The sequence below is a fragment of the Cytobacillus firmus NBRC 15306 genome (assembly GCF_001591465.1).
GTDB lineage: Bacteria > Bacillota > Bacilli > Bacillales > Cytobacillaceae > Cytobacillus > Cytobacillus firmus.
In genome coordinates this window covers 1-42,358 of record NZ_BCUY01000029.1, presented here as the reverse complement: position 1 = coordinate 42,358, position 42,358 = coordinate 1, and the positions used below count along the sequence as shown (strand labels likewise).

Sequence of the window (42,358 nt, the reverse complement as noted above, 5' to 3'; positions counted from 1 at the left end):
AGGGAATCTGCTTCTAAAACCTTCAACAGAATCAGCTCCGCATTGTAAATTCCATTTTCTTCTATTTATATCTTAATGGACTCTGGCATTTAGTTGAATAGGAATTTTGGCATGAAATAGTGTAAAAAGTTCCTTATACTTTGTTTACTCCATTAAATATGCATAGTAATATGCTGTAGTCGTTAGTAATCCCTACTTAAGATAAATACAGAGCTGCATAACCTACTCTTTATTTTATATGCTGTTTTCGTAAACATTGTTGATTACCATCAGGTTATAACAAAGAAAACTCGCATTAGAAAATTGCGAGTTTTTGTTATTTATGGATTTGTTAATTCAATTAAAATAACCGAAAACGAACTCTTTACTTACACAGAAGGATTTTTATTTTACATATCCTCAATAATTTTACCGGCCGTTTCTGCCCCATTTTCGATGCAGTCAGGGATTCCGACACCGTAATAAGAGCAGCCTGCAAGCCATATTCCAGGGTATTCCCGGCCCAGTCTGCTTTCAATGGCTGCTACTGTCTCAGGATGGGATATCAGATAGTTCGGCATTTTTTCAGTCCAATTTGTCACTTCACTGGCTGCAGGCTCGGCCGTAATGCCAAGACTTTTTTCAAGATCAGCCAGAGCCGTCTTCAAGAGCTCTTCTTCACCCATTTCCTTCAGAGATGCAAAGGCCGGATGGCTGCTTTTATAAAATAACCTAACAAGCAAATTACCGCTTTCTGATGTATGCTTCCATTTGCGGCTTGTCCATGTACAGGCATTGCAGGTTAATTCATCCGTATTGGCCGTGATGAAGCCTGTCCCGTCTTCAGGCAGTTCGCTGTCTGGAATATCATAAGCAAGATAAATAGAGATCAGGGAACTGTTCTTCAAAGGTTCGAACTCCGCTTTCAGCTCCTGATCGTCGATCAAGGCTGCAGCTGCATTATGCGGAATGCCGAGCACTATATGATCTGCCTCAAGGCTTTCGCCATTTGAGAGATCAACCTTATATCCGCAATCCGTTTTTTCTATTTTAACAGCCTGTGTGCTTTTTAATATTTCTGTCCCGTCCAATCTTTCCTCATAAGCATCAATTAATGTATCCAGTCCCTTATTAAAGGAAAGGAACTTCTTTCCCCCGCTGCTCTGGAACACCTTTTTATTTTCCTCGAACCCTCTTATGATGCTGCCATATTTTTCTTTATAATCAAACAGGTGCGGAAGAGTCGAAGCAATGGTTAAGTCACTGAGATTTCCGGAATATACTCCCGAAAGAACAGGTGCAATTTGTTTTTCCACCAGTTCTTTTCCGAAGAAGTGCTCAAGGAAATCGCCGATCGAATCATTCTTTGTAAAGCGGTCATTTTTCGTATAAAAATCCTTCAGGGCTTCCACTTTTCCTTCCGCTGAAACAAGCGTGGATTTGGCAAGAGATTCAACACTGGCCGGGATCCCAAATACAGAATCTGCCGGGATCAGCTTCAGCTCGCCGTCAGTGTAAATATACGACCGTCCCGCCGCATTGTACACAACCTCTTCTTCCAAACCGAGCTCCTGGATAAAATTCATCGCATCCGCTTTTCGGGCAACAATCGAATCAGCTCCCGCCTCGATTAAGAAGCCGCCTTTTCTTACTGTGCGGATTTTTCCGCCAAGCTGTTCTGCTGATTCTGCCAGCACCAGCCGTATATCCTGATTGTTTTCTTTTTTCCATTTGTTCAGTTCATACATAGCGGACAATCCTGTTACACCGCCGCCTATGACTAATACTGTTTTCACTCGTATGCACCTCAGTTTACATCCAATTCATATATAAAGTGTACCACAACCTGTAGAGATGAAAGTATGTGAGGGTTTGTCCATTTTTCAAATACATTATCATTTCCTGAACCAGTTGGGCATGCTCATCCATATGCAAAAAAGGAATGTCCGTATCCACTTCACCAGTGATTCTATTCATTTTAATATCCTCGCCTTCAAGCCATCTTCTGAAGTCAAAAACAACCGGCTCTCTGTCGCCGCCGAGCGCAAACCAGGCTTTCACCTCCCCCGGCAGATAGGCTGATGTATGAATGGTCCCTGCCCAGAACCCACTTTGATTTTGGCTTCATGCAGGGGGAACGTATAAAAGATTCTCTTTCTGTGCAAAATCGGGAGGATCAATGGATGGTACTTGCCCACCTCCGACACCTCTAGGGGTAGCACTGGAGCTAGATAGTTATCGAAGTTCAAAAATTTTACTACCTTATAAAAGACTGATCTGCATCTTTCTGCAGATCAGCCTCCTTTATTTATCGTTAACAATGATATATACAGCCTGCACAGGACCATGTACACCTACAATTAAATTCATTTCAATATCGGCACTGTTGCTTGGGCCTGAAATGAAATTTACACAGGATGGGACAGGTTCGCCATTCTCCACAATTGTGTGGATATGCTTTGCAACCTGGGTCATTCTTGGAACAATTGTGCTTTTTGGGATAATGGCAAAGTAAATCACTGGAAGAAGGCTTACTGCTCGTCCCTTCCCTTTATCACTGAACAAAACAACAGTTCCTGACTCTGCAAGCGCCGCATCACTAAAGGTAATTCCGATGTCTGCATGTGCGGAGAAAGCAAGATTCTCTTCTCCTCCTTCTTGATCCCAGACATGGACTGCTATTCCATTGCCATTCAAATCAATAGGGAGGGAAGATAATCCAAATTCTTCAAAGCGCGGATCATCCCATGTAACGACCGATTTGCCACCGTATTCCTTAATCAAGCGGCCGATTTGCTCAGGCAGCTCTGCAGAAGCTGTTTCATATACATCCGTATGAATTAACAAACATTGCTTCTTCAGGACCTCTACAAGCTCGTCCTGTGAGGCGCCCTTTAAAACGTCCCACTGAGGATTATGATCCCATGCTGGTTTTTCTACCTCAGAAAGACGTTTTCTCCCCAGATTTTTTGCCAGATTGTCAAGGAAAGAAGTGCGATTATACACTTGTCCAGCTGCCATCATTCTCCCCTCTCTTTCTTTCTCTTTTTATATAAATCTCTGAATCTGTCTTTCTTAGGTGCGGGGAAATCCCGAATTTCAGTCCAATTTTTCAAAGGGCCGGGACCAGCTGAAATTTTATCATCCTTTGTGAATGCTCCCAATGCCTTGGGTGCCAGCTTTGAACCGATATTGTACATGGATGGTGAAGCTGTGCCGAGACTGAAGGCTTTCATGGATAAGTTTTCAAACACCGGTGCTTTGCCTTCTTTTTCAACAATCTCCTGGCGGTGGCGGAGCAAATGCTCGTGTAATGGAATTTTTACCGGACAAGCTTCCGTACATGCTGCACACAGCGTTGAAGCATATGGCAGTTCTTTATATTCATCATAGCCGCCAAGAAGAGGAGTCAATACCGCTCCTACTGGCCCCGGATAGATGGATCCATAGGAGTGACCGCCGACATGGCGATAGACTGGACAGACATTAATGCAGGCTGCACAGCGGATGCAGTGAAGGATGGACTGGAATGCTGTTCCTAAAATTTTTGAACGGCCATTATCCACAATAACAAGATGGAATTCTTCTGGACCATCTATTTCTCCCTCTTGCTTTGGACCAGTTAATGCAGTTATATAACTCGTTAATTTCTGCCCGACTGCTGCGCGGGTCAGCAGGCTTACCAAAACTTCCATATCTTCCCACGTAGGCACTATCCGCTCCATTCCCATTACAGTAATTTGCGTTTTTGGAATGGTTGTCACCATCCGCGCATTTCCTTCATTTGTCACCAGGGAAATCGTTCCGGATTCGGCAATGGCAAAATTGCATCCCGTAATGCCAATATCCGCCTGAAGAAACTCTTCCCGCAGTTTTTCTCTTGCAAATAATGCAAGCTCTTCCGGCTTCTCGGTTTTGTCATAGCCTAATTTATCCCTAAAAACATCCCGAATCTGTTCTTTATTTTTATGAAGGGCAGGTGTAACGATATGGGACGGTGGATCATGATCGTCCACTTGCAGAATCCACTCGCCAAGGTCGCTTTCAATGACTTCACAGCCAGCATTTTCAAGCGCTTCGTTCATATTAATTTCTTCTGTCACCATCGACTTGGATTTGACAACCTTTTTACCATTTTTCTTTTTAACTACATTGGTAATATACTCATTTGCCTCTTCAGCTGTTTCAGCGAAAAAAACATATCCCCCTCGCTTAGAGACATTTTCGCTCATGAGGTCCAGATAATAATCCAGATTCTCAATGGTATGGGTCCGAATCTCTTCACCCAGTTTGCGCCATTCCTCCCAATTTCCTAATTCTTCAGCTGCGTTCAGCCTTCCGCTGCGAAAACGCCCCTGTGCAGAGGAAACAGCACCGCGCATAAAAACATCGCCTATCCCGTCTGTGACACGTTCTTTAAAAGGTTTTTCCCCTATTTTCATAGCCATATGTGTTTCCCTCTTTTCCTATCTGCTATTTAATACAGAAGCAATATGCATCACCTTAATCGGCTTCCCTTTTCTGTCTATCCGTCCTCCAATATTCATCAGGCATCCGCAGTCGGCTCCTATTAGAATTTCAGCTCCGCAATCTTCAGCACTCTGAACCTTTTCATCTACCATCTGCTCTGAGATTTCTCCCATCTTTACCGAGAAAGTGCCGCCAAAGCCACAGCAATTATAATTGTGTGCGAGCGGCTTCATCTCAAGACCTTCTACATTGCTTAACAGCTTCATTGGGGCTTCCTTTACTCCTAATAATCTCGTCATATGACAAGAAGTATGGTAGGTCGCTATTCCATTCATCTTTGCCCCTACGTCCTCCACTCCTAAAACATCCACGATAAATTGTGTCAGTTCATACGTTTTTTCAGCTAATTTTTTGGCGCGCGGCTCCCACACTGGGTCTCCTTTAAAAACGTGCGGATACTCTCTGAACATAGTTCCACATGATCCCGAAGGAGTTACAACATAATCTGAATGTTCGAAAACAGTAATCATATGCTTCATGGATTCTTTCGCCTTATCCACATATCCGCTATTATAGGCAGGCTGCCCGCAGCATGTCTGCTTTTCTGGAAAATCTACTTCGCAGCCCAGCTTTTCCAGCAGTTCTAAAGTATCCATTCCTACATCCGTCTGAAAAATATCTATTAAACAGGTTACAAATAATGATACTTTCATAGATCTCACCTTTACTTTCTTCAAGTAAATAAATTCATTCTGGGTCTTAACTAAGTTTAAGCCCAGATATCCGCACAGTCAACAGGTCATCAGATGACTTTAGTGTAATATAGCAAGCTCCTCAATGGAGCTTGCACCATTATGCTGACTTTTTCAGCCTCTTATCTTCCATTCTGTTCTGTTTCTGGCCTTTAGCAATAAAAACTGCAATGAATACTGCCACTGCGGCCAGGATAAGCGTTCCAATATTCATGCCAATTCCATTGATGGCCACATACCCGATTCCGCCTGCAAAAATAACATAGAAAGTCATCGGGATAAGCGTTTTTCGTATTAAGCTTCCTTCCCTTCCTATTAAACCGGCAGAAGATGAAGCAGCAACAACATTATGGACACAAATCATGTTACCCGCTGCTCCGCCGACAGCCTGCAAGGCAACAATGGTGGCGGGAGAAGCAAGGATATTATCAGCTACTCCGAATTGAAACAAAGAGAACATCATGTTGCTTACTGTATTGCTTCCTGCAGCAAATGCTCCAATCGCACCGATTGTTGGCGCCGTAAGTGGCCAATAGCTCCCAAATATATTGGAAATCCCCTCTGCCAATGCCAGTGGCATGCTAGTAAAATCGGCTGCATTGATTCCTGAGTTGATAAATACCTGGACCATTGGGACCGCAAATACCAGAGCAGCCATTGCACTGACAATCGTTTTAAAAGAGTCTTTTACTGCCTGTCCGTAATCTCTCACATTCATTTTAAAAATAAAGATGGAAAGCAAGGATACTACAATAAAAATGACACCAGGAAGATTTAGCGGCTTGGATTCAATTGTTATAGCCGTCCCGAAAACGCTCTCAAATTTCAGGACAAAGGCTTGGAGCCACGCCGAGAAAGGCAAGTATTGCACACGTGTTAAAACTAGTAGAACAGCAACCAGCAGGTATGGCAGCCAGGCAGCCAGAAATGATATTTGTTTCTTTGGTTTGTCTGTCGCGTCCACATCAAGGGAGCCCGTCCATGAAGGATTCCAATGGCTTTTTTCTTCGAAGTCCCATGCTTTTACAGGGGTAAATAAACCTTTTTTAGCGGCTGGCACCACAATCGCCAGGCCGATTAAACCGCCAATCAAAGATGGAAATTCAGGACCCAGTAAATTGGCAACTAAAGCATATGGGACTGTAAAGGCCAAACCTGCAAAAACGGCAAACTTCCATATGGCCAGCCCTTCTGCAATTGATTTATTTTTTCCGAAGAAGTAAGTCAGCATTGTTACCATAAATAATGGGATAAATATGCCGATGACACCATGAATCAGGGCAACCTGTCCTCCGATTGCATTTATGTAGGCATCAAATGTCGTGCCTTGCTCTGCAATATAGCTTTGAACAAGAGGCGAATCCTTCAACCCTGAATGGACCCCGATTAATATCGGTGTTCCTACAGCCCCATAGGAAACGGGTGTGGATTGCAGAATAAGCGCGACCATAACTGCACCCATTGCCGGAAAGCCAATCGCTACTAAAAGAGGACCAACTATAGTGGCTGGAGCCCCCCAGCCAGCTGCCCCTTCCAGGAAAGATCCGAATAGCCAGCAAACGATAATTGTTTGAACACGGCGGTCAGGGGAGATGCTCATAAAACCTTTACGAATGGTAAAAATAGCACCGCTTGCTTTCAGTGTGTTCAGCAGCAGGATGGCACCAAATACAATCACTCCCACTTCAAGCGCCGTGACAATCCCTTTCACACTTGCTGCAGCTATTTGATTTCCCGGAACTTTCCATATGAACATAGCCATAAGGATGGTCAGAATCAGAGAAACCGGCATAGCCCTCTTAGCTGGCCAGCGTAAAATAACCAAAAATAGAAAGACAGAAACAATAGGCAATGTAGCAATTAAAGCTAATAAACCAATACTCAAATTTCTCTTCCCCTTTCATGATGAAGGAATACTTCCCGGATGGAATTAATCCTATTAACAGGTCATCTGATGACTTTAGTATATTAAACAGTATAAATAAAACGCTTTCATATCTCAATAGAATTTTTCGAAAAATTTGCAGAATTAAACCCAATCGTAAGAATTACGATTGGGTAGTCCTATTACATTTCAATTTCCTGAAAGTATTCCATTAATACATCTTCCACACTTTGAAGGTGCTGAAGCAATAGTTTTTGTGCCCTTGCACCATCCCTTTGTACAATTGCCTCATAAATGCTGGCATGCTCAAGGGTCAGCCGGCCAAGGGTGGATTTCTCTGAATAAAGCCATAGCCTGCGGGTTTCACGCATAGTTGTGAACATCATTTCTGAAACATTGTTCATGAGGCTGATCAGCAAATCATTTTGGGATGCTCTTGCGATGGCCATATGAAAACGAAAGTCAGCTTCTTCTCCTAATTCTTCATCATTAGCATTTTTCATTTTCTCCAGTGCTTCTTTAATTTCAGAAAGTTGCTCTGCCGTCCGTCTTGACGCTGCGGCTTCAACAGCTCCTACTTCAAGAATCCTGCGAACCTCCAGCAAATTCTTCACATCGTCCTTTTTCATTAAGACGGCAATTTGCACTGGCAGCTTAAGCATATTTGAATTGAATTCACGGACATAGGTACCTTCCCCCTGATGCATTTCAACCAGGCCCATAGCCCGCAGTGCACTCAGTGCCTCCCGAACCGCCGAACGCCCAACCTGAAAATTCTCAGCCAGCTGCTGGACAGAATCGAGCTTATCACCCGGCTTCAGATCACCAGCTTTTATCATATCCATAATGGCTTCAGCCACTTCTTCATATATTTTGCGCGGTTTAATACGTCTATAATTCAATCATGTTCACCCCATTATGTATCTACCTATGATTTTATAGTAATATGTGCGGTGAGACAAACGCTAATTTGTAAGCGGTTAATCCATAAAACAAGGAAAAGGCTATTATTTCTGCTCCTTCCTGCATACATTAGGTTTCAGCTAAATCATATACCACAGTTTCTGCTAATCAACTGATGACGGACGGTCTCCGCTTTTGGCTTTTAGTTCTTTTAGCTTAATACTATAAAACCTCATACTTTTCGGAATCCCTTTTATCGCAAATATTCCGTTATAAATCAGGGATCTTACTCTATACTCAGCAAAGCCATCACCAATTGGCTCATCCAGATGCCCTATCACTTCCCCGATTAATCTTGCTGATTTTATAAAACCCTTGTTGCTATTATGAAGCTTTTTGGCTGACTCGATGATATATTCATCAAAATAACTCTCTGGCACACTATATATTTCATGATAAAGAAGAAACAAACGTCTGAAGGATGAATTATTGAAATTACGTGGTATGGTCTATGACAAATTTTAAGAATAAAGAACTTTACTATTGTATCGGTTTTCCTTAGTGTGCTAATGGATGTTTGTAGAGTAAAATATAATCATTCTTTATTCTAAATATAAAGTTGTAGAGAATTTATAACTATTCTCTGAAGTAATAAATTTATATGGTTGTATTATTAATACAAGGGGGTTTTATTAATGATTAAAGGATTATACGAAGCACATTTACCAGTAAGTAATTTGAAAAGGTCTATCGAATTTTATAAAGAACTTGGTTTAGAGTTTGACCACAGCGTAGAGGATAGTTTGGCATTTTTATGGATTGAAAAAAATAAAAGCTGGTTGGGCTTATGGGAAACCGATAAGGTAGAACTTGAATATCATCCTTCAATAAGACACATAGCATTTCAAGTATCGTTAGAAGGATTAAAAAATTCGGTTAGTTGGCTCAAAAGTAAAGGATGTGAACCAAGGGAGGCTTTTGGCTTTGAGCCAGTAGAACCTTTTGTAATGGCACATGATAACTATGCTCACGCTAAAATTCATTTTAATGACCCTGATGGTAATAGTTTGGAATTGATTTGTAAACTCGAAAATCCTAATAAAATAACAAAACGGATGTATTTAAGTGAGTGGGAAAAATTAAATACAAATAAATAGAAAAAGTAGTTTTTCAAGCTACCGGTGGCGTTAATTTATTTTTATAAGACGATATTGGGATTTTCGAGGAAGAAGGCCAGGACCAATACTATTATTTGGGATATACGGTGAAGAAAGCAGGGAAAACATATCATGTGCACAGCCCATTTGTTAAAGATGGGAATGGCGGCTTAACTCCTGCCGGCAATGAATGGACCATTGAATTGGATGAACCTGATCGTGCTGACAGCAGAGGATTCACCAGTATTGAACAAGCACTTCAGGAATTATAAAGATTGTCTTCGATCTATATTAATTTTAGAATTTTTTGTCTATAATGGAATTGAATTAGAAAGGAGTGAAAGAAATGGCTGTTAATGCCTATTTAAATTTTAATGGAAATACACGTGAAGCAATTGAATTTTATGTAAAGGCTTTTGAATTGGATATGCCTGAGATCACAACTTTTGGTGAAGCTCCGCAAAACCCTGAATATCCGCTTCCGGAAGAAGCAAGGAATTTGGTAATGCATTCAAGCCTTAACATTTGCGGCAGTAATGTAATGTTTTCAGATACGTTTCCAGGTATGCCCTTTACAGTAGGAAATAACATTAATCTTGCAGTTGTCATTAATGATGTGGATAATCTGAGAAAGTATTTTAACAATCTGCAGGAAGGCGGCAAAGTAACCATGGAGCTGCAGGAAACTTTCTGGAGCAAGAGCTTTGGCCAACTAACAGATAAATTCGGCATCAACTGGATGTTCAGCCACGAAGGATAACATACATAAGCTAATATGGAGGCATATGGCCTCCATTTTTTATTCATTCAGCAAATGATGAATCATACGTTTCTTATCATCGAAAAATTGCTTCATAATGCGGTAATGATTCGTTTCTTCGAGCTTCTTTTCCGAGATGCCGTCATCAGTGAATTCATATATGGCTGCATCCGGGTAGGCCATAATGATCGGAGAATGGGTAGCGATAATAAATTGTGAATGGTCCCTGACCAAATCATGAATCCTTGTCAGCATGGACATCTGCCTCAAGGGGGATAGTGCCGCTTCAGGCTCGTCCAGAATGTAGATTCCATTGCCGCGAAAGCGATGAATAAATGTGGAGAAAAACGCTTCTCCATGTGACTGTTCATGTAAAGAACGGCCCCCAAAGGAATCAATTACTTTTGGCCCGCCGCCTTCGCTGTCCATTTCCTCAATATTGGAAGCTACATTATAGAAGCTCTCTGCCCTTAAGAAAAAGCCGTCGGATGGCCTGTCTACGCCCTTTATTACCTTTAAATATTCGCCCAGTATAGAATGGGATTCAAAGGTAGAAAAATTAAAATTGAATGATCCGCCTTCAGCATTGAATCCCAGTGCAACCGCAACCGCCTCCAGGAGCGTTGACTTTCCCATCCCATTTTCACCTATCAGAAAGGTTACTTTCGGGTGAAAAGGCACCTCATCCAGCGTCTTCAGGCTCGGAAGGCTGAAAGGATACTGATCGAAAGTTGGAATCTCTTCTCTTTTAAGCCTAATCCCTCTTACGTATTGTGAACTAAACAGATTCATAAAAAATACCTCATATATTTTTATAGTCACCTATTTGCCATCAGGGCTGAAGCCAGCCTTGGATACACCCAATTGAATGGGTGTATCTTGAAATTCCCGATCCAGCATGTTAAGAACCACTTTATATGCAGATGGATTATACCATTTCTCCAAACCAAGCTCATTAAAAATCTTGCGGATTCCAAGCCTCTCGGTCCTTTTCCCTCCACTTCCATCCCCCATCCAAAAATCGTCAACCGTCACACGGTTTGCAATAGATTTAAGTTTTGCAGGAAATTCCCTCGAGCATGGAAGCAGCGGGGCAAGGGTAGCCTGAGTGATAATTCCTGCCTCTTTTATGTCTTTTAGTGCAGCCATTCTTGCAGGGATGGGAGGTGCCGCTGGTGCAAAGGCCTTTCTGACATCTTCTTTGTCTGTCTCGATTGTCATGGAAACCCTGATTCTATCCCCGAATTGCTGGAATAAATCGATATCCCGATTCACCAGTGGCGAACGGGTTTGTACATGTAAAAAGTCAGGCTGATTTTCAAGCATAACTTCCAATAAACTTCTGGTCAGTTTTGAGGTATATTCAATCGGCTGGTAAGGATCTGTGGAAGAGGACATAAATAAAGCAACTTTTCCGCTTTTTTTAGCTTTAGCCAATTCTTTCTCCAAAAGCTCGGCCGCATTTGATTTTATATCAATCCACGCACCCCATTCCTCTTCACGGAAAATGGAAACAGGGAGCTCCCTTACATAGCAATATTTACAGCCAAAAGCACAGCCCGCATAGGGGTTCAATGAATGAGTAAAATTGTCTATCGCACCTTTGGCAGGTGTTAAGATACTTTTTGATATGATTTCTTTAAGCTGTATGTTCAAATCAATCACCAAATCGAATGTATGTTCTATATTAAAAGTAACACTGTCACCTGCTGATGTCAACAGCAGCACAAATATGCCTGACCCATTAACCGGGCCAGGCATTACCTATTTATTGTTCTATTTTAAGTTCCGCAGTATGTTCGATGTGGCATGCCGGATGGCTCAGGCAGTTTGCAGTACTCTTCCTGTTCTTTAGTATAGGCATAAGGATGCTCAAGTGCTGCAAGAAGCTTTTTCATCACGCTGTAATCTCCAGTGTTAACAGCTGCTTCCAGAGCTTCTTCCACCCGGTGGTTCCGCGGTATGACGGACGGGTTGCTGTTCTTCATTTTCTCATGTACTTCTTCTTTCGATTCCTTTTGCCTGGTCAGCCTTTCCTGCCATTGATCATGCCAGCTGGCAAACTCCTGATCATTATTTAACCCAGTGTTTTCACCCAATGTTAGTGCACGGAAGGTGTTAGTATAGTCTGCTTCAGACTTCTGCATCACCTTTAGCAGTCCGGTAATAAGAGCTTCATCATCATCTTCTTCATTAAATATCCCAAGCTTTGCCCTCATCCCTGAAAGCCAATGCTTCTGATAGATTTTATTGTATTCTGATATGGCGCCCTGAGCTATTTTTATTGCTTCCTCTTGATCATCATGAAGGAGCGGCAAAAGAGTTTCCGCAAATCTCGCCAGGTTCCAGCCGCCAATATACGGCTGATTTCCATAAGCATAACGGCCTTCCCTGTCAATGGAGCTAAAGACGGTTGCCAAATCATATTTATCCATAAAGGCGCACGGGCCATAATCAATGGTTTCTCCGCTGATTGTCATATTGTCGGTGTTCATGACTCCATGGATGAAGCCTATATGCTGCCATTTGGCAATCAGCCAAGCCTGCTGCTGGATCACATTCTTCAAAAGAGACAGGTAAGGATTTTCGTCATCTTGTATTTTCGGATAATGACGCTGAATTGTGTATTCTGCCAAGCTTTTAAGCTCCTCAACCGGCCGCCAGTTTGCCGCATATTGAAAAGTCCCCACCCGTATATGGCTATCCGCCACCCTTGTCAGGATCGCACCCGGAAGTTCAGTTTCCCGGATAATGGCTTCACCTGTTGTTACAACTGCCAGACTGCGGGTGGTCGGAATTCCTAGAGCATGCATGGCTTCACTGATGATGTACTCCCGGAGCATCGGTCCCAGAGCCGCCCGGCCATCTCCGCCGCGTGAAAACGGCGTTCGGCCGGAGCCTTTCAGCTGAATGTCAAAACGTTCTCCCCCAGGTGTAATCTGCTCGCCGATCAGCATTGCCCGGCCGTCCCCAAGCATATTAAAGTGTCCGAACTGATGACCTGCATAAGCTTGAGCGAGAGGTTCAGCATCCTCAGGGACCTTACAGCCTGCTAAAACCTCAACGCCCGATTCGCTTGCTAATGCGTCTATATTCAATCCCAATTTCTTTGCGAGCGGCTCGTTTAAGATAACCAGCTCAGGGGATGATACAGGGTTTGGCTTCATTTTTGAGAAAAATGTCTGAGGCAGCCGTGCATAGCTGTTATCAAAATTCCATCCGATTTCATTGTTATTTGTCATCGTAGCTCCTTCCTTATCTGCGGTTTTATAGTCATTTTCTTTTATTATACCCTTTTTGAAGAAACATAGCGGGCATCTTTTGTATGTAAAAAAACCTGACAGCCGGATTCTAAACCGCCGGCTGTCAGGTTTTTTTATGATTATTCATCAAGTTCAAACGTTTTACAGGCTGTTTCCTCTATTTCATCTGCTTCCCGGCCATTCTGGCCAATCACATAAATAGAGTCCGCTACACATTTATCACCTTCAGCCCAGTACTTACAGTTTTCAACGTTACACAATACTTCTACTTCCATTCTTGGCCACCTCCTTTTGGTTTACTGAATGTATACCCCTTTTTTAGAGAAATAACCATGTGGGATATTATCCCATTAAAGGCAGAGTGGCCTTGGAAGGAGTTAGTCTGGGAGAATTAGGATTTTAGTTTTTTCGTCATTTTCGGGGAGTCTTGGCAAAAGACAACGTGATGAATGTGCGTAATAATTAAGATTTCATTGTCAATTAGCCCGTTGATTTCCGCTCCAGGATGCTCGCTTTCCGCGGGGCGTGCGCTGAGCCTCCTCGACGCTTCGCGCCTGCGGGGTCTCACCTGTCCCGCTACTACCGCAGGACGTTGAATAAGCTTCCTTGAGTACACATCGCACGAAGAAAATGCGCATGCATTTTCGAGGATCTCGCACCTTCCGCTCCAATCAACTCAGCGAATGAAACTAAGTTATGAAAAAACATCAAACCCTTAATAAAAGAGGATGGACGACTAGCCCATCCCCTAGAATTTTCAATTGTTCTTTGACGCAAAAGCCTCAAGCAATTCACGCACTTCAGCTGTAGATCTTGTGTTCATCAAGTCATTTCTTAGTGAGCTTGCCCCTGGAAAGCCCTTGACATAGATTTTGAAAAAGCGGTGAAGAGCCGTGAACGGCCGCAGTTCTAAATGTGCATATTGATCATGGAGGTCCATGTGCAATCTTAAAAGGTCGAGCAGTTCCTCACTGGTAGGGTCTTTTTTCTCTTTTTCAAATGCAAAGGGATTATGGAATATGCCTCGCCCAATCATAACTCCATCAATTCCGTACTTCTCAGCAAGCTCCAAGCCCTTCTCGCGATCTTGTATATCTCCATTGATTGTCAAAAGGGTATTCGGGGCCACCTGGTCGCGAAGTTCCTTAATCTCCGGGATCAGTTCCCAATGTGCAGGCACTTTGCTCATTTCTTCCCGTGTACGCAGATGAATGGAAAGATTAGCAATGTCCTGCTCCAAAATGTGTTTCAGCCAGAACTTCCATTCGTCAACTTCCGTGAAGCCAAGCCTTGTTTTTACACTTACCGGCAAGCCTCCTGCTTTGGCTGCCTGTATAAGTTCTGCTGCCAATTCAGGGCGGCGGATCAGACCGCTTCCCTTCCCGTTCTGGGTCACATTCGGTACGGGACAGCCCATGTTGATATCTATTCCCTTAAAGCCCATTTCCGCCATCCCAATACTCATTTGCCGGAAGTATTCAGGCTTATCCCCCCAAATATGGGCGACAATTGGCTGTTCATCCTCTGTAAAGGTCAAACGCCCGCGCACACTTTTGATCCCATCAGGGTGACAATAACTATCTGAGTTTGTAAACTCAGTAAAAAACACATCAGGTCTGGCTGCTTCACTCACCACATGGCGAAAAACAACGTCTGTCACTTCTTCCATTGGTGCCAGTATAAAAAATGGCCGCGGTAACTCAAGCCAAAAATTTTCTTTCATCTTTTTATTCCAATCCTCTCATTAAGGGATACTAACAGAACTCCATATCCCTAAATTAAAAACAGCATATCTATACTTCTTTTACACTTATACCATGGTTAGGCACTTTTTATCAAACTGCCTGCTGTAGTTTAAAATTTCATACAATGGCTGGAATGTGGCGGGTTGTTCCTTCGGATGAGACGCTTTCTCGCTTGTCCGCCTTGCCTTTAATATTCCCTCTTTGCTTCGAATGTCCCACCAGATTTTTGATCTCTAATCATCCAGTTTGAAATCATTTTCCTGCAGATGTTTTGTTTGCGGCTTTTGATTTAAGTACGTTTCAAATTTTGAACCAAACAGTGTTTCAGGTCTCAGGTAGCGTGAATATTGCGGATCTCTCTTCCATTCGGCAGACTTCAAATCGATAACCTTTTGAAAATCAGCGAGGGTAAAGCCTTGCTCCCACCAATCCCTGATTAGACTCCTCGACTTCCTGGAACTCTCCCGATAGTCCGAATCCGTTTTCTCATTGGAGATATTGGATGATGGCAGTGTACGGAATTTTCCATTTCTGTTCAATAGGCGGGTCAAGCGTACACTTCGATAATTCAACAAAAAAAGAGCGGTTAAAGCATACCGCTCCTCATTTAGGCTTGTTTCAGGATGGAGTTTAATTGACTCCATACAATTTTTATAGAAACCCAACTTGTTATTTGAGTTCAAGCAACGTAACAGCTTCAACATGTGTTGAATACTTTTCACAGTCACAATACAATAGGCGACTATAACTACTTAAAGCAAAGGGGCGGTAAATAAAAACCGCTCCTTTTTTTAATTTTACCATCGTTTTAAAGAATAATCCTCTTTATTATAGACCCTACCCAGTGCCGAATGAATGACTTTATCAAATACATATTATGGTATGGCTCATTCTCTCCATATAAAAATTCCCCAAATTTCCTTTGTACGTCAAATACTTCAAAATGGGTGTCCTAAATCTCCTAACCTCAATAAGGATAGATACCACCATTTAAAGAGGTAATAACTATACATTCGTTCTCCCTGCTTGCCTAAAAAATTCTACCCATGTACGCACAACAAATGATTTTATTATTATTTATCGTTTTATCATCTTGTACACCCAAATGTTAAGGATTATGTTCAATTCTTATAATGAATATGTCAGTGCAAGAAAGAAAACAAATTAGGAGGGCTTGACCATATGGAAAAAGAGTTTCTAACTGTACGCTCATTATCAAAATTACTAGATATGAGTGAGCAGACAACATACAAATTAGCACGAAATGGGGTAATTCCAGGACGTGTAAAGATTGGTGGTAAGTCTGTTCGCTTTAACAAAGTGGTTGTGATGGAGTGGTTGCAAAATGGAGGGGCTATTGATGATAGTGAAAACTAAGGACTTATACAGCTTTTCACAAGCAGCGGAAATATTAGGTGTTACCACTCAAAGGCTTTTTGAATTATCCTCTTCTCCCTATGTTGAGAAAGTGCACCAAGATAACCGTATCTATTTCACGAAAGAAAGTATCAGAAAATTAGTCCTTAGGGAGGGGTGATGTGTAATGATTAGCATTGAAAAGACTAGCAGAATACTAAACCGCTTTAACATAGCATTTACTGAAAATGCGGTGTTAAGATACTTGCAACGTGGACAACTTGACAAAGCCCCTCGTATTGAAAGCGGCTATTATTCTCGCAATACCAAATATGGCTACAGTGTGGACGAGGATAGCCTAGTAACGTTTTTACTTGAACGTGGGGTTATTGAAAAAGAAATTCATTCGGTTTTATCAGCTTAGAAGCATACTCACTTCCTGCTGTTAATATATGACCGCTCTTTAGTTACCTATTAAAGAGCGGTTTTACATAATTAAATTTCATATCAGCTTTACCCGTGGTTATTCTAGGAGAACACGTTAAAAACTAGCCCGTGTAACAGCGGTGAACACCGTTAGAGGGTGAAGAACTCCCCAGATCAATACCCGTCGCAGTAGCCTTACGGCTAGGTGGCATGACAGAGTTATTTAGAATATACGTGGTAAAGCTGTACCTGGGCACGTCGAATGTCATGAAGATACCTCAGGATTAGTCCTAAATATCGCCATCCCCTTTATAGGGGGGTGGTATGTTTCCTCGAATTAGTACCTTAACTGCAATAATAAAACAACAAAATATTTAAACAAATAAATAACAGGGGCAAGCGTAGCGTAGCCCCCGAAGTGAGCGAAGCGAACGGAGAAAACAGACATACGGTAAATTTTATATAAAAAGATTAATTACAATAAAATAAGGAACCCCTAAAATACTATTATGCTTTTTCATGCCATGCTGCTTTAGGTCTTGAACTTGGATAACCGTATCGTTGTCTGTATAATTTCCTTTGACTTGTAAAATCATACCACTGTTTATTACTCTTTGGATGATTTGCATGATGAATAATACAAATTATTTGGTCTTCAACACATGGGTCAGTCCAACAACCCAATTTTAGTTCTAAAGCATTAAAGACCTCTGTCCAATTTTTGTCCTTAATTTGATTTAGACTGTAATAACCAAGAAGATTAACTATTTTGGAAGCCAATTCGTAACCAATAGAAGGAATTTGTTGAAAAGTTGCCAATCCTTTTAAGTTTTTTGCTCTTTCCGACGAAGTACCTAAGCAATGAGTAATGTTATCTACCTCCAATTTATGAAAATCACTTAACTTTATGTTCAATTTCCTAAGTAGCTGTTTTTCCTCTTGGGCTAATGGTAACTTTGGTCGTTTATTATTTTCCAAATTAAATACCCCTCCTAACTAAATTAGTGGTTTTGACATATCAATCATCGTTTTAAATCCAAGATTTTCATAAACCCCTCTTCCGCTGGAACTTGACCAAAGTCTTGCTCGTTCAGCTCCTTTTTCCTTAAGCCAAAAACAAACTTCATTTACCAATTTATGTGCTAACCCATTATTCCTGTGCTGCTCTAAAGTATAGACTGCTATTATCCAACCAAAAAGACTCTCTTTCTCTGCAAGAGGAAAAGAATACTCCATTCTTAAAAGACCACCTGCACAAGCCACTATACTATCATGTTTATCAACAGCAACTCTAAATTTTAGATTACCTGTTTTAGTTTCATGAATAAATAAACTTTTTACTTTTGCAACTCTTTGTAAGTCTGGTTTAGGTATATTGTCTATTTCGCCCATTTCATTAGCCATATTCTCCCAAAACCCTGTAACGATAGCAAGTTCTTTTAGTGTAGCCCATCTTGTTACATACATAAGAACACCCCTTTTTCAATATATCTATATTTTACCAAACAGGCTAATCCACCTCTATAAAGCTAACTCTTAAATTTAAGAAATATATCGCAACTAATCCCCTACATAAAACGATTGCTATGTCGAAAGGAGCGATAGCAATGAATATTCAAAGAGTGTTTAAAGGTACACAAGACTTTAAGTCATTAATTATAAACCTATTGGACAAAGAAATTGAAAAACTAGTGGCTGCCGCTTACAATGATAATCAAGTAGATATAGTCGCTTTCGATAATGGAGGGCGACAATAATGAGAGTAGCAGGATATATAAGAGTATCAACTAACAAAGAGGGTCAAAAAGAGTCACCAGAAAATCAAAAGCAAATGATTTTAGATTTTATTACAGAAAATCACTTTGACCTATTTGACTTCTATACAGATGTTCAAACAGGTACTACAGATAATCGTGAGGGATTAAAAAGGCTCATACAAGACGCTGAAAATAAGGAATTTGATGTAATTATTGCTAAGGAGTTAAGCAGATTAGGTCGTAATGTGGAATTACTTTATCAACTAAGGCGAGTTGCTGACAATAAAGGGGTTCGATTAATTACTTTAGATGGCAAAGTTGATACACAGGACTTTTCAAAACAAGCTATGTTCGGTCTTTATGCTTGGATTTATGAGAGTGAAAGTCAACGTATCAGCGACCGTATTAAGTCTGTATTTCACATGAAGTATAAAAACGGAAAATTCTTGGGTAGTATTCCCCCATACGGGTATGAATTGAAAGACAAAAGACTAGTGATTAGAGATGATTATACCGTTGACATTGTTCGTGACATCTTCAATAAGTATTTAGAAGGTTGGGGACATGACAAAATAGCAAGGTATCTTACTAATAGGGATATTCCAACACCTTCACAAGTTGTTGGGAAATCAAATGCAGGTTTGTATTGGCAAGGTTCTACAGTGAAAAAGATATTAAAAAACCCTCACTATGTAGGCGACCTCGTACAAGGCAGAGAGACCACTATGAACGTGACGAATAAGACACGTAGAGTAAACGACCAAAGTGAATGGATAACCATTTCTGACGCACACAAACCTATCATTTCAAGAGATATGTTTGAACAAGTACAAAGCCTACTAGAACAAAAAGCTAAAAGAGGTCGGGGCGGTACTAGAAAGAGAAAGCACCTTTTTACCAATATTGCTTATTGCTCTGACTGTGGTAAAGCCATGCACTATAGAATAAATCGTAAAGGTTATATTTGTGGTTCTTATGCCAAACATGGTAAGAAAGCCTGTTCTAGTCATGTAATTAAGGAGCAACTGTTAAAAGAAATAATCCTTGACGATTTAAAAAAGATGGCAGATGACTTAGAACATCCTAACTTAGAAAGCAAGATTGAGAAAAGAGTAAGAGCCACAGCAAAACAGAATGAGTCAAGATTACAGTCCATTGAGAAACAAATCCAAAAGCAAATGGAGTTAAAGCACAATGCTTTACAGAAATATATTGCCGATGATATTTCAAAGCAGGATTATGATGACTTTGTAAATACGGTACAGGGAAAGTTACAACAATTTGAAATAGAAAAGGCAGAGATTAAAAGAGCCACTGATGAGAAAAAAGCAGCTATTAAAATCTCTGCTATCTTAGAACAACTAAAAGCGTTTTTGAACTTCAATGCTTTAACCACTGAGATGTTATTACGTTTTGTTGAAAGGATTGAAGTAACTGAAAGTAAAGATGTAAAGATTTATTATAAGTTTGCACAGGTTGAGGGATTATAAATTTCCCTCAATCATTTTTTAAAACTAACTGTGAAATGCACTCAACATGCGCCGTCTGCGGAAACATATCCACAGGCTGAATGCCACTTACATGATATTTAGAACTCAAGACCGAAATATCCTTCGCCAATGTGGATGGATTACACGAAACATAAACTACTTTCTTCGGCTGGACTTTTAAAATTGTCTTTAACAGCTGCTGATCCAGTCCGGTTCTTGGCGGATCGACGATGATGACGTCCGGCTTCCAGCCTTCTTTTGTCCATTTCGGAAGCCATTCTTCTGCCTTGCCGACCACGTATTGGGCATGTTTGATTCCATGGCGCGCCGCATTTTTCTTAGCGTCTTCAATGGATTCTCTAATAATATCCATTCCGCGGATTTCAGCAGCCTGATCGGCAACCCATAGTCCAATTGTTCCGACGCCGCAGTAGGCATCAGCTACTTTTTCCTTGCCCGTTAAACCCACTGCTCTTTTAACTTCATTGTAAAGTTTGACAGTCTGTTCAGGGTTCAGCTGGAAGAATGTCCGTGCAGACAGTTCAAACTGCAGATCTCCCAGTGTCTCCTGAATAAAGTCGCTTCCATCCAGATTCATGGTTTCCTGTCCAAAAATAATGGAGGTTTTTTCTCCGTTCACATTTTGAATGATCGACTTTACTTCAGGCAGCTCACTTTTAATTTTTTCGATAATGATCTCTTTTTTAGGAAGCTCTTTTTGGGCTGTAATCAATACGATCTGCAGCTCGCCTGTCTGGATTCCTACCCTGGCCACTATGGTTCTCACGATGCCTTTGCGGTTTCTCTCATTATAAATAGGGATTCGCAGGTCCTGAAGAATCCGCTTCACCGTTTCTGTCGCCTTGGTTGTCTGCGGATGCTGCACCGCACAGTGCTCAATATTTATCAGGCGGTGCGAATTCATGCCATATAAACCGGCCAGCACCTTCCCATCTTTTTGGCCAACCTGGAACTGGCTTTTATTTCTGTAGCTCCAGGGATCTTCCATCCCAATGGTTTCTTTTATATCGAGCTTTTCAGGATTCAGCTTTGTGTGCCGTTCCAGAGCTTGAATAATGATATCCCGCTTCTCCTTCAGCTGCTGGTCATAACGGAGATGCTGCAGCTGGCAGCCGCCGCACTCATGGTAGACCGGGCATGGCGGCTGGACACGGAACTCCGATTTTTTGCGGATTTTTTTGATTTTAGCCTCGGAAAATTTCGGATTTACCTTTGTAGCTTCTGCTACTATTTCCTCGCCTGGCAGTGCTCCGGGGACAAAGACGACTTGCCTTTTAAAATAACCGACACCTTCACCATTGATGCCAAGTCTTTTGATTGTCAGCGGGAACGTCTGCTTTGGTTTTAATTTAGCTGTTTGTTCTTGTTTCATGATTCTTCATCACTCCAAATTACTCGATGCTTCGCCACAAATAAAGCGAAGCATAGCTCAAATAAGGATTCCAGCTCTTAGAGAATGTCTCCATTTCTTCAAGAGTCGGTTTCGCTTCTAATTTATATAGTTTTTTCAAGGCATTTTGAATGCCGATGTCTGCAGCCGGAAAAAGATTTGGCCGGCCAAGCCCGAACATTAAGAAATTCTGGACAGTCCAGGGACCGACACCGCGCAATTTGATTAGTTTATCATAAATTTCTTCATCTGAAAGGTTTTTAAGCTCATCAAAGTTCAAATTTCCGGCAGCCGTCTCTTTTGCTATGCCAATAACATATTCAGCCTTCCGCCCGCTGAACTGCAGTTCCCTCAGGTCATCCACTGTCAATTCTGCAACTTTTTCAGGCAGCGGATAGAACCACACACCCTCTTTTTCAAAACCGAATGTTTTCACAAACCGTTCTGTTAATGTGTGTGCAAACGCAAGATTCAGCTGCTGGTGAATAATGCACTTCAGGATACAGCCATACGGATCAAAATCGAGCACAATAGGTGTTCCATAATGCTCTTCAAATATCGGCCGCAATTCTGTGTTTTGAAAATGCCTGTGAATGGTCTCAAGCGGCAGATGCCATTGGAATATTTCCGATAGGCGCTTAGCTGCCTTTTCTTTAAGGGGGCCATCCGTTCCGGAAATTAAAAATTCCGGCTGTTCCGTCGTTCCGATTGCCTTTACTTCTGCTACAACCGGCTGATGCTTAAGCATCATGGGCACTTTCACAGACCTTTCCTCTATATTAACCTGATTAAGAGGATCGTTTGAAAGCCTGTCCAGTACAAGATCAAAATTATAAGGTCCTTCTACTTGTATCTTTTCCAAGAAGAATCCGTCCTTTATCATTTTCCCCGATTATAGCATTTTTTGCTGTTATTTTTCTAAAATTGTTCGCTTATATAAAAATAGACCCTGAAGAACGGGTCTATTTCATGCAAATATTGAAATTCAGCTGTTTTACCGGCCGTAATTGGAGTTTTACCGCCATTTTAAGGAAGATACCGGCCAAAGTACATTATTTATCGGCCGAATTAAAGATTTTACCGGCCAAACCAAATCAGTACAGCATCCGCTCCCCAATCGCCTGTTCCCATGTCAAGTCGTCAAGGCTCTTAAACGTGTACCCGCGTTTTTTCAGATCCTGAATTGCTTTTTCAAGAGCATCGGCATTATCCTTTGACACAGTGTGCAGCAGGAGAATGCAGCCCGGATGAATCTGGCGCATAATATTGTCGTAGGAATACTGCCAGCCCTTTTGCCGATCAGTGTTCCAGTCTACAAAAGCCAGTGACCAGAATACGTGCGTGTAGCCTTCCTTTTTCGCAAGAGCCAATGTACGTTCACTGAATATCCCGCGAGGCGGCCGCAAATAAGCCATATGCTTAACACCAGTCAGCTTTTCAGTTTCCGCACGAACCATTTCAAGCTCTTTAATGAATTTTTCATCGCTTACTCTTGTCATATCAGGGTGATGCCAGGAATGGTTGCCAATGATATGCCCTTCAGCTGCCATCCTCTTAACGAGATCCGGTGCGCTTTTTAAATAATGGCCTGTCACGAAAAAGGCAGCAGGGACATTTTCCTTTTTCAGAACGTCCAGCACCTGTCCGGTATAGCCGTTTTCATATCCATTATCAAATGTTAAATAGATCTCCTTCTTGCTTGTATCGCCTTTATAATAAGAGCCATGCCGTTCAATCAGCGAATCAAGCGGCTTTCCTGCTTCGGCGGGCACCTCATTTTTTGCTTTTTTAAATCCCCAATGAACCGGCGAGTTGCCGTAGTTTGCATAAGCTGTTCCGGAAAAAAACAAAATAAATACACTCAGGAAGATACTTAATTTTTTCATCTGAGCTCCTCCAATATTTTTTCTTAGTGTTTGTGAATGGAATAAAAACATTCACAGAGCCGGCTGGCAAAAATGCACAAAAAAAGAGAGACCGCAAGCAGCCTCTCTCGTTCCTATATTAAAATACCCGCTCCTTAAACTGAGCCAATTTCTCAAGTGAAGATTTATCTACATCACGATGAAGGCTGTTGCCGTGGGAATCCATTGTCACCACTGCGGTAAAGCCTTCAACCTTAAGGTGCCACATGGCCTCAGGAATACCGAATTCCATCAGGTCCACACCTTCAACAGATTTGATGCAGTCTGCATAATATTGTGCAGCCCCTCCGATTGCATTTAAGTAAACGCCGCCATGCTCCTGAAGTGCTGCCAATGTTTTCGGCCCCATTCCGCCTTTTCCAATAACAGCACGGATTCCGAACTTTTTCATGATATCGCCCTGATATGGCTCCTCACGGATGCTTGTAGTCGGACCGGCTGCTTTTACATGCCACTTGCCGTCTTCATCCTTCATCATAACCGGACCGCAGTGATAAATAACCTGTCCATTAAGGTCAACTGGAGCATCATGATCTATCAAATGGTGGTGGATGGCGTCGCGTCCCGTGTACATCATGCCGTTGATTTGAACGACATCTCCGACCTTAAGACCGCGAATCTGTTCTTCCGTGATCGGAGCTTGCAGTGTCACGATGTTTGTTTGCTCAGCTGTTTCTGCTGCTGCCGCTGTCTCAAGTTCAGCTTCAGTTGCACCAAAGTCAATGTGCTCGCCTTCCTGGTACATCCATTCATTAATTTCGCCTGTTTCCATGCCGATTGCCACTCCAAGGCGGCGGAACGCCCAGCAATTATAAGCAACAGATACGAAGAAGCTGGCAGGAATACGGTTCATCACACCGACTTTACAGCCCAGGAGCGTTGTTTCCCCGCCAAAGCCCATTGTTCCGATGCCAAGCTCATTGGCATTTTCCATCACATAATCTTCAAGCTTGCGTAGATCTTCAATAGGATTCACATCATCTACAGAACGGAACAGCTGCTCTTTTGCCAGGTCGTAGCCTGAAGAGCGGTCTCCCCCGATTCCCACACCGATGAAACCGGCGCTGCAGCCTTGTCCCTGTGCCTGGTATACAGAGTGCATAATGCACTTGCGGATTCCATCCAAGTCGCGTCCAGCCCGGCCAAGGCCGTCAAGTTCACATGGAAGGCTGTATTGGATATTTTTATTTTCACATCCGCCGCCTTTTAAGATCAGGCGTGCGTCAATATAGTCTTTTTCCCATTGCTCAAATTTAATAACAGGGGTGCCAAAGCCAAGATTGTCACCGCTGTTAGCTCCTGTCAAAGAATCAACAGAGTTCGGGCGAAGCTTTCCGTCCATGGTTGCCTGGGCTATTGCGTTTTTGATCGCTTCTTTCATAACCAGCTGGTTCGCACCGACAGGCGTCTTGATTTTGAATGTCGGCAAGCCGGTATCCTGACAGATTGGCGACACATTATCATCTGCCATTTTAATATTATTTGTAATCGTATCGAGGCTCATCGCCGCTCTTGTGCCGGCATTTTCTCTTTCTTTCGCTGATTTGATCGCACGGCGCACGTCACGCGGAAGATTAGTGGATGTCTCAACAATCAGCTGATACATGCTTTCCTGAAATTTGTCGATATTCATTGCTTTAGTCCCCTTCCCTTTGCTCCCTATATCGCTATATCTTTTATGAAAATTATAATTATTAATCGTCTACCATTATACTCCTATCTGATGTGTATTTAAAGATAAAGGTTGCAATCGTTTACAGGATGAAAAAGGAATTTTCAGCAAAAAAAGAGCCCTCAGGCTCCTATTGTTAATCGCGGTTATTAAATTCACGGCATTTGGATTCGAGGTCATCGATCATTTCAATCAGACGGTCGATGTCTTCGATTTCAGTGTCTTCCGGCTCAATAGCTTCCAGTACGTCCAGGAACATATTTAAGCGCTGTTTTAGAAAAGTAACCTGTGAATTTTTGTCTTGAATCGGACTGCCCAAAACGTTCTCTCCTTTCGTCTCGATTACATCCTACATGAAAAACGGCTATACGGCAAACTCCTCTTTATTTAATATGCCCCTCTATCACCCGCTCAATATATCGGCTTATAGAAATAAAGTGAAACTTCAATCAGTGGGGTTTTCCTTATCCCCACTGATTGTTAGTTGAACCAATCTGGCCTTTACGGGCAGTTTGACCCCCATTTATCTTCCTTTGGATTTCTCTGAGTCTTGAAGTGGGGGTCTTACTGCCCGTTAGACTGCGATAAAGCTGATGCCAAAACGGCATCAGCTCTTTATTTGCTCCTCAGTAATTCCGGCTGCCTTCCCTTCACGGCTGGAGTCAGCCGCTCCATATATACGGCCTTTCTCCCGGTCAATCTGGATGGCCTGTACATTTCCGATCCTGCTTGGCTTATCTCCAAATTCATACCCCATGGACTCCATTTCTCCCTTGGATTCCATGCTGATGCCCGGCTCCCACTCAATAAGCGGGCCTGTTGTGGCAAAGATCCTGGGCTCTTCAATCGCTTCCTTTAAATTCATGTTATGATCAATAACATTCACGATCGTCTGAAAAACCGATCCTATAATGGTCGGTCCGCCTGGAGAACCGAGTGTCAGGACTGGCTGATCATCTTTAAACAGAATCGTCGGGCTTTTACAGCTGACTGGCCTTTTGTCCGGTTTTGGTTCATTGATGCCGCCCGGGTTGGCATCAAAGTCTGTCAGCTCATTATTTAATAAAAATCCGTAACCTTTTACCATAATACCTGACCCAAATGGGTGCTCAACGGTGGATGTACATGCAGCAATATTGCCCCATTGGTCGACAACCGTGAAATGGGTCGTTTCACTTTTCTCTAAATCATCCGGCTGGCGGATAATCTGCTTTGGTTCGCCCTCCTGGTAATTCCATGGGTTCCCAAAATCGATTGCATCATTTCTTCTTTTAAAATTAATGGCTTTGACCCTTTCAGCAATATAATCATCATGCAGCAGCCCTTCAATCGGGAGATCTGAAAATTCCGGGTCACCTGAATAGGCAACCTTGTCAGCAAAAGCCAACCGCATAGCTTCCGTAATCAGATAATACTTCTCCCAGGACTTTGGTTCATATTGTTTTAAGTCAAACTTCTCCAGGATCTTTAATATTTGAATGACGGTTACACCGCCTGCACTCGGAGGAGCGGACGAAGCAATCTTATAGCCTTTATATTCGCCCCAGATCGGTTCGTCAATCGTAAGCCTGTAATTTTTCAGGTCCTCAAGCGTCATAAAGCCGCCTTCTTCTTCAAGACTTTTTACAATTGCTTCGGCAATTTCCCCTTCATAAAAAGAAGAAATCCCCTCTTTTTGCAGGATCCGGAATGTATGGGCTAAATGATCCTTAACTACCCTGTCGCCCTCCTTCAAGGTTTTGCCTTCAGGGAAATAAAAAGCTTTAGCCTCTTCTCCAAGTCTGTAATGAAAGTTCTGAAGAGCTTCCTCCATTACCCAATTCACTTCCACACCGCTCTCAGCAGCTTCGATTGCCGGCTGGATCAGATCGGCTAACAGCTTGGATCCGTGCTCCTCAAGAGCTGTATCAAAAGCCTTTAGAATACCCGGAATGCCCACTGCTGATCCATGGGTAGAGCGTTTGCGGAAATCCATTACTTCACCATTGTCATCAAGGAACATTTCCGGATGCACGCCTTTTGGAGCCCTTGTGTGGCCATCATATATTTTTACATCTTTCTTTTTATTGTCGTAAACCATTAAAAATCCGCTTCCGCCGATGCCTGTCATCATTGGTTCTACAACATTTAGAGCAAATTGGATGGCGGCTGCAGCATCCACTGCATTTCCGCCCTCCCGCAATATTTTTTCGCCTATATCTGTGGCAACTGAATGAGGACTGACGACCATCCCCGCAGTTCCAACAGCTGTTTCTCTTTCATGAGATTGTTTTTCCATATCATTTGATAATGATTTCCCTCGTCTATAACCCATAAATGTAACCTCCAAAAATTGTCCTGTACCTATAATTAAGGGTTACCCCCTCCTTGAAAATATAAAACAACCATCATTAGGAAAAAAAACCAATAAAAAACCTCCACTCATAAGAGCAGAGGATTTTTTAATATCATTTATTAAAGGTTATTGCTGTTTTTTTGAGTCTCAGGGCTGTAGGTAACTGCACTTTCACCGCGCTCTGCCGGGAAAGCAGTATTAGTGCTGCTCACTGAGCCTGTACCTTGATAGTTTGAGCCTGAGGAAGTTCCACTGTTTTCAACAGGGCTTTCCATTAATTCCGAGCCAGCCTCTTTCACTTTTGAACCAATATCAGCCAGCTCGCTTTTCGCATCCTTCGCTGTTGACATGGCGTCGGTTGACACTTCCTTCACCACATCCATATTGCCGAAAACATCTTCATTGACGCGCTGATATAAACTCTGGGCGTCTTTAATGGCATCTTTAAGGGTATTGGAAGCACTCTTAAATTGGTTAATCATGTTTTCCTTAACATCACCGGGATTTTCCCTTACTTCTGAAATGAGATTTGCTGAAGAATCCTTAAGGTCCATTGCTTTCGTTTTCACTTTCGTTCTTGTTGAGGTATCAAGCATAGCTAAGGCTCCGCCAATAATACCGCCAATCATAATCCCTTTCATCAGCTTGCTGTTTTGTCCATTGTCATAATTCATGTCCATATTCTGACCGTAATCAGACCTCAAAGCAGTTGTTGTGTTTGTCGTATTATAAGTGTTATTCTGTTCCATGTTCATATCCTCCTCTTTATTTTAAAAGTGTTTCTCGTTTGATATTGAGTTAATTCCCGCAGGAGGAGAAATTAAACGTTATTACGTCATTTTTAGTCCAAACTATCGATTGACAATAGATCCCAAAGATTAAATAATGACAAAGGACTTATATTTTTAAGGAGCTACATATGAAAACAAAACTTTCACCTATCACACCGGAATATGACCCATGGGAAGCTTATTCCGAAATCGATCAGCACGGAAAAATGGTGCTTTCAAATATTGAATTTACCACAACAGTATTATGCAATATGCGCTGCGAACACTGCGCTGTCGGCTATACCCTTCAGCCGAAAGATCCTGACGCACTGCCAATCGATTTGCTTCTGAAAAGGCTGGATGAAATTCCCCTTTTAAGATCACTGAGCATAACAGGCGGAGAGCCGATGCTTTCAAAAAAATCGGTTGAAAATTATGTTGCGCCGCTGCTGCGCTATGCACACGACAGAGGAGTCAGAACGCAGATTAATTCAAATCTGACGCTTGAGTTAGCACGTTATGAAAAAATTATTCCTTATTTGGATGTCCTTCACATATCTCATAACTGGGGAACGGAGGAGGACTTTATTGAAGGCGGCTTTGCGATGATGGAACGAAAGCCGACAATAGAGCAGCGCCAGCGCCTTTTTTACAGGATGATTGAAAACAGCAGGGAGCTCGTAAAAGCGGGGGTAATGGTTTCCGCTGAAACAATGCTCAATAAACGAACATTGCCTTATCTAGAGAAAATCCATAAACAGATTACAGAAGAAATGAACTGTCAGCGCCATGAGGTGCATCCTATGTACCCCTCAGACTTCGCCTCCTCATTAGAAACGTTAACTCTTGAAGAAATGAGATCAGCCATCCACCACCTTCTGGATGTCCGGAATGAAGATACATGGATGCTGTTCGGCACCCTGCCCTTTTATGCCTGCAGCAGCAATAAAGAAGACCTGGAGCTTCTAAGAAGACTGCACTCATCCAAAAATGTGACGGTCCGAAATGATCCAGACGGAAGATCACGTCTTAATGTTAATATTTTCACGGGTGATGTCATTGTTACTGACTTTGGTGATACACCGCCGCTTGGGAATATCCAGACCGATCAGCTTGAGGATATTTATCAGAAATGGAGCAGAACGGAACTCGCCGATTCCCTGAACTGTCATTGTGCCGGTGTAAAATGCCTTGGCCCTAACGTTCTTGTGAAGAACAGCTACTATAAAGAAACAATTTTTAAGACCAGACGCTCGAATATCTAAAAAAATCAGCCAGCCCGAATGTTGGGCTGGCTGATTTTATTACCTTGGCCTTTCTGAAACAACAAACCCAAATGTCACATGATCCTGAATCGGAATCCAGGCACCTATTCCCTGTGAAGTGACATTTTTAATGACAATCATTTTTTTGCTGCCTTTCAGCATCAAATACACTTCTCCATACGTGACTTTCCCCTTTTCGTTGATGGCAGGAGCATAGCCGTATAGATAGCCTAATCTTTTAGGCGGAATATTATAGATATGATCCTTTTTGGTGCCTGCGCCTATAATCGTTTCAAAAGCAAGAGGAAGACCTGATTTCTCCATGGCCTTGAGGAGCATCATCTCTTTAACATCCTCGGCATTGGGAACCTTGGCAGTCAGACCCCCGCGGACAACTTTTTGGGCTTCCTGCACATAATGAATCTGGTATGGCGCCTTGCCGCCACGGTTATCGAAATAATTCGTGTTTATCCGCTGATATTCCCAATTTGGGGAGGTTTCGGCAGACTCATAATTTAACGGCCACTGACCGAGATAGACGATCGCTCTATAGCCAAGAGCGAACGGAGTGCTGCTGACAGAGGTTTCATTCAGCATCCGGATGAGATCCGGATTTTCGATCGTGACCTTCGATGAATCAATGAGCTGCTGGGTTAATTCGCTCGGCTGCAGCGTCGGCATATCCTGCGCAGGATTCGGATACGTATTTTCCTTCGTTACATTCAGCACCGAATTAGGGATAGTGATTGCTTTCGCTGGCTGTTTTGCCGGCTTGTCAGTCCCTTTCTGCGCTTCTGCGGCCGGGTGGAATGACAGCAATAGTATAAGACCTAAAAAAAGAATGCTTACGTATTTTTTCATGATGTCTTTCTCCTTTCAAGTCACAATCTTTTTAGGTTGATATTAGTTTTTTCGGAGAAGGGGGATATTATCCCTCCCATGCAAAATAAGCTTTGTTTCGATTGTTTTGTAACAAAATTGTAAAAATCAGAATATTTACAAATATCAAATAAAGGGTTATAATGAGATTACTAAATTAAAGGAGGGCAGTGGAAATCAACCCCACTACTATGTAAAAGGAGGAGAATCGTTTTTTTGTTAAGTCATCTGCAAGTCAGGTTAATGATCAAAAATCAGCATGAAGGTTGGTGATCAATGACAGAAAGCGAACAGAACCATTCTCTGAAAAAACATAATCCTTTAAGAAAAGTACTTAAATACCCTTATAAATAACCGGCCCTGAGATTTTTCAGAGCCGGTTTTCTGTTTGCTATAAAAGATAAAATCCGATCCCCATGATTACGTAAGCTGCCAGGAGAGTGGCTCCTTCAAACCAGTTGGTTTCCCCGTCATTGCCAATGACAATCATCAGCAGGACGGCCGTCACCATGGCAATCAGCTCAGGTAATGTAAAAACAAGCGGCATGGCTGTCGGGAACAGCAGCGAAAGCAGTACAAGGACAGGAGCTACGAACATAGCCACCTGAAGTGTGGAACCAACGGCAATTTCAACAGCAATATCCATTTTATTTTTATAAGCCATAATGATGGCAGAAGCATGCTCTGCCGCATTTCCGACGATGGCTACAATGACTACCCCAATAAACAGCTCTGTCCAGCCAAACGCTTCTCCGACTGTTTCGAAGGTATGCACCAGATTCTCTGATACATAGGCAACGGCAATGGTCGAAACGGCTAGCACCGCAATGGCCTTCCCTTTGCTCCATTCGGGGGTTTCCTCCTCATGAGAGCTTTTGCTCTCCTCTTTTGATTGATAGACGCCCCGGTGGGTGACCAATTTGAAGAACAAAGCCGCTAAATACAGAGCGATTAAAATGACAGAAATGCCGATGCTGAACGTAATCGTTTCAGCTTCATCCATGGTCATGGAAAAAACCTCCGGGATTACAAAAGCCACAATGACCGCAAACATCAGAAGTCCTGAATTGTGGCGTGCATCAAAGACATTAAAGGACTGGGTCTTGTATTTTACTCCTCCAACGAAAAATGACAGTCCTGCCACTAAAAGCAGATTCCCCAATACGGATCCTGTCAGTGATGCAAGTACGACACTGATCAGGCCAGCCTTTAAAGCGAAAATCGAAATGATAAGTTCAACCGCATTTCCAAAGGTGGCATTCAGTAATCCGCCAATTCGGGGACCCGCTACTACGGCAAGGCTTTCTGTCGCCCTTCCCATATAGCTGGCCAATGCGATAATTGTGATGCAGTATATCACAAACAGCAATATATTGGACCAGTGCATCAATGTTCCGATGACAGACAGCGGAACACCCGCAAACGCCAATACCATAAACACTTTATTTGTCATATCTTTAACTCCTTACGTTTTATAATATTTTTTAGTATTGCCTGCACATTCCTGCCTATGTGATTATATGCAGAGAGTTTATGTAAAACGTACTTTCTCTTTAGCCGATTCCGAAAAAATTCAAACTTGAACCGTTGGAAATATAAAAAGCTGCCGTCTAAAACAGCAGCTTTCTTCGTTACTTTATCGCATTTTTTGCTAATGCCTGAATTGTCATATCATCCATTGGCGGGTTATGCAGCCCAGCACGCACATCCCTGTAATAGCGCTGCAGGGGATTTTTCACCGATAAACTGCGGGCACCTGCCACCCGCATGGCCAAATCGACCACTGTAATGGCCGCGTTCGTTACAGCCAGCTTGACTGCTCCCAATTCAGGCTGCATCCTGCTTCTCGTTTCATCGTTTGCTTCATCCCATTTATTTGCAACTGAATAAAGGAAATGGCGTGCTCTCATAAGTTCAAATTCCATCTCGCCAATTTTTTGCTGAACATTGGGCAAATCAATGATGGCACCGCTTATGCTGTTCGGGGAGTAATCTTTCGCAAAGGTAATAGCATAATCCTGTGCAGCTTGTGCAATGCCCAAATAACAGGCCGGAATGTGGAGAAGCCAGCCGGCAGCGCCTTTTTGGCCGGGCTGAAAAAGCTCAACAAGGGCCTCCTCCTTCACCCTTACATCTTTTATAAGAAGATCATGGCTTCCTGTTCCTCTCATAGCAATGCTGTCCCATGTTTCCTCAATCTCCAGGCCTGCAGAATTTCCCGGAATTAAAAAGTTCCCAATCTCTCCACTCTCTTCAATCGTGGCGCTCACATTGAAGTAATCCAGCACGTGAGCCATGGTTGTGAAGCTTTTTCTGCCATTAATGATCCAGGAATTCCCCTCTTTTCGTGCAGAGGTAACGGGCTTGCCTCCCCTTGTCGGGCTGCCCGTCTGCGGTTCTGTTGCACAGTTATTCATTAGGGCACCCTTTTTGACGTCTTCACACAGCTTTTTAAATACTGCTTCTTCCCAGTTATTTTTCTCGCCAAGGCTTTTGATGGTCCCCATATGCCAGCCAATGGACAGAGCGGTGGAGCCATCTCCTTCCGCTATCTTTTCCTGGAGCTGCAGAAATTCAGAAAGGGAGACTTCTTTTCCCCCGTATCGTTTAGGGACGGTCAAGGAAGTATAGCCGGATTCTTTTAGTTCTTTCATATTCTCAAACGGAAATAGGCCTTCTTCATCGTTTTTGGCTGCTCTTGATAAAAATTTTTTTGAGAGCTCTTCCATAAGCCGAATTCTTTCTTCGGCGGTCTTTAAGTCTTGGAATTTCAATGAGGGCACCTCGTTTCACTTAAATTCTTATTATTTGTATAGGAATTATTATACTATTATTCTCCCGCCTTTCACAAAAGTAGGCCTGTATTAAAAAACAGGAAAAAGGCATCCCCTTCCCTGTCTGCGTGTTAAATAAGTTCAAATGTCTCTTCTATTTCAATGCTTTCTTCCACCGAGCGCACCATTGAACAATTCTTTCTGGTCAATTCCAATGCCTTGTGGAGCTTCGCCTCATTCAAATCCGTTCCTTTAATAATGAAGTGGATTTGTACCTTTTCCACACGGTCAGCCTTTTCAGGATTTCGTTCTACACTTGTTTTTATTTGGATATCCTCGAATTCCATGCGCATTTTTTTCATGATTTTCCTCAGAACACCGCCGCTGCAAACAGCCAGAGAAGCGACAAGCAGCTGGTACGGCCTGAAGCCATACTCTTCATCCCCGGCCACCTCCAGACGTCCGAATGGCAAATCGGCATAAAAGCCTGCTTCTTCCTTCATTTTAAATTCCATGGTATTCGCCCCTTTTTTTCTTATTATTAGTAGAGATTACACTAATTTGCTTTCAAACAAAACTATTATGACCATAAACTTACTCTTGCCAAGAGAACTTATTCCCGATACCATCATTTAGGAGACATTTATATTTCACGTCAGAAAAAGAGGTTTTTTTATGAATAAAGAAACAATGCGTTTTTGGATTCTCATCAGCATTGTGGCCATTTCAGGCTTCAGCCAGGGAATGCTGCTGCCGTTAATTGCCATTATTTTTGAAAATGACGGCATCTCCTCCAGCTTGAATGGTTTAAATGCAACAGGATTATATATTGGAATCCTTCTCATTTCACCTTTTATGGAATATCCATTGCGAAAATACGGCTACAAGCCGGTCATTATCCTTGGAGGATTATTAGTAGTCGTATCTCTCATGCTTTTTCCGCTGTGGAAATCGTTTTGGTTCTGGTTCATCCTGCGGCTTCTTATCGGCATCGGCGACCATGCCCTGCATTTCGGAACGCAAACATGGATCACATCCTTTTCCCCGGAAAACAGACGCGGAAGGAATATCTCCCTGTACGGACTTTTCTTCGGAGTGGGATTTGCAGTAGGTCCATTAATGGCACCGCTTGTCAAAATCAATGAAACCATGCCGTTTATCATTTCTTCTATTCTATGTCTGATTGCCTGGCTGTTTTTATTCTCTTTAAAAAATGACTTCCCTGAACAATCCATAGAAATTAACTCATTCAGAGAAACAATGAAGCGTTTTTCAAAAGCCACAAAATATGGCTGGGTTGCCTTCCTGCCGGCAATGGGCTATGGATTTCTAGAAGCTTCATTGAACGGCAGCTTTCCCATCTATGGCCTGCGCATTGGGCTCGAAGTTTCAAGTGTATCCCTGCTGCTGACTTCATTTGCGATCGGGGGCATCCTATTCCAGCTTCCTTTAGGGATCATGAGTGATAAATTCGGAAGGCGCAATGTATTAATGAGTGTTCTTTTAATCGGATTTATCAGCTTTGTCGCAGCTAGCCTGCTCGAGGAAATCGTGCTTGCGCTGACCATTTGCCTATTCATTGCAGGCATGGCCGTCGGATCAACCTTTTCACTTGGGATCACCTATATGGCAGACTTAATGCCAAAGAACCTGCTTCCAACAGGCAACCTGCTTTGCGGCGTAGCCTTCAGCATCGGAAGCTTGATTGGCCCCTACTTCGGCGGCCTTTTCATAGAATTATTCAAGACGATCAGCTTTTTCAATATTATCAGTGTGATGCTGCTGATTATTTTTGGTGCTGTCACCTTTTTTGGGAACAAAGGGCAGGTATTGGAGAAAAGCCAGTCATTTTAATTCACGTAACTGTTTAGCTTTTCTTTTCATAGGTTATATAGTAATATAAGTGTAATAGATTACCATAATTGCATAGTGCAAGCTGCATTACTGATTTTAACGCTGTCACCTATCTGGTGGCAGCTTTCGTCGTTTTTTAGGGGTATTGAATGTGATTATTCTTCTCAATAAGACAATTGAAAAAACATTAAAACCATTTTAGGAGGACAAACGATGAGTATGGAGGCAAAGGCTCTGCTTAAAAGCAGCAATCGATCTGAAGAAAATCTTTTAGAAAAAATTAAACCCCATGCTGAATTAATTGCCGCACTTCTGAGCGGTGTATTGATTCTGACAGGCTGGCTGTTAGACCGAAGCGGAATGGAAACCCCATCAATTGCCGCTTACCTGCTGGCTTTCATAATCGGCGGTTTTGCGAAAGCGAAAGAAGGCATCGAAGAAACCATTGAGAATAAAGAATTGAATGTTGAAATGCTGATGATTTTCGCTGCAATCGGCTCAGCGATTATCGGCTATTGGACAGAAGGCGCAATCCTGATATTTATTTTCGCAGTCAGCGGTGCTTTGGAAACCTACACCATGAACAAAAGCCATAAGGAAATCTCTTCTCTTATGGAGCTGCAGCCTGAAGAAGCCCTGAGGATCACAGACGGTTCAGAGGAGCGTGTCCATGTTTCCGAGCTGGAAATTGGGGATTTTATCCTAGTGAAGCCAGGTGAGCGGGTTCCCTCTGATGGAACCATCGTAAAAGGCCATTCATCCCTGGACGAAGCCGCTATTACGGGTGAGTCCCTGCCTGTTTCAAAAGGGGCGGATGACCAGGTATTTGCCGGTACTGTGAATTTGAACGGATCGATTACGGTTGAAATCACAAAACCGAATAACGAAACCCTTTTTCAAAAAATTATTGAGCTAGTGCAATCAGCTCAAAGCGAGAAATCCCCTTCACAGCTTTTCATTGAAAAGTTTGAAGGCACCTATGTCAAAATTGTTTTGGCTGTTGTTGTTCTGATGATGTTTGCTCCACACTTTCTTTTAGGATGGAGCTGGACAGAAACCTTTTACCGGGCCATGATCCTTCTTGTTGTTGCATCACCTTGTGCCCTGGTAGCATCCATCATGCCTGCGACTTTGTCAGCCATTTCGAATGGAGCGAGACATGGCATCCTTTTTAAAGGCGGTGTGCACCTCGAAAACTTAAGCCATCTTAAGGCGATTGCCTTTGACAAAACCGGCACGCTGACAAAAGGAAAACCGGAAGTAACCGATGTAGTAGCCGGAGATAATATTTCCAGGGAAGAACTGCTTCTAAAGGTGGCGTCTATCGAGAGTCACTCGAACCACCCGCTGGCCAATGCCATTGTCAAATATGCCAAGAGCACACTTTCAGATGCCCTAATCCACCCGGAAAGCATTGAAGATGTGACCGGATTTGGGGTCAAAGCCAAGGTTGGTCATGATGAATGGAAAATCGGCAAAGCTTCTTTTGTCGGTAAAACAGAGGCCATGGCATTTGCAGACGGAGCTGCCGACCGTATGGCAAGCGAAGGAAAGACGGTTGTATTTGTCCAGAAAAACGATGAAATCATCGGCCTAATTTCCCTGAAGGATGTTGTACGCGAAGAAACCAAACAGGCCATTGACCTTTTAAAGAAACAGGGAATCTATACGATCATGCTGACGGGAGACAGCCGGACAACCGCAGCAGCAATTGCGGGCGAAAGCCATGTCAATGAGCATATTGCCGAATGCCTGCCTGAAAACAAAGTGGAGCATTTGAAAAAGCTGAAGGAAACATACAGCAATGTCGCCATGGTCGGTGACGGAATTAATGATGCCCCTGCCCTGGCCACTGCCAATGTCGGAATCGCCATGGGTGGTGGAACGGATGTAGCGCTTGAAACAGCTGATGTGGTTTTAATGAAAAATGACTTGCCGAAAATCGCTGAAGCCATTGAACTGTCAAGGCGCATGAATACCATCATCAAACAAAATGTCATCTTCTCAATCACAGTGATTATGTTTTTGATTGCATCCAACTTCCTGCAGCTGCTTGACCTTCCTTATGGAGTAATCGGCCATGAAGGATCAACCATTTTGGTTATTTTAAACAGCCTGAGGCTGTTAAGATCATAAGGAAAGCCTGGGAATTCAGATTCCCAGGCTTTTTTATGTCTGGCGCAAGCAGCCTACCCCCTCGAGGTGTCGGGGGTGAGCACCAAGGGAAAGCTTCCTTGGATGTTCTTCGCAGGAACAAGCGTTTTTGGCTTGTTCCGAAGGCGCTTCCGCTTTTCTTTTTAATGATAGCCGTTCTGCCCGTTAGCAGAACCGGATGTTTTTTGTTTTGGTTTGTTTTTGCCTTTTTGCTTAGTGCCGCCGTCTTTTTTCGTGTGTTTTGTCATATCGGTTCCCTCCAATGAATTCATTTTCCCCCATTACTATTGTGTAACGGAGAGGGTCTTTTTAAGAAGGAAACTTTTATCAGCAATCCTCTTTATTGATCTTCGAATTGATGGCATTGATTTCCCCGCCCAGAATGATGATAATACCGGATATGTAAAACCAGATCATAAGGACGATAATAGCTCCAATGCTTCCATATGTCGCGGAGAAATTGCCGAAGCTGCTGACATAGTATGAAAAGGCAAGGGAGGACAGCACCCAGCCAACAGTTGCGAAAATGGCACCAGGTACAACACTAATACACTTTAATTTTTTATTGGGGGCAATCCAGTACAACCCTGTAAACACCACAAAAAGGATGAAAGGACTCACTAACCAGCGGATCATATTCCATATCGCCAGAAATTGGCCAGACAAACCAAATTCCGAAGAAATAAAAAAGCCGATCTGTCTTCCGAAAACAGGAAGAAGCAGAGCCAGTACAAACACAAAAATCATCGCAAACGTCAGTAATATCGCCATCCCGCGTGCAATAATAAAATGACGGGTTTCCTTTACGTCATACGCCTTATTAAAAGCCTTCACCACGGCATTGATTCCATTTGAAGCGGACCAGAGCGTCGCGATGATCCCGAAGGAAAGCAGCTTTCCATTTCGCTGCGTAATTTCATAGATATTGGTTTCAATAAGCTTCATGGTCTCTCCCGGTGCAAAATCACGGACAACATTTAAGATATCCTGCTGCGTGATCGGCAAATAAGGAACGAGCGTGACCAGGAAAATCAGCAGCGGAAAAAGAGAGAGAAGAAAGAAATACGCCAATTGGGCAGCAAGTCCAAAAACATCATCTTCTTCTACTCTTCTCCATAAGTTTGGAATCAGAGCCGAAAAAGTTCGTCCCATTCCAACACCTCACTTGTTATTAATGCGGAATCTGAACCGAATCGTCAGCGGGTTTTTCCGGCAGTTCGCCTGATCCCTTCAGCTTAATATCTGAAAAGGCCTGCTTTGTATTCTGAACAATCTGTGTTACTTCAGGTGCCATTTCTCTTATTTCTTCCACAGTGCCGGTAATAAAGGCAACGTCTTCACTAACCTGGTCAATGGCGGTTTTGACCTTATTGGAAACATCCTTCACCTGATTCACGGCTTCACTTGGGTGTTTTAAGTAATAGCCGACATTGCTGGACGTTTTCCGGCAATTGTCAAAAACAGTTTCCCTTGTGGATTTATCAAGAAGACTTAGCGCACCGCCTGCCAGCGCTCCATAAATGACACCTTTCCAAAACAATGATTTCCCCATATTTTATTCTCCTTTAGCAAAATTATTATATGAAAATTTGATTCAATTTTTCCCTTTTTTCCCTTTAACGAAACCTGACTCATCCTTTTCCTGTATTATCATGTGTAATTTGTACAAATCTCTCCTTTATTTTCTACTAATTTCCATGGTACATGCAAGCCTAATTTAAGTTGACAATTTGCTGATATCGTGGAAAGATGAAAAGAAAAGTATGTGCGTCCAACTACATAGCAATGAGAGGGTGTCTTAAATGAATAATTTATCGGAGAAATCGGTTGAGAATGTGGAGTTTATGATTGAGGCTATTAAGGAGAAGCTGAAAGTTTTGAACTTAGGTGCTATTAAGCCTTCACATTTTGATGAGGAAATGTATGAGGAATTAAAGGATATTTATGACCTTGTCATGAAAAAGGATTCGTTTAGCCCGAATGAAATGCAGGCTTTGGTGGAAGAGCTTGGGAATTTGAGGAAAAATAAATAATTTGGGAGCAGCCTTTTTAGGGCTGCTTTTTGTTATGCATATGACTGAATTTGCAGCTGTTGAGTTAGAGTGCTGATTTCCGCTGCGGGGCCTCGCTTTCCACGGGGCTACCGGGAGCCTCCTCGACGCTTTGCGTCTGTGGGTCTCCCCTGGCTCGCTACTCTCGTAGGAGTCGAGACCCCTCCGCTCCAATCAGCACGGTATTAATAAGGAATTAAACAATATCAAAGCCCGGATGGATAATCCCTGAACTAATACATTAATCAAACATTAAAAACCCTCTGCCAAATCAGGCAGAGGGCTGTCCATTTCATTATCCTAACAATTTAAGCGATTCACGTGTGAATGCCGGGATGTCTTCCGGCTGGCGGCTTGTGACGAGCTGGTTTTGGCAGACGACGACTTCTGAGTCCTGGAATTTGGCTCCTGCGTATTCCATGTCAACCTGGATGGATTTGTAGCCGGTTGCGTCGCGGCCTTCTAGAGTCTTGGCTGTCAGCAGCAGCTGCGGTCCGTGGCAGATCGCAAAGACTGGTTTCTTTTCATCCATAAAGGATTTTGTAAATTGAACAAATCGATCATCGGCACGAAGCTGATCCGGTGAGAAACCGCCTGGCAGGAATAGGGCATCAAAGTCCTGCGGATTTACGTTATCAATGCTCTGATCTATTTGAACAGTGGCTTCACCCTGTTTGCCCTTAACGGATTTGCCTTGTTCCTTTTCAATTGTAACCACTTCATGTCCTGCTTCTTTGAATGCTTTAGCTGGTTCCGTGTATTCACTATCCTCGAACATCTCGGTAATTAAGCATGCGATTTTTTTACTCATCTATACCATCTCCTTTTAAAAATCTTCACATAAGAAGATTTCCCTGAATGGCCAATATTAAACGCAAAAAAGCATGTTTACCTTTTAAAACACCCCGCTGTCCATTCTTCTCGCAAAATCAACAAACCTGAACTTGTCCGGCCTGTGCCTGGATTCTGTGTACTGAAAAAGAGTGGCATCGTCAAAATAAATATAATTTTTCACCACGACAATGGCATGGAATCCTTCCATATCAAGAAGCCTGCGGTCTTCATTGGTTGGTTCTTCCACTGTAAATTCCTTTTTGGCAAAGCTTATTTTTTTTCCGAGTTCACCCTCAATGTAGGCAAAAATAGAGCTCTGGCATATTTCTCTGGTTAAGCCCGGTACATATTTCTCAACTAAAAAATCCTTGTCCAAAATGATCCGCTCATCTTCAATTTTCCGGACACGATAGACTTTCCATATCTTTTCATCTTTATCAATATGGAGATGCTTCATCTTTTCTGCGTCAGGCTGAATAAGCGAAAATTCGTCCACAATCGTTTCAGCACGCTGCCCCATCTTCCCGGCCAGCTCTTTAAAGCTGACCAGACCCGATATGGGAAACTGCAGCTTTTTCAAATCAAGCACTATCGAGCCTTTTCCGCGGATTTTCTGAATAAAACCGTTTTGTGCAAGCAAATTCAAGGCTTTGCGGATGGTTTCCCTTGAAGTGGAATACATCTCCGTCAATTCATGTTCAGATGGCAGAATGGATCTGGCGGGATACTTGCCTTCCTGGATTTGCTGGGAAAGCTCCTCATAAATCACTAAATATTTATTATTTCTCATTTCAATCACCATTTCAGTCAATTTAACACCATTCTACCATTAAACGGGCTTGCTTTGAATTATCGGTTGGACAGCTGGATAAAATACCAGCCGCCTTCCGTGACAACAGGCTTGAAGGTTTTCACTTTCAAACGGTGACATCAATATTGGCTTGAGCCAGCTTCAGTCCGAGCGTTAAACCACCAATCCCTCCGCCTATAATGGCAACCTCTGTATTCAAGGACATGTTTCAACCACCTTTGCCTTTTATTTAACCTCCTTTTTAAAAAGCAAAACCAATGGATATGCTGATATTACAATGTCTGGAAAAAATTATAAGAACAAACTTTTGAAAATAGGAATATGATTGTGATAGACACCTATCATTTCAAAATCTTGTATAATAGAGAGAGTAAAATCAATTAACGTTCCTTTTCGGGCGATATATAGCATTTTCGCAGTCTAACGGGCAGTAAGATCCCCACTAGAAACTGCAGTAAAATTCAAAGGTGAATTAACGGGGTCCAAACTGCCCGTAAGGCCCGATTAGTTCAACTAACCAACCAGCGGGAACCCCCCCACTGATTGGAGTTTCACTTTAATTTTGGAGGCAATAAAATGAGAGAAATAGCAGTCGAACAATATATCCAAATGAACAACGCAGTTCCGGTCGATGTCAGGTCTCCAATCGAATTTGAGGAGTGCAGCATTCCCGGTGCTGTCAATGTACCGCTTTTCACCAATGAAGAACGTGTGGAAATCGGAACACTATATAAAAAAGAAGGCTCTGATGCCGCTAAGTGGAGAGCGATGGAAATCGTTTCACCTAAAATTCCGTCCATGATGCAGAAAATCAAAGACCTTAAAGATGATGGCTTACAGCCTGTCATTTACTGCTGGCGCGGCGGCATGCGCAGCAAAGCGGTTACTACATTTATCACATATGCCGGTGTTTCGATCCCTCGTTTAATTGGAGGATACAGAGCTTACCGTCAATATATTCTGGAAAACACAGCAGATTTGATTCCTGAAAAAGCAGTTGTTCTGCACGGAATGACCGGCGTCGGGAAAACAGATGTGCTGAAGGTATTAAGTCAAAAAGGATATCCTGTTCTTGATCTGGAAGAAATGGCAGGCCATCGCGGTTCGATCTTCGGTTCCTTTGGCATGGGGGACGGCAGCACTCAAAAAACATTTGATGCACTTTTGTATAAATCCCTTTCAGAGGTTAAAGGGTCCCCTTATATCATCATGGAAGCTGAAAGTAAGCGGATTGGCAAGGTTGTTCAGCCGGACGAGCTGCTGGATACTAAAAAAACCGCAATCCACATTGATATGTTTGCAAGCATCGAATCACGTGTCCAGCGCATCCTCCGTGACTATGTTGCACCTTTTCAAAAAGAAGAATGGTTCAAGCCGAAAGTGGATGAAAGCCTAGTGTTTATTAAAAAACGGCTGAAGGATACTGAAATCCGCGAGCAGCTGGATGAATCAGTTGAAACGGAGAACTACGAACTATTTATCAAGCTTTTATTAGAACACTATTACGATCCGCGCTATGCTTTTAAACAGCAGGACTATGAGGGCGAATTCCACCATGTAAATGCAGATGATGTGGAAGCAGCTGCACATCAGGTTATTCAAATAATTGAAAAGCAAAATGCTCCCGTCTTATGACGCGGAGCATTACTTTTTGAGAGCGACAAAAGTAATATTTTTATC

43 protein-coding genes and 1 pseudogene are annotated in these 42,358 nt (G+C 42.6%); 12 read left to right on the top strand and 32 right to left on the bottom strand.

Going from position 1 to position 42,358, the window contains the following annotated elements; genetic code table 11:
* Positions 1–389 precede the first annotated feature (389 nt).
* The 8 genes and pseudogenes from hemG to BFI01S_RS10460 all read right to left on the bottom strand — a co-directional run bounded on the left by hemG (position 390) and on the right by BFI01S_RS10460 (position 8,459).
* Positions 390–1,775 carry a protoporphyrinogen oxidase gene (hemG, locus tag BFI01S_RS10495; protein WP_061792579.1) on the bottom strand — a complete coding sequence of 462 codons (1,386 nt, stop codon included), beginning with the start codon at positions 1,773–1,775 and terminating at the stop codon, positions 390–392.
* A gap of 99 nt (positions 1,776–1,874) precedes the next feature.
* A pseudogene (locus BFI01S_RS22455) lies at positions 1,875–2,082 on the bottom strand (acyl-CoA--6-aminopenicillanic acid acyltransferase); the annotation flags it as partial.
* A 201-nt stretch (positions 2,083–2,283) separates the two neighbouring features.
* Complete coding sequence (locus tag BFI01S_RS10485; RefSeq protein WP_061792577.1) at positions 2,284–3,000, bottom strand: LutC/YkgG family protein; 717 nt, start codon at positions 2,998–3,000, stop codon at positions 2,284–2,286.
* Entirely contained in the window at positions 3,000–4,427 is a 1,428-nt protein-coding gene (locus tag BFI01S_RS10480) for a LutB/LldF family L-lactate oxidation iron-sulfur protein (protein WP_061792576.1), read from the bottom strand. The genes BFI01S_RS10485 and BFI01S_RS10480 overlap by 1 nt, the downstream gene beginning before the upstream one ends.
* Positions 4,428–4,445: 18 nt before the next feature.
* Positions 4,446–5,162 carry a (Fe-S)-binding protein gene (locus BFI01S_RS10475; protein ID WP_061792575.1) on the bottom strand — a complete coding sequence of 239 codons (717 nt, stop codon included), beginning with the start codon at positions 5,160–5,162 and terminating at the stop codon, positions 4,446–4,448.
* A 139-nt stretch (positions 5,163–5,301) separates the two neighbouring features.
* Positions 5,302–7,086, bottom strand: a complete 1,785-nt coding sequence (locus BFI01S_RS10470) for an L-lactate permease (protein ID WP_061792574.1) — start codon at positions 7,084–7,086, stop codon at positions 5,302–5,304.
* A gap of 182 nt (positions 7,087–7,268) precedes the next feature.
* Complete coding sequence (locus tag BFI01S_RS10465; protein WP_061792573.1) at positions 7,269–7,988, bottom strand: FadR/GntR family transcriptional regulator; 720 nt, start codon at positions 7,986–7,988, stop codon at positions 7,269–7,271.
* A 165-nt stretch (positions 7,989–8,153) separates the two neighbouring features.
* Positions 8,154–8,459 carry a DUF3658 domain-containing protein gene (locus BFI01S_RS10460; RefSeq protein WP_241743462.1) on the bottom strand — a complete coding sequence of 102 codons (306 nt, stop codon included), beginning with the start codon at positions 8,457–8,459 and terminating at the stop codon, positions 8,154–8,156.
* A gap of 225 nt (positions 8,460–8,684) precedes the next feature.
* Here BFI01S_RS10460 and BFI01S_RS10455 point away from each other — a divergent pair, with 225 nt between their 5' ends.
* From BFI01S_RS10455 to BFI01S_RS10445, 3 genes are all read left to right on the top strand, one after another.
* A complete protein-coding gene (locus BFI01S_RS10455) occupies positions 8,685–9,146 on the top strand; it encodes a VOC family protein (protein WP_061792571.1) in 462 nt (153 codons plus the stop codon).
* 53 nt (positions 9,147–9,199) lie between these two features.
* Positions 9,200–9,418 (top strand): DUF5634 family protein, encoded by a 219-nt coding sequence (locus tag BFI01S_RS10450; protein WP_169799753.1) that lies wholly within the window; start codon positions 9,200–9,202, stop codon positions 9,416–9,418.
* A 74-nt stretch (positions 9,419–9,492) separates the two neighbouring features.
* A complete protein-coding gene (locus tag BFI01S_RS10445; protein WP_061792570.1) occupies positions 9,493–9,906 on the top strand; it encodes a VOC family protein in 414 nt (137 codons plus the stop codon).
* Positions 9,907–9,945: 39 nt separating this feature from the next.
* Here the strand turns inward: BFI01S_RS10445 and BFI01S_RS10440 are convergent, their stop codons facing one another.
* The 6 genes from BFI01S_RS10440 to BFI01S_RS10420 all read right to left on the bottom strand — a co-directional run bounded on the left by BFI01S_RS10440 (position 9,946) and on the right by BFI01S_RS10420 (position 15,558).
* Entirely contained in the window at positions 9,946–10,698 is a 753-nt protein-coding gene (locus tag BFI01S_RS10440) for an AAA family ATPase (RefSeq protein ID WP_061792569.1), read from the bottom strand.
* A 30-nt stretch (positions 10,699–10,728) separates the two neighbouring features.
* Complete coding sequence (locus BFI01S_RS10435) at positions 10,729–11,571, bottom strand: SPL family radical SAM protein (protein WP_115596843.1); 843 nt, start codon at positions 11,569–11,571, stop codon at positions 10,729–10,731.
* 116 nt (positions 11,572–11,687) lie between these two features.
* A complete protein-coding gene (locus BFI01S_RS10430; RefSeq protein ID WP_061792568.1) occupies positions 11,688–13,148 on the bottom strand; it encodes a protein adenylyltransferase SelO in 1,461 nt (486 codons plus the stop codon).
* A gap of 140 nt (positions 13,149–13,288) precedes the next feature.
* The gene (locus BFI01S_RS22450) at positions 13,289–13,444 is read right to left on the bottom strand and encodes a DUF1540 domain-containing protein (protein WP_082804505.1); all 156 of its coding nucleotides are present in this window, start codon (positions 13,442–13,444) and stop codon (positions 13,289–13,291) included.
* A gap of 482 nt (positions 13,445–13,926) precedes the next feature.
* On the bottom strand, positions 13,927–14,892 hold the full coding sequence (locus BFI01S_RS10425; protein ID WP_061792567.1) for a tRNA dihydrouridine synthase: 966 nt from the start codon (positions 14,890–14,892) through the stop codon (positions 13,927–13,929).
* A 255-nt stretch (positions 14,893–15,147) separates the two neighbouring features.
* Positions 15,148–15,558 carry a conserved phage C-terminal domain-containing protein gene (locus BFI01S_RS10420; RefSeq protein ID WP_159344642.1) on the bottom strand — a complete coding sequence of 137 codons (411 nt, stop codon included), beginning with the start codon at positions 15,556–15,558 and terminating at the stop codon, positions 15,148–15,150.
* A gap of 538 nt (positions 15,559–16,096) precedes the next feature.
* Here BFI01S_RS10420 and BFI01S_RS10415 point away from each other — a divergent pair.
* Both BFI01S_RS10415 and BFI01S_RS10410 read left to right on the top strand, forming a co-directional pair.
* A complete protein-coding gene (locus tag BFI01S_RS10415) occupies positions 16,097–16,291 on the top strand; it encodes a helix-turn-helix transcriptional regulator (protein WP_061792565.1) in 195 nt (64 codons plus the stop codon).
* 166 nt (positions 16,292–16,457) lie between these two features.
* Positions 16,458–16,694, top strand: coding sequence for a hypothetical protein (locus BFI01S_RS10410; protein WP_061792564.1), 237 nt, complete (start codon positions 16,458–16,460; stop codon positions 16,692–16,694).
* A gap of 509 nt (positions 16,695–17,203) precedes the next feature.
* Here the strand turns inward: BFI01S_RS10410 and BFI01S_RS10405 are convergent.
* Positions 17,204–17,674: a helix-hairpin-helix domain-containing protein gene (locus BFI01S_RS10405; RefSeq protein ID WP_061792563.1), complete on the bottom strand. Its 471-nt coding sequence runs from the start codon at positions 17,672–17,674 to the stop codon at positions 17,204–17,206.
* A gap of 18 nt (positions 17,675–17,692) precedes the next feature.
* Positions 17,693–18,163, bottom strand: a complete 471-nt coding sequence (locus BFI01S_RS10400; RefSeq protein WP_061792562.1) for a GNAT family N-acetyltransferase — start codon at positions 18,161–18,163, stop codon at positions 17,693–17,695.
* Between the two features lie 140 nt (positions 18,164–18,303).
* On the opposite strand from BFI01S_RS10400, the gene BFI01S_RS23360 reads away from it, so the two are divergent.
* Together BFI01S_RS23360 and BFI01S_RS10395 are read left to right on the top strand one after the other, a co-directional pair.
* Complete coding sequence (locus BFI01S_RS23360) at positions 18,304–18,453, top strand: hypothetical protein (protein ID WP_169799752.1); 150 nt, start codon at positions 18,304–18,306, stop codon at positions 18,451–18,453.
* On the top strand, positions 18,453–19,943 hold the full coding sequence (locus BFI01S_RS10395) for a recombinase family protein (protein WP_061792561.1): 1,491 nt from the start codon (positions 18,453–18,455) through the stop codon (positions 19,941–19,943). The genes BFI01S_RS23360 and BFI01S_RS10395 overlap by 1 nt, the downstream gene beginning before the upstream one ends.
* A 7-nt stretch (positions 19,944–19,950) precedes the next feature.
* Here the strand turns inward: BFI01S_RS10395 and rlmD are convergent, their stop codons facing one another.
* The 7 genes from rlmD to BFI01S_RS10360 all read right to left on the bottom strand — a co-directional run bounded on the left by rlmD (position 19,951) and on the right by BFI01S_RS10360 (position 28,035).
* Complete coding sequence (rlmD, locus tag BFI01S_RS10390) at positions 19,951–21,336, bottom strand: 23S rRNA (uracil(1939)-C(5))-methyltransferase RlmD (RefSeq protein ID WP_061792560.1); 1,386 nt, start codon at positions 21,334–21,336, stop codon at positions 19,951–19,953.
* Between the two features lie 19 nt (positions 21,337–21,355).
* The gene (locus tag BFI01S_RS10385) at positions 21,356–22,237 is read right to left on the bottom strand and encodes a DNA-3-methyladenine glycosylase family protein (protein WP_061792559.1); all 882 of its coding nucleotides are present in this window, start codon (positions 22,235–22,237) and stop codon (positions 21,356–21,358) included.
* Between the two features lie 211 nt (positions 22,238–22,448).
* Positions 22,449–23,240, bottom strand: coding sequence for a delta-lactam-biosynthetic de-N-acetylase (gene pdaA / locus BFI01S_RS10380; RefSeq protein ID WP_061792558.1), 792 nt, complete (start codon positions 23,238–23,240; stop codon positions 22,449–22,451).
* A gap of 118 nt (positions 23,241–23,358) precedes the next feature.
* Positions 23,359–24,912: a fumarate hydratase gene (locus BFI01S_RS10375; RefSeq protein WP_061792557.1), complete on the bottom strand. Its 1,554-nt coding sequence runs from the start codon at positions 24,910–24,912 to the stop codon at positions 23,359–23,361.
* 175 nt (positions 24,913–25,087) lie between these two features.
* Positions 25,088–25,270 carry an SE1561 family protein gene (locus BFI01S_RS10370; protein WP_035326476.1) on the bottom strand — a complete coding sequence of 61 codons (183 nt, stop codon included), beginning with the start codon at positions 25,268–25,270 and terminating at the stop codon, positions 25,088–25,090.
* Between the two features lie 288 nt (positions 25,271–25,558).
* The gene (ggt, locus tag BFI01S_RS10365; protein ID WP_061792556.1) at positions 25,559–27,265 is read right to left on the bottom strand and encodes a gamma-glutamyltransferase; all 1,707 of its coding nucleotides are present in this window, start codon (positions 27,263–27,265) and stop codon (positions 25,559–25,561) included.
* Positions 27,266–27,405: 140 nt separating this feature from the next.
* On the bottom strand, positions 27,406–28,035 hold the full coding sequence (locus BFI01S_RS10360; RefSeq protein ID WP_061792555.1) for a hypothetical protein: 630 nt from the start codon (positions 28,033–28,035) through the stop codon (positions 27,406–27,408).
* Positions 28,036–28,205: 170 nt separating this feature from the next.
* On the opposite strand from BFI01S_RS10360, the gene yfkAB reads away from it, so the two are divergent.
* A complete protein-coding gene (yfkAB, locus tag BFI01S_RS10355) occupies positions 28,206–29,321 on the top strand; it encodes a radical SAM/CxCxxxxC motif protein YfkAB (protein ID WP_061792554.1) in 1,116 nt (371 codons plus the stop codon).
* A 39-nt stretch (positions 29,322–29,360) separates the two neighbouring features.
* Here the strand turns inward: yfkAB and BFI01S_RS10350 are convergent, their stop codons facing one another.
* The 4 genes from BFI01S_RS10350 to BFI01S_RS10335 all read right to left on the bottom strand — a co-directional run bounded on the left by BFI01S_RS10350 (position 29,361) and on the right by BFI01S_RS10335 (position 33,489).
* Complete coding sequence (locus tag BFI01S_RS10350) at positions 29,361–30,182, bottom strand: YfkD famly protein (protein ID WP_061792553.1); 822 nt, start codon at positions 30,180–30,182, stop codon at positions 29,361–29,363.
* A gap of 409 nt (positions 30,183–30,591) precedes the next feature.
* The gene (gene cax, locus BFI01S_RS10345) at positions 30,592–31,653 is read right to left on the bottom strand and encodes a calcium/proton exchanger (RefSeq protein ID WP_061792552.1); all 1,062 of its coding nucleotides are present in this window, start codon (positions 31,651–31,653) and stop codon (positions 30,592–30,594) included.
* 178 nt (positions 31,654–31,831) lie between these two features.
* A complete protein-coding gene (locus tag BFI01S_RS10340) occupies positions 31,832–32,974 on the bottom strand; it encodes an acyl-CoA dehydrogenase family protein (RefSeq protein WP_061792551.1) in 1,143 nt (380 codons plus the stop codon).
* Between the two features lie 131 nt (positions 32,975–33,105).
* Positions 33,106–33,489, bottom strand: a complete 384-nt coding sequence (locus tag BFI01S_RS10335) for an OsmC family protein (protein WP_061792550.1) — start codon at positions 33,487–33,489, stop codon at positions 33,106–33,108.
* A gap of 160 nt (positions 33,490–33,649) precedes the next feature.
* Between BFI01S_RS10335 and BFI01S_RS10330 the strand changes: the two genes are divergently transcribed.
* Together BFI01S_RS10330 and BFI01S_RS10325 are read left to right on the top strand one after the other, a co-directional pair.
* A complete protein-coding gene (locus BFI01S_RS10330) occupies positions 33,650–34,828 on the top strand; it encodes an MFS transporter (RefSeq protein ID WP_061792549.1) in 1,179 nt (392 codons plus the stop codon).
* Positions 34,829–35,041: 213 nt separating this feature from the next.
* Positions 35,042–36,964, top strand: a complete 1,923-nt coding sequence (locus BFI01S_RS10325; RefSeq protein WP_061792548.1) for a heavy metal translocating P-type ATPase — start codon at positions 35,042–35,044, stop codon at positions 36,962–36,964.
* A gap of 345 nt (positions 36,965–37,309) precedes the next feature.
* Here BFI01S_RS10325 and BFI01S_RS10320 read toward each other — a convergent pair whose 3' ends face one another.
* Both BFI01S_RS10320 and BFI01S_RS10315 read right to left on the bottom strand, forming a co-directional pair.
* Complete coding sequence (locus tag BFI01S_RS10320) at positions 37,310–38,134, bottom strand: YihY/virulence factor BrkB family protein (protein ID WP_061792547.1); 825 nt, start codon at positions 38,132–38,134, stop codon at positions 37,310–37,312.
* A 19-nt stretch (positions 38,135–38,153) separates the two neighbouring features.
* On the bottom strand, positions 38,154–38,534 hold the full coding sequence (locus BFI01S_RS10315) for a YtxH domain-containing protein (protein WP_061792546.1): 381 nt from the start codon (positions 38,532–38,534) through the stop codon (positions 38,154–38,156).
* Positions 38,535–38,784: 250 nt separating this feature from the next.
* Here BFI01S_RS10315 and BFI01S_RS10310 point away from each other — a divergent pair, with 250 nt between their 5' ends.
* The gene (locus BFI01S_RS10310) at positions 38,785–39,015 is read left to right on the top strand and encodes a DUF1128 domain-containing protein (protein WP_035326433.1); all 231 of its coding nucleotides are present in this window, start codon (positions 38,785–38,787) and stop codon (positions 39,013–39,015) included.
* A 313-nt stretch (positions 39,016–39,328) separates the two neighbouring features.
* On the opposite strand, the gene BFI01S_RS10305 is transcribed toward BFI01S_RS10310, so the two are convergent.
* The 3 genes from BFI01S_RS10305 to BFI01S_RS24590 all read right to left on the bottom strand — a co-directional run bounded on the left by BFI01S_RS10305 (position 39,329) and on the right by BFI01S_RS24590 (position 40,883).
* Complete coding sequence (locus BFI01S_RS10305) at positions 39,329–39,844, bottom strand: type 1 glutamine amidotransferase domain-containing protein (protein WP_061792545.1); 516 nt, start codon at positions 39,842–39,844, stop codon at positions 39,329–39,331.
* 84 nt (positions 39,845–39,928) lie between these two features.
* Entirely contained in the window at positions 39,929–40,669 is a 741-nt protein-coding gene (treR, locus tag BFI01S_RS10300) for a trehalose operon repressor (protein ID WP_235831152.1), read from the bottom strand.
* A 115-nt stretch (positions 40,670–40,784) separates the two neighbouring features.
* Positions 40,785–40,883 (bottom strand): NAD(P)-binding protein, encoded by a 99-nt coding sequence (locus BFI01S_RS24590; protein WP_323805928.1) that lies wholly within the window; start codon positions 40,881–40,883, stop codon positions 40,785–40,787.
* Between the two features lie 371 nt (positions 40,884–41,254).
* Between BFI01S_RS24590 and mnmH the strand changes: the two genes are divergently transcribed.
* Positions 41,255–42,313: a tRNA 2-selenouridine(34) synthase MnmH gene (gene mnmH / locus BFI01S_RS10295; protein WP_061792543.1), complete on the top strand. Its 1,059-nt coding sequence runs from the start codon at positions 41,255–41,257 to the stop codon at positions 42,311–42,313.
* The last annotated feature ends 45 nt before the right edge of the window (positions 42,314–42,358 follow it).

Coding starts and splice junctions, on each gene's coding strand:
- BFI01S_RS10485 (WP_061792577.1), bottom strand. CDS start 3,000: ATGGCAGCTGGACAAGTGTATAATCGCACTTCTTTCCTTGACAATCTG.
- BFI01S_RS10480 (WP_061792576.1), bottom strand. CDS start 4,427: ATGGCTATGAAAATAGGGGAAAAACCTTTTAAAGAACGTGTCACAGAC.
- BFI01S_RS10475 (WP_061792575.1), bottom strand. CDS start 5,162: ATGAAAGTATCATTATTTGTAACCTGTTTAATAGATATTTTTCAGACG.
- BFI01S_RS10455 (WP_061792571.1), top strand. CDS start 8,685: ATGATTAAAGGATTATACGAAGCACATTTACCAGTAAGTAATTTGAAA.
- BFI01S_RS10445 (WP_061792570.1), top strand. CDS start 9,493: ATGGCTGTTAATGCCTATTTAAATTTTAATGGAAATACACGTGAAGCA.
- BFI01S_RS10440 (WP_061792569.1), bottom strand. CDS start 10,698: ATGAATCTGTTTAGTTCACAATACGTAAGAGGGATTAGGCTTAAAAGA.
- BFI01S_RS10430 (WP_061792568.1), bottom strand. CDS start 13,148: ATGACAAATAACAATGAAATCGGATGGAATTTTGATAACAGCTATGCA.
- BFI01S_RS22450 (WP_082804505.1), bottom strand. CDS start 13,444: ATGGAAGTAGAAGTATTGTGTAACGTTGAAAACTGTAAGTACTGGGCT.
- BFI01S_RS10425 (WP_061792567.1), bottom strand. CDS start 14,892: ATGAAAGAAAATTTTTGGCTTGAGTTACCGCGGCCATTTTTTATACTG.
- BFI01S_RS10420 (WP_159344642.1), bottom strand. CDS start 15,558: ATGGAGTCAATTAAACTCCATCCTGAAACAAGCCTAAATGAGGAGCGG.
- BFI01S_RS10415 (WP_061792565.1), top strand. CDS start 16,097: ATGGAAAAAGAGTTTCTAACTGTACGCTCATTATCAAAATTACTAGAT.
- BFI01S_RS10410 (WP_061792564.1), top strand. CDS start 16,458: ATGATTAGCATTGAAAAGACTAGCAGAATACTAAACCGCTTTAACATA.
- BFI01S_RS10400 (WP_061792562.1), bottom strand. CDS start 18,163: ATGTATGTAACAAGATGGGCTACACTAAAAGAACTTGCTATCGTTACA.
- BFI01S_RS23360 (WP_169799752.1), top strand. CDS start 18,304: ATGAATATTCAAAGAGTGTTTAAAGGTACACAAGACTTTAAGTCATTA.
- BFI01S_RS10395 (WP_061792561.1), top strand. CDS start 18,453: ATGAGAGTAGCAGGATATATAAGAGTATCAACTAACAAAGAGGGTCAA.
- rlmD (WP_061792560.1), bottom strand. CDS start 21,336: ATGAAACAAGAACAAACAGCTAAATTAAAACCAAAGCAGACGTTCCCG.
- BFI01S_RS10385 (WP_061792559.1), bottom strand. CDS start 22,237: ATGATAAAGGACGGATTCTTCTTGGAAAAGATACAAGTAGAAGGACCT.
- pdaA (WP_061792558.1), bottom strand. CDS start 23,240: ATGAAAAAATTAAGTATCTTCCTGAGTGTATTTATTTTGTTTTTTTCC.
- BFI01S_RS10375 (WP_061792557.1), bottom strand. CDS start 24,912: ATGAATATCGACAAATTTCAGGAAAGCATGTATCAGCTGATTGTTGAG.
- ggt (WP_061792556.1), bottom strand. CDS start 27,265: ATGGGTTATAGACGAGGGAAATCATTATCAAATGATATGGAAAAACAA.
- BFI01S_RS10360 (WP_061792555.1), bottom strand. CDS start 28,035: ATGGAACAGAATAACACTTATAATACGACAAACACAACAACTGCTTTG.
- yfkAB (WP_061792554.1), top strand. CDS start 28,206: ATGAAAACAAAACTTTCACCTATCACACCGGAATATGACCCATGGGAA.
- BFI01S_RS10350 (WP_061792553.1), bottom strand. CDS start 30,182: ATGAAAAAATACGTAAGCATTCTTTTTTTAGGTCTTATACTATTGCTG.
- cax (WP_061792552.1), bottom strand. CDS start 31,653: ATGACAAATAAAGTGTTTATGGTATTGGCGTTTGCGGGTGTTCCGCTG.
- BFI01S_RS10335 (WP_061792550.1), bottom strand. CDS start 33,489: ATGGAATTTAAAATGAAGGAAGAAGCAGGCTTTTATGCCGATTTGCCA.
- BFI01S_RS10330 (WP_061792549.1), top strand. CDS start 33,650: ATGAATAAAGAAACAATGCGTTTTTGGATTCTCATCAGCATTGTGGCC.
- BFI01S_RS10325 (WP_061792548.1), top strand. CDS start 35,042: ATGAGTATGGAGGCAAAGGCTCTGCTTAAAAGCAGCAATCGATCTGAA.
- BFI01S_RS10320 (WP_061792547.1), bottom strand. CDS start 38,134: ATGGGACGAACTTTTTCGGCTCTGATTCCAAACTTATGGAGAAGAGTA.
- BFI01S_RS10315 (WP_061792546.1), bottom strand. CDS start 38,534: ATGGGGAAATCATTGTTTTGGAAAGGTGTCATTTATGGAGCGCTGGCA.
- BFI01S_RS10310 (WP_035326433.1), top strand. CDS start 38,785: ATGAATAATTTATCGGAGAAATCGGTTGAGAATGTGGAGTTTATGATT.
- BFI01S_RS10305 (WP_061792545.1), bottom strand. CDS start 39,844: ATGAGTAAAAAAATCGCATGCTTAATTACCGAGATGTTCGAGGATAGT.
- treR (WP_235831152.1), bottom strand. CDS start 40,669: ATGGTGATTGAAATGAGAAATAATAAATATTTAGTGATTTATGAGGAG.
- BFI01S_RS24590 (WP_323805928.1), bottom strand. CDS start 40,883: ATGTCCTTGAATACAGAGGTTGCCATTATAGGCGGAGGGATTGGTGGT.
- mnmH (WP_061792543.1), top strand. CDS start 41,255: ATGAGAGAAATAGCAGTCGAACAATATATCCAAATGAACAACGCAGTT.